This is a genomic window from Chitinophaga chungangae (assembly GCF_017742215.1).
Taxonomy (GTDB): domain Bacteria; phylum Bacteroidota; class Bacteroidia; order Chitinophagales; family Chitinophagaceae; genus Chitinophaga; species Chitinophaga chungangae.
Map to the genome: position 1 here is coordinate 1,392,846 of NZ_JAGHKP010000002.1, position 57,671 is coordinate 1,450,516.

Annotated in this window: 47 protein-coding genes and 1 tRNA gene (1 of these 48 only partly in view); 24 read left to right on the forward strand and 24 right to left on the reverse strand. The window is 52.4% G+C overall.

What is annotated here, in order from left to right; all coding sequences use genetic code 11:
* The first annotated feature begins 67 nt into the window (after window positions 1–67).
* Together J7I43_RS14015 and J7I43_RS14020 are read left to right on the forward strand one after the other, a co-directional pair.
* On the forward strand, window positions 68–1,348 hold the full coding sequence (locus J7I43_RS14015; protein WP_209146305.1) for an MFS transporter: 1,281 nt from the start codon (window positions 68–70) through the stop codon (window positions 1,346–1,348).
* Between the two features lie 35 nt (window positions 1,349–1,383).
* Entirely contained in the window at window positions 1,384–1,893 is a 510-nt protein-coding gene (locus tag J7I43_RS14020) for a hypothetical protein (RefSeq protein WP_209146306.1), read from the forward strand.
* Window positions 1,894–2,074: 181 nt separating this feature from the next.
* Here J7I43_RS14020 and J7I43_RS14025 read toward each other — a convergent pair whose 3' ends face one another.
* The 5 genes from J7I43_RS14025 to J7I43_RS14045 form a co-directional block, all read right to left on the reverse strand.
* Window positions 2,075–2,944, reverse strand: coding sequence for an SDR family NAD(P)-dependent oxidoreductase (locus tag J7I43_RS14025; protein ID WP_209146307.1), 870 nt, complete (start codon window positions 2,942–2,944; stop codon window positions 2,075–2,077).
* A gap of 88 nt (window positions 2,945–3,032) precedes the next feature.
* Window positions 3,033–3,587 (reverse strand): TetR/AcrR family transcriptional regulator, encoded by a 555-nt coding sequence (locus tag J7I43_RS14030; RefSeq protein ID WP_209146308.1) that lies wholly within the window; start codon window positions 3,585–3,587, stop codon window positions 3,033–3,035.
* A 110-nt stretch (window positions 3,588–3,697) separates the two neighbouring features.
* The gene (locus J7I43_RS14035; protein WP_209146309.1) at window positions 3,698–4,552 is read right to left on the reverse strand and encodes an ester cyclase; all 855 of its coding nucleotides are present in this window, start codon (window positions 4,550–4,552) and stop codon (window positions 3,698–3,700) included.
* 63 nt (window positions 4,553–4,615) lie between these two features.
* Window positions 4,616–5,386 (reverse strand): helix-turn-helix transcriptional regulator, encoded by a 771-nt coding sequence (locus J7I43_RS14040; protein WP_209146310.1) that lies wholly within the window; start codon window positions 5,384–5,386, stop codon window positions 4,616–4,618.
* Window positions 5,387–5,488: 102 nt separating this feature from the next.
* Window positions 5,489–8,644 carry a TonB-dependent receptor gene (locus J7I43_RS14045; RefSeq protein ID WP_209146311.1) on the reverse strand — a complete coding sequence of 1,052 codons (3,156 nt, stop codon included), beginning with the start codon at window positions 8,642–8,644 and terminating at the stop codon, window positions 5,489–5,491.
* A 252-nt stretch (window positions 8,645–8,896) separates the two neighbouring features.
* Here J7I43_RS14045 and J7I43_RS14050 point away from each other — a divergent pair, with 252 nt between their 5' ends.
* The 11 genes from J7I43_RS14050 to J7I43_RS14100 all read left to right on the forward strand — a co-directional run bounded on the left by J7I43_RS14050 (window position 8,897) and on the right by J7I43_RS14100 (window position 25,472).
* Window positions 8,897–9,487, forward strand: coding sequence for an RNA polymerase sigma factor (locus tag J7I43_RS14050; RefSeq protein ID WP_209146312.1), 591 nt, complete (start codon window positions 8,897–8,899; stop codon window positions 9,485–9,487).
* Between the two features lie 122 nt (window positions 9,488–9,609).
* The gene (locus J7I43_RS14055; RefSeq protein ID WP_209146313.1) at window positions 9,610–10,776 is read left to right on the forward strand and encodes a FecR family protein; all 1,167 of its coding nucleotides are present in this window, start codon (window positions 9,610–9,612) and stop codon (window positions 10,774–10,776) included.
* A gap of 247 nt (window positions 10,777–11,023) precedes the next feature.
* The gene (locus J7I43_RS14060; protein ID WP_209146314.1) at window positions 11,024–14,293 is read left to right on the forward strand and encodes a TonB-dependent receptor; all 3,270 of its coding nucleotides are present in this window, start codon (window positions 11,024–11,026) and stop codon (window positions 14,291–14,293) included.
* A 17-nt stretch (window positions 14,294–14,310) separates the two neighbouring features.
* Window positions 14,311–15,822 carry a RagB/SusD family nutrient uptake outer membrane protein gene (locus J7I43_RS14065; protein ID WP_209146315.1) on the forward strand — a complete coding sequence of 504 codons (1,512 nt, stop codon included), beginning with the start codon at window positions 14,311–14,313 and terminating at the stop codon, window positions 15,820–15,822.
* A gap of 24 nt (window positions 15,823–15,846) precedes the next feature.
* Complete coding sequence (locus tag J7I43_RS14070; protein WP_209146316.1) at window positions 15,847–16,701, forward strand: PKD domain-containing protein; 855 nt, start codon at window positions 15,847–15,849, stop codon at window positions 16,699–16,701.
* 7 nt (window positions 16,702–16,708) lie between these two features.
* A complete protein-coding gene (locus J7I43_RS14075) occupies window positions 16,709–17,803 on the forward strand; it encodes an acyltransferase family protein (RefSeq protein WP_209146317.1) in 1,095 nt (364 codons plus the stop codon).
* Between the two features lie 468 nt (window positions 17,804–18,271).
* Entirely contained in the window at window positions 18,272–18,943 is a 672-nt protein-coding gene (locus tag J7I43_RS14080) for an RNA polymerase sigma factor sigma-70 region 4 domain-containing protein (protein WP_209146318.1), read from the forward strand.
* A 290-nt stretch (window positions 18,944–19,233) separates the two neighbouring features.
* The gene (locus J7I43_RS14085) at window positions 19,234–19,602 is read left to right on the forward strand and encodes a hypothetical protein (protein WP_209146319.1); all 369 of its coding nucleotides are present in this window, start codon (window positions 19,234–19,236) and stop codon (window positions 19,600–19,602) included.
* A gap of 171 nt (window positions 19,603–19,773) precedes the next feature.
* Entirely contained in the window at window positions 19,774–20,856 is a 1,083-nt protein-coding gene (locus J7I43_RS14090) for an efflux RND transporter periplasmic adaptor subunit (protein WP_209146320.1), read from the forward strand.
* Between the two features lie 22 nt (window positions 20,857–20,878).
* A complete protein-coding gene (locus J7I43_RS14095) occupies window positions 20,879–24,046 on the forward strand; it encodes an efflux RND transporter permease subunit (RefSeq protein ID WP_209146321.1) in 3,168 nt (1,055 codons plus the stop codon).
* Window positions 24,039–25,472 (forward strand): TolC family protein, encoded by a 1,434-nt coding sequence (locus J7I43_RS14100; RefSeq protein ID WP_209146322.1) that lies wholly within the window; start codon window positions 24,039–24,041, stop codon window positions 25,470–25,472. Before J7I43_RS14095 ends, J7I43_RS14100 begins: the two co-directional genes overlap by 8 nt.
* A 45-nt stretch (window positions 25,473–25,517) precedes the next feature.
* On the opposite strand, the gene J7I43_RS14105 is transcribed toward J7I43_RS14100, so the two are convergent.
* The 5 genes from J7I43_RS14105 to J7I43_RS14125 form a co-directional block, all read right to left on the reverse strand.
* A complete protein-coding gene (locus J7I43_RS14105) occupies window positions 25,518–26,132 on the reverse strand; it encodes a hypothetical protein (RefSeq protein WP_209146323.1) in 615 nt (204 codons plus the stop codon).
* A 9-nt stretch (window positions 26,133–26,141) separates the two neighbouring features.
* Window positions 26,142–26,798, reverse strand: coding sequence for an alpha/beta hydrolase family protein (locus tag J7I43_RS14110; protein WP_209146324.1), 657 nt, complete (start codon window positions 26,796–26,798; stop codon window positions 26,142–26,144).
* A 90-nt stretch (window positions 26,799–26,888) separates the two neighbouring features.
* Entirely contained in the window at window positions 26,889–27,266 is a 378-nt protein-coding gene (locus J7I43_RS14115; RefSeq protein ID WP_209146325.1) for a nuclear transport factor 2 family protein, read from the reverse strand.
* Between the two features lie 23 nt (window positions 27,267–27,289).
* Window positions 27,290–27,700: an SRPBCC family protein gene (locus J7I43_RS14120; protein WP_209146326.1), complete on the reverse strand. Its 411-nt coding sequence runs from the start codon at window positions 27,698–27,700 to the stop codon at window positions 27,290–27,292.
* A gap of 149 nt (window positions 27,701–27,849) precedes the next feature.
* Window positions 27,850–29,151 carry an SGNH/GDSL hydrolase family protein gene (locus J7I43_RS14125; protein WP_209146327.1) on the reverse strand — a complete coding sequence of 434 codons (1,302 nt, stop codon included), beginning with the start codon at window positions 29,149–29,151 and terminating at the stop codon, window positions 27,850–27,852.
* 226 nt (window positions 29,152–29,377) lie between these two features.
* Here J7I43_RS14125 and J7I43_RS14130 point away from each other — a divergent pair, with 226 nt between their 5' ends.
* Both J7I43_RS14130 and J7I43_RS14135 read left to right on the forward strand, forming a co-directional pair.
* A complete protein-coding gene (locus tag J7I43_RS14130; protein WP_209146328.1) occupies window positions 29,378–29,833 on the forward strand; it encodes a hypothetical protein in 456 nt (151 codons plus the stop codon).
* Window positions 29,834–30,450: 617 nt separating this feature from the next.
* Complete coding sequence (locus tag J7I43_RS14135) at window positions 30,451–31,362, forward strand: alpha/beta fold hydrolase (protein ID WP_209146329.1); 912 nt, start codon at window positions 30,451–30,453, stop codon at window positions 31,360–31,362.
* An 84-nt stretch (window positions 31,363–31,446) separates the two neighbouring features.
* Here the strand turns inward: J7I43_RS14135 and J7I43_RS14140 are convergent.
* From J7I43_RS14140 to J7I43_RS14185, 10 genes are all read right to left on the reverse strand, one after another.
* Window positions 31,447–31,521: transfer RNA gene (locus J7I43_RS14140), tRNA-Arg, on the reverse strand.
* A gap of 57 nt (window positions 31,522–31,578) precedes the next feature.
* Window positions 31,579–33,360 (reverse strand): AMP-dependent synthetase/ligase, encoded by a 1,782-nt coding sequence (locus J7I43_RS14145; protein WP_209146330.1) that lies wholly within the window; start codon window positions 33,358–33,360, stop codon window positions 31,579–31,581.
* Between the two features lie 15 nt (window positions 33,361–33,375).
* A complete protein-coding gene (locus J7I43_RS14150; protein ID WP_209146331.1) occupies window positions 33,376–33,663 on the reverse strand; it encodes a 2TM domain-containing protein in 288 nt (95 codons plus the stop codon).
* Window positions 33,664–33,748: 85 nt separating this feature from the next.
* The gene (locus J7I43_RS14155) at window positions 33,749–34,414 is read right to left on the reverse strand and encodes a YceI family protein (RefSeq protein ID WP_209146332.1); all 666 of its coding nucleotides are present in this window, start codon (window positions 34,412–34,414) and stop codon (window positions 33,749–33,751) included.
* Between the two features lie 12 nt (window positions 34,415–34,426).
* Window positions 34,427–36,088, reverse strand: coding sequence for a phenylacetic acid degradation protein PaaN (gene paaN / locus J7I43_RS14160; protein WP_209146333.1), 1,662 nt, complete (start codon window positions 36,086–36,088; stop codon window positions 34,427–34,429).
* A 79-nt stretch (window positions 36,089–36,167) separates the two neighbouring features.
* The gene (locus J7I43_RS14165) at window positions 36,168–37,244 is read right to left on the reverse strand and encodes a tetratricopeptide repeat protein (RefSeq protein ID WP_209146334.1); all 1,077 of its coding nucleotides are present in this window, start codon (window positions 37,242–37,244) and stop codon (window positions 36,168–36,170) included.
* A gap of 77 nt (window positions 37,245–37,321) precedes the next feature.
* Window positions 37,322–38,557 carry a DUF1015 domain-containing protein gene (locus J7I43_RS14170; RefSeq protein WP_209146335.1) on the reverse strand — a complete coding sequence of 412 codons (1,236 nt, stop codon included), beginning with the start codon at window positions 38,555–38,557 and terminating at the stop codon, window positions 37,322–37,324.
* 192 nt (window positions 38,558–38,749) lie between these two features.
* Window positions 38,750–39,820 (reverse strand): 3-phosphoserine/phosphohydroxythreonine transaminase, encoded by a 1,071-nt coding sequence (gene serC, locus J7I43_RS14175; RefSeq protein ID WP_209146336.1) that lies wholly within the window; start codon window positions 39,818–39,820, stop codon window positions 38,750–38,752.
* A 157-nt stretch (window positions 39,821–39,977) separates the two neighbouring features.
* A complete protein-coding gene (locus J7I43_RS14180; protein ID WP_209146337.1) occupies window positions 39,978–40,952 on the reverse strand; it encodes a zinc dependent phospholipase C family protein in 975 nt (324 codons plus the stop codon).
* A gap of 126 nt (window positions 40,953–41,078) precedes the next feature.
* Window positions 41,079–41,738, reverse strand: a complete 660-nt coding sequence (locus tag J7I43_RS14185; RefSeq protein ID WP_209146338.1) for a DUF502 domain-containing protein — start codon at window positions 41,736–41,738, stop codon at window positions 41,079–41,081.
* Window positions 41,739–41,903: 165 nt separating this feature from the next.
* On the opposite strand from J7I43_RS14185, the gene J7I43_RS14190 reads away from it, so the two are divergent.
* From J7I43_RS14190 to J7I43_RS24855, 8 genes are all read left to right on the forward strand, one after another.
* Window positions 41,904–42,524, forward strand: coding sequence for a TetR/AcrR family transcriptional regulator (locus J7I43_RS14190; RefSeq protein WP_209146339.1), 621 nt, complete (start codon window positions 41,904–41,906; stop codon window positions 42,522–42,524).
* 5 nt (window positions 42,525–42,529) lie between these two features.
* Complete coding sequence (locus J7I43_RS14195; RefSeq protein ID WP_209146340.1) at window positions 42,530–43,897, forward strand: TolC family protein; 1,368 nt, start codon at window positions 42,530–42,532, stop codon at window positions 43,895–43,897.
* A 40-nt stretch (window positions 43,898–43,937) separates the two neighbouring features.
* Window positions 43,938–45,047: an efflux RND transporter periplasmic adaptor subunit gene (locus J7I43_RS14200; protein ID WP_209146341.1), complete on the forward strand. Its 1,110-nt coding sequence runs from the start codon at window positions 43,938–43,940 to the stop codon at window positions 45,045–45,047.
* 29 nt (window positions 45,048–45,076) lie between these two features.
* Entirely contained in the window at window positions 45,077–48,634 is a 3,558-nt protein-coding gene (locus tag J7I43_RS14205; RefSeq protein WP_209146342.1) for an efflux RND transporter permease subunit, read from the forward strand.
* 127 nt (window positions 48,635–48,761) lie between these two features.
* The gene (locus J7I43_RS14210; protein WP_209146343.1) at window positions 48,762–49,850 is read left to right on the forward strand and encodes an SGNH/GDSL hydrolase family protein; all 1,089 of its coding nucleotides are present in this window, start codon (window positions 48,762–48,764) and stop codon (window positions 49,848–49,850) included.
* Between the two features lie 41 nt (window positions 49,851–49,891).
* On the forward strand, window positions 49,892–50,677 hold the full coding sequence (locus J7I43_RS14215; RefSeq protein WP_209146344.1) for a TIGR00266 family protein: 786 nt from the start codon (window positions 49,892–49,894) through the stop codon (window positions 50,675–50,677).
* Window positions 50,678–51,174: 497 nt separating this feature from the next.
* Window positions 51,175–51,390 (forward strand): hypothetical protein, encoded by a 216-nt coding sequence (locus J7I43_RS14220; RefSeq protein WP_209146345.1) that lies wholly within the window; start codon window positions 51,175–51,177, stop codon window positions 51,388–51,390.
* 1 nt (window position 51,391) lies between these two features.
* On the forward strand, window positions 51,392–52,735 hold the full coding sequence (locus J7I43_RS24855; RefSeq protein WP_262898726.1) for a 2'-5' RNA ligase family protein: 1,344 nt from the start codon (window positions 51,392–51,394) through the stop codon (window positions 52,733–52,735).
* A 306-nt stretch (window positions 52,736–53,041) separates the two neighbouring features.
* Here the strand turns inward: J7I43_RS24855 and J7I43_RS14230 are convergent, their stop codons facing one another.
* The 4 genes from J7I43_RS14230 to J7I43_RS14245 form a co-directional block, all read right to left on the reverse strand.
* Complete coding sequence (locus J7I43_RS14230) at window positions 53,042–54,019, reverse strand: FecR domain-containing protein (RefSeq protein WP_209146346.1); 978 nt, start codon at window positions 54,017–54,019, stop codon at window positions 53,042–53,044.
* Window positions 54,020–54,086: 67 nt separating this feature from the next.
* A complete protein-coding gene (locus J7I43_RS14235; RefSeq protein ID WP_209146347.1) occupies window positions 54,087–54,668 on the reverse strand; it encodes an RNA polymerase sigma factor in 582 nt (193 codons plus the stop codon).
* A gap of 55 nt (window positions 54,669–54,723) precedes the next feature.
* Window positions 54,724–55,479, reverse strand: a complete 756-nt coding sequence (locus J7I43_RS14240) for a head GIN domain-containing protein (RefSeq protein WP_209146348.1) — start codon at window positions 55,477–55,479, stop codon at window positions 54,724–54,726.
* A 175-nt stretch (window positions 55,480–55,654) separates the two neighbouring features.
* Window positions 55,655–55,969, reverse strand: a complete 315-nt coding sequence (locus J7I43_RS14245) for a carboxypeptidase-like regulatory domain-containing protein (protein ID WP_120517044.1) — start codon at window positions 55,967–55,969, stop codon at window positions 55,655–55,657.
* 501 nt (window positions 55,970–56,470) lie between these two features.
* Between J7I43_RS14245 and J7I43_RS14250 the strand changes: the two genes are divergently transcribed.
* Window positions 56,471–57,671: the 5' portion of a 2-oxoacid:acceptor oxidoreductase subunit alpha gene (locus J7I43_RS14250; protein WP_209146349.1), read on the forward strand. The gene runs 647 nt beyond the window's last position; only the first 1,201 of its 1,848 coding nucleotides appear in the window; its start codon is at window positions 56,471–56,473; its stop codon lies off the right edge, out of view.

A 57,671-nucleotide genomic window follows, 5' to 3' on the forward strand; every position in this document is an offset into this window, starting at 1 on the left:
CAATCACCCCTAAACATTGTCGTGTTCCCCCAGCCTGAAAGTTAAATTTCGGGGGTAAAATTGTAGTGTGAAAAACTTCTACCTCATTCTCGTCAATTCCATCCTGGCCGGGTTTACCAATACCTGCGTTTGGTTTGCGGTTACTTTCTGGGTATACCTGGAAACCAAATCCGTGCTGGTAACGTCTTATATGGCCGGCATCTACATCGGCACGGTATCGGTGTCCGGTTTTTTTCTCGGCAGCATCGTGGACCGTTACCGGAAAAAGACGGCGATGCTTTTTTCGAGCGCCGTCACGCTGGTGTTGTTCACATTGGCGGCCATCGTTTATCTCGTGACGCCGCCGGAGGCCTTTAAAGACCCATACAGTTTCCGGTTGTGGGTATTTATCGTGTTATGCCTGTTCGGCGTGCTGGCGGGCAATATCCGCAACATCGCGCTGCCTACTATGGTAACGTTTATGGTGGAAGAAAATTCGCGGGACAAAGCCAACGGGCTTCTCGGCAGCGCGGCCGGTACCGCGTTCATGCTGGCGTCTATTCCCAGCGGTTTCGTGATCGGGTTTATGGGCGTATTCTGGATGATGATGTTTGGCATCGGGCTGACGGTGGTGGCCATCGTTCACCTGCTCACCATCAGGGTGGAAGAAACACGGATCGTACATGCCGAAGGGGAAAAACCCAAAGTGGATATTCCCGGAACGATTGCGGTCATCCGAAAGATACCAGGACTTTTCGGGCTGATATTTTTCAACACGCTCAACAATTTCCTGGGCGGCGTATTCATGGCGCTGATGGATGCGTACGGCCTTTCACTCGTGTCCGTACAGGCATGGGGTACGATTTGGGCCGTGCTGAGCACGGGTTTCATCATCGGCGGCCTCGTGGTGGCAAGAACGGGATTGGGCAAAAGCCCGATCCGCCTGTTGTTCCTGTCGAACATCGTGATGTGGACGATCTGTATTTTTTTCACGGTACAGGCTTCCATCATTTTGTTGTCAGCCGGCATGTTCATTTTCCTCTGCCTCATTCCCGTGGTGGAAGCGGCGGAGCAGACCGTGATCCAGAAAGTGATACCGCCAGACAGGCAGGGCCGCGTGTTCGGTTTCGCGCAAAGTATCGAACAGGCCGCGTCTCCGCTCACCGCTTTTATGATCGGGCCCATCGCGCAGTATGTTTTTATCCCGTTCATGACAACGGGCAAAGGCGTGGACCTGCTCGGGTGGTGGTTCGGCACAGGCATGGACCGCGGCATCGCGCTGCTGTTCACTGTTACCGGCATACTCGGCCTCATCATCACGATGGTGGCCATGCGCACCAGGGCTTACGCCAAACTGGTGCGGATATAAACCGGAATTTTATTTAGTAACATAAAATATTTGTTATGGAAACGCTCACCATTTCGCCCGTTCAGCAGGGCATGCTTAACGCGCAACTGGCAATGTATGACCTGCACACGCTGCTGTTCATCAATGTGCTGGAAAATCTGACGGACAAAGACGCGCACAACCGTCTCGGCACAAAAGCCAATCACCCCGCCTGGCTCGCCGGCAGCCTCGTGCAGGCAAGATTTGTGCTGGCGAATATTCTCGGCGTGGAGAAAACCCAGCAGGCCAACGACCTGTTCAAAGATTATGCGGGCATTAAAGACGATGTAACGTATCCCAGCCTCGATTCGTACCGCGAAGACTGGAACATGATCTCCCCGCTGCTGCGCCACGCTTTGGCCAATGCCACACCCGACCAGCTGAACGGCCCCGATCCTTTCGGCATGGGTGAAGGCATGAACCTGCTGGAAGTGATCACTTTCTGTATGGACAGGGAATCGTATTGCATCGGGCAGCTGGGCCTGTTCCGCCGCCTGCTCGGTTACCCGGCCATGCGTTATCAGTAAAATACCGACTGGTTTTTACCTGCCGTCCGCAAGACCGGATCTGTAAGCGGCCGGCGTAGCGCCCCGGCATATACGCCACGTCTTTCACTTCTCCTGGTAGTTACCAGAGGGCCGCCCTGCAAGAGGGCGGCCCTTTTTTGCCGCAACCTGCGGCCCAATCTATGTATCACAACTATAACACTCAGTTCTTCATGCCCAGGGCCGATTGCAGCGTATCGCTGAAACCGCCCGTCGAATCGTTGATCCCTTCTATAAACGGCATGCCCGCGCCCAAACCGATGGGGAACCAGGTTTTACGCTGTTTGGCAGGCGTGTCGATAATGTTATTGATCAGCACCGCTACTTCGGTGGCGTCGGAATTTTGAGGCGTCGGTGCAAAAAGATTGCCGATGCCTGTTTTTACTTTAGCTGCAAATTCGCCATAGGATTTTTCCGCTTCCGGGTAATCGGGCTCCACGCGGTTTTTGATGAGGTCTGTGCCGGGATATGCGCCAGGCTGCACTACTACGGAATCGATGCCGGTTTTTTGCAGTTCATGCTGCAGCGTTTCCGCCAGTGTGTCCGCCGCGGCCTTGGCTGCGCTGTAAGCGCCGAGATAAGGCAGGTGCAGGCGGCTGAGGCCCGAAGTGATAGTGATCAGCAAACCGCTGTTCCGCTTGTGCATGTAAGGCAGCACCGCTTTGTTCATCCTGTCCACGCCAAACACATGTACCTGGAAGAGCCATTCTACCTGTTGGGTGGAAAGGCTTTCCAGGAAACCGTCTACCAGGTTGCCAGCATTGTTGATCAGCACGTCTATCTGGCCGTTGGTTTCCGCAGCGATCCGGCTAATTGTTTCCTGTACGGATGCATCGCTGGTAACGTCCAGCTCCAGCACTTTCACATCGGCATTGTTCGTTTTGGCCCAATCCAGCAACTGCTGCGCTGTTCCGCTGTTTTTTGTTTGTATGTTGCGCATGGTGGCATACACGGTATGTCCCTTGGCGGCGAGCGTTTTTACGGTCAGTAATCCAAATCCGCTGGAACTGCCGGTCACTATGATCTTTTTCATTTTTTTGTGTTAAGTAGTGTGATGAATACAGACAGACAAGTCTGTCTTTTTATAAGTATACGTTAACCTGCTTTCGCAGGGATTGATTTCAGATCAGTTTTTTGAGAGCATCCAGCGCATTCCGGATCTCGTCTGCATTGGAAGTGACCGTAGCGGTTACAGACGAGCCTTCGAGCAGGTAAAATATCATGTTCGCCAACGCCTGGTCGGAAAGACCGGATTTGTTATCCATTTCCTGCACCAGCTTTTTGATGATCTTCCGCTGGTGTTTTTTATTACTTTCAATCCGCTCCCACACTGCGGTTTCGCTGCGCGGCACTTCGGCTTTGATCTTTAGCAGCGGGCAGCCTACATAATCCGAGTTTTTGTAGAGATCGATTTGAAATTCGAACAGGCCGAAAATCTTATTCTTCGCGCCTTTGATGCCAGCGAGATGTGTTTCCAGGTTTTTCACGAAACCTTCGGCCCATTCGTCCAGGTAAGCCAGCAGGATGTCTGTTTTGCTACGGTAATGACTGTACAGCGACGCTTTGGCAATGCCAGCCTCGTCTATGATCTGGTTAATACCCGTGAGATTGTACCCCTGATTGTAAAACAGCCGCGAAGCCGTTTCCATGATCCTGTCATTTACGCTTTCTTTCATGATGACACAAAGATAAGTACTTTTTTTATCAAACAGACAGGTCTGTCTGTTTGATTAACAAAAAAATCCGGCAAACCAGTCTCCTGATCTACCGGAGTTCCTTTCCAGGCTCAATCCCGCACCTTTTTGTACATCGCCCGGTCCATGGTGATACCGAGGCGGGTTAACATTTCGGCAGGATTAAAACCTTCCTTTTTATAGAATGCCTGCACATTTTCTTTCGCCTGCTGCAACGCCGCATCATTTTCCCATGCCGCAACGGTTACGCAATGGATATTACCGTTTTCATCTTCGGAGAGGTACATTTCGTCGCCAAGAAAGCCGGGCAGGTTTTTGATGAATTGCCGGTTGACGTTCGCTCTTTCAAGGAACTCATTTTTTGCGGAGGCCGGGATTACGAATTTGTCGATAAAACGAACGGCTTCGCCGCTGACTTGCCGGAATATTTGCGAAACATCCTGAGGCAGCGCTTCCAGCTGCTGGAGAAAACCGAGACGGTCGGTTTGCAGCTGCGCACCGGTGATCTTCCCGTCTTTCAGTTCATACACGGCTATCGCGGTATTGATCACTTTTTTATGCGTAGCCGGAATGTGATTGTATTCCTGTTCGTGCGTGCCGCTCCATTTCCAGCTCACCATTACTTTATTCCCTTCCGCAACCAGGTCTGCAAGCTCGTAATGGATATCGGGAAATGCCCTGATCAGCGGCGCCAGGTTCGACGCAAAACCCGCTACGCCTTTTTCACCGCGCGGGCCGGTGTAATCTTCGGACACGAATTGGTCGAGGATGGCGAGGTTGCCTTCGTTCAGCGATTTTTCATACAGGCTGCGGACAGTCTGTTTGTTCTGTTCATTCATATTCATATCGGAATTGTTTTTGTTGGAAGACGGGATGGACTGATCCGCCTGGGCGAAGCTGGCGGCGGGTATCATCAGCATGGAAAGAAAAAGGGAAAACGGTTTCATTGTAAATGATTTCCCACAAAATTACCGGCGGGGCATGGCCGGGAATTGTAAAAAATCATTGATTTACCAGAACTGCCCGGCGCTGAAAAAGTCTTTCGGCGTGCGGCCGGTAAAAGCTTTGAAGTCTTTGATGAAATGCGACTGGTCGAAATAACCGGCCTCGTACGCGGCGTCGGTAAGGGAAGAATACGTGGGGAATTTATCGATGAGGTTTTTGAGCCGGATGATGGAGGCGAATTGTTTAGGCGTGGCGCCCGTATGCGAGCGGAAACGTTTTTCGAACGCGTCCTGGCTGATGTGCAGGGAATCGGCCAGGGCTTTCACTTTCAAGAGGCCGTTCTGTTGTTTGATGACGCGCACGGCTTCGCCGATGAGCGGCAAGTGTTTGGGGGAATGGAGTTTTCCGAGCAGGAAATTCTCCAGCAGCATCACTCTTCCGCGATGTGTACGGGCATCCGCCATACGTTCCAGCAATTCGCGCAATTCACTGCCTTTAAAGATATTGTCCGATGAAATACTTTGCCCGAAAAGCTCATGCGCCGGAAGCGCTGAAAAGGCCGCCATACCGCATTCCCGGAGAATGACGAGCAGGTTGGCGGAAGAATTTTCGTAGTAAAAGGTGCGCGCGGTTTTCCGCAGCCCGGAAACCGAAGCGGCGGGAATGTTTCCGGTTACGCCGGCGGTGTTTTTCACATTTCCCCTGAAGCGGAAAGACAAAACGAGCGACGTGCCCGGGATGGTCCGGCTCTCCGTGGCATGGTCCGTTTCGATCAGGAGGTATTCCTTCACAAAAGGAAAAAGCGCCGCCGAAGGAGTAAATTTTTCAAGTTTCATGATGCGCGTGCCGGGTAATGTATCGCTAAGGTACGGATATTCCGGGCGCAAAAAGGGCGTCCCAGAAGAGACGCCCCGGATTATTAAAATTGAGTACTAAGTTTAGAAAGCATAACGTGCGCCCAGCTGCAACTGCCAGGGGTTGCCGGAAGGCGTGATCACGCCCGCGTTGGCATTTACGCCGTAGCTATAGGTTTGCGTGGCCTGGCTGAAACCGTTCAGGTTCAGCAGGTTCGTTTTGCCCAGTGTTTTGGTCGCTCCCCAGTCTTTGTTCAGCAGATTGGCCACATTGAAAACGTCGCCGGAAATTTCGAGGCTGTGCGATTTGAAGAGCTTGAATTTTTTAGCCACGCGAAGGTCCCATACGCCGAAGAATTTGTTCTCGCCGCCGTTGCGTTCGGCCACTCTGCCCATGCTGCTGCGGATGTAGTCCTTGATGTTTTCGGACGCGTTCGGATTGTCGAGAATGCCTTTGATGCCGTTGCGCAGGGCTTCCGGCACGGCGGGATCGTTGATGTCGAATACAAACGGCAGGTCGTTGGAAGTTACGAAGTCGCCGTTCACGTTGCCGTTCACCGCAAGGGTGTAGCGGGTGCCGCCGAGGCCGGAGTAACGAACGCCCACGCTCACGCCGTAGAACGATGGCAGGGTGCCGTAGAACACGATCTTGTGACGGAAGTGATTGTCCGAATAACTCATCAGGCTCAGGTTACGCGGGTCCTGCGGCGTCATCAGCGACAGGGTGGCGGTATTGGCTACGTCGCCGTTGTAGGACGTGTTGTCTTTGGTCTGGTTCCAGGTGTAGCTCAGGGTTACTTCGCCATCGCGGAAATAACGCCAGGTAGCGTCCGCCACGAAAGCGAACTGGTTCACCTTGCCGCCGCTGTTCAGTTCCAGCACGCGGCCCACATTGGTGCTTTTGCGGCCTTTGCTCCAGTCTGCCTCGCCGGTGGCGAGAATGGTGTTTGCCGGAACGTATACGCCGCGGCCGCCTTCGTTGCTGAGCGTGAAGTATGGCTGGTCTACCATGTTCCTGTCCACATACATGTAGTTGTTGCGCGCGATGGTGGTGAACACCGTTACGCCGGCTTTCAGGCGGTCGCCGAAGATGTGGTTGTAGGAGATGTTCGCTTTGTAGATCACGGGAATGCCCGCGTCTTTGCCATTCATATTGATAGTGCCGATGCGGGGCAGGCCCAGCTGGTCGAACAGTTCTTTGCCCGGAGCGGTGGCCGGGTTTTTACGGTAGCTGATGAAGTCCGGGGTGGGAATGTTCTGCTGGATGTCGATGGACAGGATCTTGGTGCCGTCGAACAACTGGTTGTTGATCATCGCGTAGTTGTTGATGTCTGAAGCGAAGATGCCCGCGCCGAAACGGAGGTAATCGGTATGATTTTCATTGATGTCCCAGTTGAACTGAATGCGCGGCTGGACCTGGAAAGTGTTCAACCCGTTGTTCGTACTGAGCCCCAGCTCGTCGTACACGGTCTGGTTGAAGTTGGCTTTGCTCATATAGGCCGTGTAATCGGCGCGCAGGCCCAGCACCATTTCGAGACCTTTGGCAAGACGGGTTTGCATCTGTGCGTAAAGACCGGCGTTGAGAACGTTCTGTTTTACGCTGTGATCGTCTACCACGGCTACTTCACGCGCATAACGCCAGGGCACCATGTTGTTGAAGTTGTCCATGCCGCGGATATAATAACGACCGTTCAGTTCGCTGCCATACAGCGAGTTCAGGTGGCTGTACATGATGTCTGTTCCGAACGTAAAGCTGGCCTTGTCTGTATTGAGGTACACGTTGTCTACGAGCTGCACTACGTTGTTGTAGAAATGCTCGGGGGAAAAGCGCTGTCCGCCCAGCTGGATGGCCGTTTGCACGGCTTTGCCGTTTACCGTGGAAGCGATCCTTTCCACGATGGCGCGCGGGATGTTTTCCGCGGGCAGCTGCGCATTGGGCACGCTTTCCTCGAAAGTATACAGGTGCTGTACTTTCAGTTCGTTGGTGATCTTCGGGTTGATGGTGGTGCGAAGCGTCGCCAACAGGCTGTTGTTGAACGTGTTGGCGTCGCCGTAGGATTCGTACAGGTTGATGGCGGTATTGTCGTCGCGGCCAAGCGCGTTGCGGTCGTTGATGAAGTTGTCGCGGATGGTGAGCAGGTTCTTTTCGTTCAGCTGCCAGTCTACACGGGCGAACAATGCGTCTGTGCCGCGTTTTTTATCGAAAGAACCGGTCTGCGGCGCGTTGCTCACGCCGTATTTGGTGCGGGCGATGTCGAGGAACTGGTCGAGGGTGGACTGTGAAATGTTCAGGCGGGCTTCGTCTGCCGGGCTTTTGATGTCGGCGATGAATAAAGGGCGCGCGTCTGCCTGGCGGTCCCAGGTGAAGAAGAAATGCGCTTTATCTTTTACGATCGGGCCGCTGAGCGAGAAACCGAACTGGTTGGTGGAGAAGTCGTTCACACGTTTTGCGCCGCGGATGTCGTAGCTGCTGCTGAGCCAGTCTGCGCGGCCATAAATGAATGCGCTGCCGCTCCAGGTGTTGGTGCCTGATTTGGTAACGGAGCTGATGGTGCCGCCGCCGCTGCGGCCGTAGGTCACGTCGTACTGGTTGGTGACCACTTTAAATTCGCGGATGGCTTCCATGGAAAGGATGTACGGCGCGCCGGTGCGGCTGTTGGAGCCGCCGCCTGAAGTAGGATTGCGGGCAGTGGTGCCGTCGATGGTGAAGTTGGTGGAAGAAGCCAGCTGGCCGGACAGGTTGTTGCCCCGGCTGAGGGGAGACAGGTCGATCAGGCTGGTGAAGTTCCTGCCGTTCACCGGCAGCTTGGCGATGTCGCGGGCGGTAACGGTAGTGGCCGCGCCGAAGTTGTCGCGTTTGTTGCGTAGCGAATTGCCCACCACTTTTACTTCGTTGATGGTAACGGAAGCCGGCCGCATTTCCACGTTCACCCTGAGCACATCGCCCTGGTTGAGGGAATAACCATCCAGCTTCTCGTCTGCATAACCCATAAAAGTAACGGTTACGGTGTACGGCCCGCCAAGCGGCATTTCTCGGAAAGAATACTGGCCTTTGGCGTTGGTAACAGTGCGGGCGGTGAAGCCGGTGCTTTCATTCCGTACCAGCACTGACGCGCCGGGGATCATTTCCTTTTTGTCGTCGGAAACGGTGCCGAGAATGGATGCCTGGGTCGTTTGAGCCTGGAGTTCAGGGCTTACAATGCCGCCAATGCAGCATAATAGCAATAGGATCTTTTTCATAAAAGTTTGTTAAAACAGCGTGAAATTAGTGGTTCGTGGAACGGTATCATTGTATCGGATACAATGATAACATTAATTTCATACACATCGGCATCCGATGCTACTATATTAAACGTGGTATATTGCTGTTTCGAGGCATCTAAAGATGTATATTATTGATTGTCAATAATTAAGGGAAGACGATTTAAAATCCGGGAAATAATCGGGGAATATTTTTTAAAATTGTCACGTACCAAACAGCCGGCGCGGCGAATGCCTGGAATTACCGACAAAGACCTATTATTCCAGTTAAGGGAGGGCAGTGAAGAAGCCTTTAGGGAATTATATGCACGGCATAACCGGCAGGTTTTTGCATTTGCTTACCACCTCACTCATTCCGCGGTGGATGCGGAAGATATCCTGCAAGACACTTTTCTTCGTCTTTGGAGCAGCCGCGGGCAGTTGCCTGACATTGAGCGGGTGGACAATTATATATTTATGATCGCGCGCAACCGCACGATGGACCATTTGCGGCGGGTGTCGCTTCAGCAGAAGCTGATCGACCAGGTGTGGGCGAACATCTCTGAAGTGTCTGACGAGCTGGAGCAGCAGCTGGACGCAGCGGAGAGCAAAAGGCTGATCAGCAGCGCGCTGGAAGGGCTTTCGGAGCAGAAACAGACCATCTTCTGGCTCAGCCGCCAGCGCGGGATGAGCCACGATGAGATCAGCCGGCAACTGCACCTGTCCCGCAGCCGCGTGAAAAACCTGCTGGTGGAAACCCTGCGGCATGTGCGGCAATATCTTGCGAAACATTCCATTTTGCTGGCGGTAATGTTCCAGCTGGCATGCCTGCATTGGGCGTGAAACCCTATTCTATCCTGCATTTTCTCTTTTTTTAAAAAAATCTTCTTTTCCCACGGTCCTTTGTTGTCGTTCGCCCGTCTTTATGTTTGAAGGGCCTTACCAGGCCATTTAAATGAAGCCTTATGCAGCACGATCCGGCCAGAATCAAATACCTATTGGAGCGGTATGCCGCCAAATCCTGTACCAGGGAAGAACTGGACGAACTATTCGCCGTTATCCGCGAAATGCCGGCGGAAGAAACGCTGCACGCCTTCATGGAAGAACAATACATGCTGCTTCATACCAATGGAAGCCTGCCGGAAGTGGATTACGAACAGGTGTACCGCAACATTGTTCAGCATACCCCGGCCCGCGGCATGAAAATATTTACGTTCGGCAAAGTGGCCGCCGCAGCCGCGATCATCCTGCTGGCCGGCGCCGCTGTAATCTGGCAGTCACAGCGCAAACAAACCCTTCCATCTTCCCCCATCACCGCACAATTACCTAAAACAGACATCGCGCCGGGCGGCACCAAAGCCACGCTCACACTGGCAGACGGCACGACCGTTACGCTGGACAGCGCGGGCAACCAGGTGATCAGCAGCGGAAGCACCACCATTACCCGTCATCAGGGCCAGTTGCTCTACGACGCGGGCAAAGAAACTGCAGCCCTTCAATACAATACTTTATCCACGCCGCGCGGCGGCCAGTTCAGGGTGGTATTGCCCGACGGCTCGAAAGTGTGGCTCAACTCCGCATCGTCCCTGCGTTACCCGCTTGCCTTCACCGGTAAGGAGCGCGTAGTGGAGCTGGACGGGCAGGGATATTTCGAAGTGGCCGGAGATGCGGAGCAACCTTTCAAAGTAAAGGTGCGAAGCATGGAAGTGCGGGTGCTTGGCACTCATTTCGACGTGATGGCTTACAAAGACGAAAACACCGTGAACACCACGCTGCTGGAAGGCGCCGTGCAGGTAACGGAAGGCGCGGCGAAACAATTGCTGAAACCGGGCCAGCAGGCGGTATTGGATACACGCAGCCACGAAATGCTGGTGCAGCAGGCGAACGTGAACAAAGTGATCGCCTGGAAAAACGGGCTGTTTGTATTCAACAACATGACGCTGCCCGCCATCCTGCGCGAAGTAGCCCGCTGGTACGATGTGGAGATCGTGTACCAAACCACGCCCAGCACCGAACTGTACGGCGGCGGCATCGCGCGCAGCCTGCATTTGTCGAATGTGCTGGCCTTGCTGGAAGCGGGCGGCAGCAATCATTTTAAAATAGAAGGAAGAAAAATTATAGTGCTGCCTTAAACATAGAGGCGGGACCGTCAACCAAAATTTAAAGAGAACGCCCGTTCAGGGAGGAAAATTAATGATAAGCAGGCCGTATAAAAAACCGGGCCCGATTGCCCTCGGTGCCCGGCGAAGTATCTGGCAATTTTAGTAATCGCGTTAGAAAACAATCCAAAAAACTACCAAACACCACAAAAGTATGCAATTCAGTTGTAATGCACACGCCCGCCGTGCATGCGGGCTGTCAACCAAAATTCGACGGGTTATGAAACTAACCGCATTCCTCCTTCTGGCCGTGGCGCTGCATGTAAGCGCGGCCGGCTATTCGCAGAAAGTGACCCTGAAAGCCAGGGACATGCCGCTGCAGAAGGTTTTTGAAGAAGTGATCACCCAAACGGGCGTTTCCATCGTTTATTCGGAAAAATTACTCGCGGGCATCAAGCCGGTAACGCTGAAAGTAAAAGACGTAAGCGTACAGGAACTGCTAGACCTCTGCCTGAAAGACCAGCAGATCACTTATTCGCTGGAAGGCAATAGTTTCGTGATCAAAAAAACGCCCGCGCCTTTGCCCGGTGCGCACACACAGGCAGACAGCACGGTGAATGTTTCCGGCCGCGTAACGGGTTCCGATAATACCCCGCTGCCCGGCACCACGGTGCTGGTGAAAGGCACGTCGAAAGGCACGCAAACCAACGACCAGGGCATGTTTACGCTGAACGGCGTGCGGCCCGGCGCCATACTCGTGTTCAGCAATATCGGTTTTGTGAGCCAGGAAGCCGCTGCCCCGGCAAACGGCCGCGCGCTGAACATCATTCTCCAGGAAGACACGAAAAACTTCGCGGAAATAGTGGTGGTGGGTTACAGCGCCAAAAAGAAAAGCGAGCTCACCAGCGCCGTTACCACCGTATCCGCCGAAAAACTGAAAGACGTGACCACCAACGACGTGGGCTCCATGCTGCAAGGCAAGGTAGCCGGCCTGCAGGTGGTGAACAGTTCCGGCGTACCCGGCGCGGCCGCTGAGATCAGGCTCAGGGGCGTGTCTTCCGTGAACGCTTCGCAAAGCCCGCTGTATGTGGTAGACGGCATCATCGGCGGCAGCTTCGACCCGAACGACGTTGAAAATATCAGCGTGCTGAAAGACGCGGGCGCCACCGCTATGTACGGCTCGCAGGCCAACGCCGGTGTCATCATCGTGACCACCAAAAAAGGCAGCGGCGGCAAAACGCAGTTCGAAGCCAGGGTGACGGCGGGTTTCCGCACGGCGGACCTCGGCAAGATCAAGATGATGAACGGCAGCCAGCTGTACGAAAGACATAAAGAGTTTTACCGCGACTATATTCCCGGCAAAGACGATAATTCCTACAAAATAGACCTGTTGAAGTTTTACGCCGAACGCCCCCGCGAACTGCGCAACCAGAACTACAACTGGCTTTCCACCATGTTCCCTTCCGCGCCGATGCAGAACGTGCATATTTCCGCGCGCGGCGGCAACGAAAAAAATGATTATTACACCAGCCTCACGTATTACAACGAAAAAGGCACTTTCCTCAACACGGATTTCAAACGCATCAACCTGCGCGGCAACTCCACGCACCGCTTCTCCAAAAGCGTGAACGTGACCAACAACATCAACCTGAGCGCCGCCAGCGGGAAAAGTTTTAACTACGAAGACGTGTTCTATGCATATCTCAATATGCCATGGGACGATCCTTACGACGAAAACGGCCAGCCGGTGTATGTAGACGGCACCACCACCGCCAAATGGTGGTCCAGGGACAAAACGAACCCCGTTCATACCATCCTGAACTCCAACCACCCGTACAAAAGTTTCAGCATGAACTACGACCTGGGGCTGAATATCCAGATCACGGACTGGTTGTCGTTTTCCAGCACCAACCGCGCCGCGGTGAATTACAACAAGTCCACCGACTTTTATTCTCCCGTGGTGGCAGGCCTGTATCACAACACCGGTTTCCTGAACGAGCTGGGCATTTTGAGCTATGGTTTTATTTCCACCGACCTGTTTAAATTCAATTTTACCAAAGGCGATCATTCCATCAGCGGTTTGGCCGGCGTAGCGATAGAGAACAGTAAGACGGAAGCGGTGGGAGCTTCCGGAAAAGGCTTGCCTACCGGGCTTTCCGTACTGAACGTTGTTTCCAACAACCAGCTGGTGAACGGTTACAACGACCAGTCCATCCTGCAATCGCTGATCTCGCAGGTGAGCTATGGTTACAGGGAAAAATATTTCCTGACGGCTTCTTACCGCGTGGACGGTTCCACGGCCTTCCCGTCCAGCAAACGGTACGGGTCTTTCCCCGCCGTTTCAGCGGCATGGCTGGTGAGCAACGAAGATTTCCTGCATGAAAGCAGCATTGTCAATAACCTGAAGATCCGCGCCAGCTATGGCGTTACCGGCACGCAGGACATCGGTTCGTCCCGCTACCTCGGCCTGTATTCGCTGAGCAGCCAATACAACGGCGGCACCGCGGCCATTCCGCTGCAATTGCCCAGCCCCAACCTCACCTGGGAAAGCAAACACCAGCTGAACGCGGGTATCGACCTCGGGCTTTTCAAACGCATCGACCTCACATTGGACGTGTATAACAACGTGACGAAGAACCTGCTCCTGCAAGTGTCCCAACCGCTGTCCGTAGGCTTCGAACAGCGCTGGGAAAACGCCGGCGAGATCGTGAACAAAGGCGTGGAGCTCGGTATCAGCAGCGTCAATATCAAAAGGAAAAATTTTGAATGGACGACGGATTTCAACATTAACTTCAATACCAACAAACTGCAAAAACTCCCCAGCGACATCACCCGCACGCAGCCGACATGGAGCATTTCGCAGATCTACCGCAACGGCGGCAACTTGTATGAGTTCTACATGCCGCGCTGGGTGGGCGTAGACAAAGAAACCGGCGCGCCGCTGTGGGAAGTGCTGGAAAAAGACGCAGACGGAAAAGTGATCTCCACCAGCACCACTTCAGATTACGCCAGCGCTACTTACCAGGAAGTAGGTTCCGCGCTGCCGAAGCTCCAGGGCGGCCTTAGCTCCACCTGGAAATACAAAGGCGTCGGCCTGCGCGTGAACGCGTATTTTCTTTCCGGCAACAAAGTGTTCAGCAATTCGCTTCGTTTTGTGATGAACGACGGGATGGAACCGTATTACAACCAGATCGTACTGCCCGACGGTTACAGTACCTGGACGAAGCCGGGCGACAATGCCACTGAGCCCAGCCCGCAAAATGCGGCCAATGCAACGGAAACGTCTACACGTTATTTGAAAGACGGCGGATTTTTCGCCATCAGGAACATCGCTTTGTCGTATGACCTGCCTTCCCCCTGGGTGCACCGCATCGGGCTGGACGGCGTAACGCTGTCCGTAACGGCAGACAATGTGTACACCTTCACCGATTTCCTTGGGCAGGACCCCGCCACCACCATCACTTCCGGCAGTTTTGTGATGCCCGGCGTGTCCGACTTCAAATACCCGAACAACCGCCAGTACCTGTTTAACGTTAACATCCGGTTCTAGGAATAAAATTTCTGATCATGAGAACGACATCTTATTTCATTATACTTTTCATTTCCGTATTCAGCGCAGGCTGCCTGAAAGACATCGAGCCGAGCGACGCGCTGACCACCGGCACGCTTACCGGCACCAAAGAAGGTTTGCAACAGGGGCTCAACGGGGCGTACGCTTTGTTTAAAGACCACGTGTCTTTTAACGGAACGGTAGACGGCAACAACATGTACCTCCGCCAGTATTTCCAGATGAGCGATTTTGCGGGAGACGACATCGTTTGCGCGCAAACCACCACAGATCCGCTGTTCTACAGCTTTTCGCTGGACCATACGGCCACGCAGACCAACAGCCGTTATTTCTGGTACATTTCCTACAAGATCATCAACGATGTGAACACCGTGCTGGAAAGCGCCGAAAAGATCGAAAACCCGGATGAAAGCATTCAACAGCTGATCGGCGAATGTTATTTCCTGAGAGCGCTGTGCCACTTCAACCTCGTGCGTTTTTACGGCAAACCTTATTCGCACGATCCTTCCGCGGCGGGCGTGATCCTGCGCACTTCCACCGAAGATCCTTCGCTGAAGGCAAGGGCCAATGTAGGCGAAGTATACGACGCCGTGATCGCCGACGCGATTAAAGGCGCCGAACTGATGAACCAGCCGAGGGGCGTACAATACGGCTCCAAAGAAGCTGCCTGGGCTTTGCTGTCGCGCGTTTACCTGTACAAGGAAGATAATGACAATGCGATTTCCTATGCAGACAAAGTGATCGGCTCCAACCGTTTTACGCTGGAAACCGCGGCCACTTTCCCTTCGCTTTTCGCCAATGCCATGGCCGGGAAAGAAACGATCTTCTGTGTGGCGTTCACCACCGCGGACGATTACGGCAAGGCCGGTTCCATCGCATCGATGCTGTATTCGGACGGCAACTCGGGATGGGGTGAGGAATACGCTTCGCAGTCGCTGCGCGACACGATGTCTGAACATCCGGAAGACGTTCGCTGGTCGTACATCAAACCGCTGAAAGTGGGGAACGTGGTACAGACGAAAAACGGCATCGAAGTTTATTACATCAGCAAATTTTCGTTCCAGGGCGGCAGTCCTACGCTGAGCTCGCCCATCCTGCTGCGTTTCGCGGAAGTGTACCTGAACAAGGCCGAGGCTTTGGCGAAAAAAGGCGATGTGCCCGGCGCGCTGGATAACGTGGATATGATCCGGAAGAACCGAGGGTTAGAAAATTCATTGTACAACCGCGTGCTGCCTGCCGGGAAAACCGCGCTGCAAACGGTGTTGAAGGAAAGAAGGATCGAGCTGGCTTTCGAAGGCCACCGCAATTTCGACGTGTACCGCAACAAACTGGACATGAACCGCACGTATTGGGGCTATCACCTGCCGGGCCTGAAAGAATCCGACATCGACCTGTCCGCGCAACCGCGCAATTATCCCAATCTCATCAACAAATGGGACGCGACGAGGATCATTTATTATGTGCCGATAGACGAGATACAGACCAACCAGCTTTGCATTCAGAATCCCTGATCCATTTACCGTAAATCAACGAGCATGAAACGCATTCAATATATTCTTTCGATCCTCGCCATGGGCGGCCTGATGACGGGCTGTGAAAAAGACGATACGTCCCCGGAGGCGGACATCTTTTACACCGTTAGCATTGCCGACAAAACCGTCACCTTTGCGAACGAAACGACGGGCGCCGTGTCGTACCGCTGGGATTTCGGGGACGGCGAATCGTCTACCGAAGAAAGCCCTGTGCATACTTATCCCGCCAAAGGAAAATATGTGCCAACGCTTTACGCCACCACCAAAGACGGCAAAGTAACCGAAGGTTCCACGGTGATCTACATCGCCAAAACTTCACCGGTAAAGCTGGACGACAATACGTTCGACGACTGGAATAACGTAACCCAGTACCAGCTTGATCCTGGGGCGGGAGAAACGTTTTTCCGCAAAGTGAAATTTGACTACGATGCACAGTACATTTTTGTTTATCTTGAAGTGAACAGCAAGCAGTCCAACGGCGATATCTACGACTTTTATCTCGATACGGACAACAATGCCACGACGGGCCTGCTTACGGATATGACCGGCGGCGGTTACGATGTGTTGCTGGAAGGCAGCATCTTCGGCAACTGGTGGGACGCGTTTAACCACAAAGGCGCGCAGAACGCATTCAGTTTTGAACCTTCCGGCGCAACGGAATTCTATTCCATCGGGAACGTGGAAGAAAGCGGCGGCGTGCTGAAATACGAGGTGCGCCTGGTGCGTTCCAAACTGAAGAACATGGCCGCTACCACCGCGTTCAAAGTGGGCATCATCGCGACGAAGAGCGACTGGTCAGCCACGCTGGGCAGGGTGCCCGGCCCGGGCCAGCCTTCGCTGCAAATCACATTTGAATAACCTGTCTATGCCCATATTAAAGCCCGGAGAAAGACTTTTATCACTGGATGTAATGCGCGGGATCATCATGATCCTGCTGGCCGCTGAAAGCTGCATGGTGTACCACTCGCTGGAACACCTGCAGCCAGGCTGGCTTATCGAACAGTTTTTTCATCATCCCTGGCATGGCCTTCGTTTCTGGGACCTGGTGCAGCCCGCGTTTATGTTCATGGCGGGAACGGCCATGTGCATTTCCGTGGAAAACAAACGCAGTAAGGGTTTGCCGGAGAAAGACAATTTTCGTCATGTGCTGGTCCGCAGCCTGAAACTGTTCCTGCTCGGTACCGGTTTGCATTGTGTGTACGCGGGAAAACTGGTGTGGGAGTTGTGGAATGTGTTGACGCAGTTGTCATTCACCACGCTGGTGGCTTATTTCCTGATCGGCCGGTCGTATAAGGTACAGATCGGCACGGCGTTGCTGCTGGTGCTGCTGAGCGATATGTTGTACCGCGTGGTGCAGGTGCCCGGTTTCGATCAGCCGTTTGTGCAGGGGCATAATTTCGGCGCGTGGATGGACACGGTGCTGATGGGAAAGATCAACGAAGGCGGATGGGTGGCGATCAACTGTATTCCTACCGCAGCGCATACGATCCTGGGCGTAACGGCGGGCAAGCTGCTGATGAGCGTATTGCCGGCAGCGAACAAGATCAGGGCGCTGCTGATTGCGGGCGTGGCGGCGCTGGCCATCGGGTATGCGCTTGATCTGAGCGGAGCGTCGCCGATTATCAAACGCATCTGCACGGGCGGGTTCATTCTTGTGTCCCTCGGATATGTTACGCTGATACTGGCCGCGCTGTATTGGTGGATAGACGTAAAAGACCACAAACGTTTCACCCGGATCGCGGTGGTGGTAGGTATGAACTCGATCTTCATTTACATATTCTTTGAAACGGTGGGAATGGGTTATCTGAACGGCGTGGTGGGGATCTTTGTGAAAGGCGGGTTGGAAATGCTGGGCACGCCTGAAACCTGGCAGGCGGTGGTGTCGGCGTTCTGCGTCTGGGTGTTGGAATGGTATCTGTGTTATTGGCTTTACCAGCGGAAGATATTCTTTAAGTTATAGTAAAAGGCGGCCTTCGGGCCGCTTTTTTTGTGATGTAATGAGTTGTTGGCTCGCACTAACTAGTTTGTTATCAATCGGTTGCATTTTTACTTAACTTCTCATTAACACGGGGGCTTTGGAATTGTCATTTACTTTGCCTTTCCTCACCAAAACAATCATTATACATGAGGTAACATTAAACTATCCAACCAGGTTTTAACCATGCGGCCGGAATCCCGGAACGCTGATTTCTTAACATAAAAACTGATACAAAATGAGTTCCTGCTAAGTAGAATGGGGTGTTCCCATTCTGAAAATTCATGCCCTAATCTGACAGAATGATAATCAAATTGAGATTTATTAACTCAAAGAAAAACAGTGGTTAGATTTCATGTTAACAACTCCGAAGAGGAGAAGCATTATGATCTGTTTATCCGGAAAGACGAACGAGGCCTTAAATATTTTTATGATATTTTAAGCGGGCCGCTTTTGGTATATGCCCAAAGCAGGATAGACGATAAATTCGCAAGCCAGTCCATCATCCAGGAAACTTTTCTGAAAGCATGGGAACGCCGGGAAAAAATGGAAAGTGCGGCCGATATCCGCGACTTCATCCGGCGTGGCGTGCAGTGGATGTGCGACGCATATTTGGAAAGTAAGGAAGGAAATGCCGGCTGGATCAAAAAAGAGCTGGAAGCCGGCGACGATCGGCAGGCCGGAGGCCATCCGGGAAACGGCCATGGCAATGCCAACTGGAGAACCGAGTTGCAGGACCTGCTGGAAAAAACGGTCCCGCGGCTGGAAAAGAACAGGCAGACATTGCTGGAACTGTACAAACAGCGGAAATTTGCCAGCCTGGTCGGGAAATCGTACCAGCTGATCATCCGGGAGATTAAAGATAGTATCGATACACTAAAGCTTTTTATCGATCGCCTGAAGCAGGCCGGGGATAATGCCCCTGTATGTCCGGTAAGCGCAGTGTCGGACTATGCCATATATCTCAGTCCCAATCAGCTCAAAGTACTCACCCTTTATTATGATGCCGGGCTTAACATCAGCAGGATCGCCAAAGCAATGAACCTGTCGCAGGCGCAGGTAATGTTACTTTTTACCGAAGGAAGAAGTATCATCGTGCAGGCGGGCAGGCGGAAAAGAAAATAAGACGCGACTTTACGGGAAGTCAAAATGCATTTCGACTGAACATTACAACCTGTTTAAATGGAAGTGATCTGCTTTTAGACTATCCGTGACCAACAGCGGCCCCCGGGTCGCTGTTTTTATGCGTACCCGGATTTTTAATCGTTTTTTAATTTCCGCTCTCTGCACTACCATGGCCGTTTTCACGGCATTTAACCTTTTCTTCACCGCCCCGGTCCCGGCTGGGTGTTCGCCCTTTCAAACCTTTTGCTAATTTTGGCCCCCAAATGAGAGCGGCAATAATTTTCGTATGCATGTTCGCCCTTCTGCTCAGAAGGGATGCGTCCGTTTATGCGAACGCTCATCATAATAACGCCCGTTATTCGCTGACCCCGAGAACCGACAATACCCGGCACGCGAAAGCGCCCGGCAGTCACCAGCACCGGGAAAAACTCGGCGAAACCGCGGCGGACAAAAGCGCGGATTACCTACTGCGCGATAAGGTGGAAGATGAAGACACCAGCAGTTTTTTTACAAGGAAATACAAGCTGCTGGCGAAATTCTATCTCATTTTTTCCGCCGTTTTCCTTTTGAGCTTTCTTCACAGGCGTATCAAAACCGCTCCCGTTCTCTGCGGGCTTTTATCTGATAGATACATCGTACAAAGGGTTTTGAGGATCTGATCCTTTCCGTTACATCAGTTGCCGAAGGTGTAGTTATGCATGCCGGTGTTGATCCGCATTAACATTACTTCCCGCCGCATAACGTTTCAGGCCGCGCCCCGGCGGCCGTTGCCGTGTGCCCTCCGGTACCCTGACCCGCCAATTTTCCATCGCTCAATACCATTTAATGTCATGAAAAGAATTGTCATGTTTACGGGCATGTTTGCCCTGTTGTACGCCACCGGCTGCACCTCAAAAAAAGAAACAAAGGAAGAAGCCAGCAGGTACGCCGTTACCAGCCCTTTCCGGATCGATACTTCATTTACCAAAGAATATGTTTCGCAGATCCGCTCCGTGCGCAACATCGAAGTAAGGGCGCAGGAAAAAGGTTACCTGGAAAATATTTATGTAGACGAAGGCCAGTATGTTCACGCCGGCCAGCTGTTGTTCAAGATCATGCCGAAAGTATACGAAGCCGAGCTGCTGAAAGCACAGGCTGAAGCCAAAGCCGCGGAGATCGAGCTGCAAAACACCACGGCGCTCGTGGTCAAAAACGTGGTCTCCAAAAACGAACAGGCCATGGCGCAGGCCAAGCTCGACCAGGCGAAGGCTGAAATGGCGCTGGCAAAGCTCCACCTGTCTTTTACCGAGATCAGGGCGCCGTTCAGCGGTACGATCGACCGTATTCCGCTCAAGCTGGGAAGCCTCATCGACGAAGGTGAGTTGCTTACCAGTCTTTCCGACAATACGCAGATGTTCGCGTACTTCAACGTATCCGAACCGGAATACCTCGAATACCAGACCAATACCCAGGGCCGCGCCAACAACAAAGTAGGCCTGCTGCTGGCCAACAACCGCCCGCTGCAGTACAAGGGCGATGTGGAAACCATCGAAGGCGAATTTGATAACGAGACCGGCAACATCGCTTTCAGGGCGCGTTTCCCCAACCCTGAAAAACTGCTCAGGAACGGCGAGACGGGCAAGGTAATGATGACGGTTCCGCTGAAAAACGCGCTGGTGATCCCGCAAAAAGCGACGTATGAGATCCAGGACAAAATGTATGTTTTCGTGGTGGACAAAGACAATAAGGTAAAGTCTAAAAACATTACCATCCATGGCCGCATGCCCGATCTGTTCGTGATAGACAACGGCATTTCCGAAAACGATAAAATACTGCTGGAAGGCGTTCAGAAAGTAAAAGACGACGACAAGATCGACTTCGAATACCTGAAGCCCGAAGAAGTGATTTCACACCTGCGATTAAAAGCGGAATAGTTCAAATCAACAGAATAGCGCAATGTTTAACAGATTTATACAACGGCCGGTACTGTCCATCGTGATATCGCTCATCATCGTGTTCCTGGGCGTGCTGGCCATAACGCAGCTGCCTGTAACGCAGTTCCCGTCCATTTCGCCGCCCAAGGTGAACGTAACCGCGGCATACCCCGGCGCGAACGGCGAACTGATGATCAAATCGGTGATCATCCCGCTGGAAAGGGCCATCAACGGCGTTCCCGGCATGAAATACATGGCCTCGGACGCGGGTAACGACGGCGAGGCTACCATCCAGGTGGTGTTCAACCTCGGCACCGATCCCAACCAGGCTTCGCTTAACGTGCAGAACCGCGTGGCTTCCGTCGTAAACAAACTGCCGCCGCTGGTGGTGCGCGAAGGGGTGAAGATCACCCGCGAGGAATCGAACATGCTCATGTACATCAACCTGTACAGCACCGACCCGCATACGGACCAGAAATTCCTTTTCAACTTTGCGGACATCAACGTATTGTCTGAACTGAAAAGGGTGAACGGCGTGGGCGTGGCAGACATTCTCGGCAACCGCGAATACGCCATGCGCATCTGGCTGAAACCCGATCGCATGCTGGCTTACAAGATCTCTGCCGAGGAAGTGATGAAGTCGCTTAGCGAACAAAGCCTCGAGGCCTCACCGGGCAAAACCGGCGAAAGTTCCGGTCAGCGGTCGCAGGCGTTTGAATACGTACTGAAATATTCCGGCAGGTTCAGCACGAAGGAAGGATATGAGAACGTGATCCTGCGGTCCAGCCCGAACGGGGAGATCCTTCGCCTGAAAGACGTGGCGGAAGTTGAGTTCGGCAGTTCGATGTACGATATTTATTCCAATCTCAACGGCAGGCCGTCCGCAGCGATCGTGCTCAAACAATCGTACGGCAGCAATGCCAGCCAGGTAATTGAAGACGTAAAAGCTAAAATGAAGGAGATCAAAGCCAGCTCTTTCCCGAAGGGAATGGACTATGAGATCAGCTACGACGTTTCCAAATTCCTCGACGCTTCTATCGAAAAGGTGATCCACACGCTTGTGGAAGCTTTTATACTCGTGGGCCTGGTGGTGTTCCTCTTCCTCGGCGACTGGCGGTCCACGCTCATTCCCGCGCTGGCGGTGCCGGTTTCGCTCATCGGTACGTTTATGTTCATGCAGTTCTTCGGCATCACGCTCAACCTGATCACCCTGTTCGCCCTCGTACTGGGGATCGGCGTGGTGGTAGACGATGCGATCGTGGTGATAGAGGCCGTGCACGCCAAGATGGAAACGGAACATTTATCGCCGTTGAAAGCCACGAAAAAAGCGATGCATGAGATCAGCGGGGCGATCGTGGCCATCACGTTCCTGATGGCGGCGGTGTTTATACCGGTGGCGTTTATGTCTGGCCCCGTCGGCATTTTCTACCGGCAGTTCTCCATCACAATGGCAACGGCCATCATCCTGTCCGGCGTGGTGGCGCTAACGCTTACGCCGGCGCTCTGTGCGATGATCTTGAAAAACAACCACGGCAAACAAAAGAAAAAGTTCATCATGGACAAATTTCTCGCCGGGTTCAACAACGGGTTCGACAAAATGTCCGGCCGCTACCAGAAAATACTCGGCGCCATCGTGAACCGGCGCGCGGTCACTTTCCTGATGCTGCTGGTTTTCTGCGCAGGCGTGTTTTACCTGAACGGCCGCGTGCCTTCCGGTTTTATCCCGAATGAGGACCAGGGCATGTTTTACGCCATCATCCAGACGCCGCCGGGCTCGTCGCTAGAACGTACCAACGAGATCGCGGAAAGGCTGCAGAAGGTTGCGGAAGGCATAGACGGCGTACAATCCGTTTCGTCGCTGGCGGGTTATGAAATACTTACCGAAGGCACCGGCGCCAACTCCGGCACATGTTTGATCAACCTGAAAAACTGGGAAGACCGCAAGGAATCCGCGCAGGAAATTATCGAAGAGCTGGAGGAGAAGTCGAAAGACATTACCGGCGCCACCATCGAGTTTTTCCTGCCGCCGGCCGTTCCGGGTTATGGCGCCGCTGGCGGGTTTGAATTGCGTTTGCTGGACAAAGCGGGCTCCGGCGATTACAAAAAAATGGAAACCGTGAGCAGGGATTTTGTGAAGGAGCTGGAAAAACGGCCTGAACTGTCTTCCGTATTCAGCTTTTACAGCGCCAGTTTTCCACAGTACATGTTGCGGGTGGATAACGACATCGCGCAGCAAAAAGGCGTGACCATCGAAAACGCCATGAATACGCTGTCGACACTGGTGGGCAGCAACTATGAGATCAGTTTCATCAAATACGACCGGCAATACAAAGTGATGGTGCAGGCCATGCCGCAATACCGCGCATTGCCGGACGACATCCTGAAATTGTACGTGAAAAACGACAAAGATGAAATGGTGCCGTTTTCGGCATTCATGAAAATGGAAAAAGTCTACGGTTTGTCTGAGATCACGCGCCACAACATGTACAACGCATCCGAGATCAGCGGTTCCGCCGCGCCCGGCTACAGCAGCGGCGAAGCGATCAAGGTGATCAATGACGTGGCCCAGAAAACATTGCCCAGAGGCTTCGGCATCGACTGGGCGGGCATTTCGAAAGACGAGGTGGCGCAGGGCAATCAGGCGGTGTATATCTTCCTGATCTGTCTTGGTTTCGTGTACCTGATCCTCGCCGCCCAATATGAAAGTTTCATTCTTCCGTTATCCGTTATTCTTTCTTTACCGGCGGGGATTTTCGGCGCGTTCCTGTTGCTGAAGCTCACCGGCCTGGAAAACAACATCTACGCGCAGGTGGCGATGGTAATGCTGATCGGCCTGCTGGGTAAAAATGCCGTGTTGATCGTGGAGTTTGCCGTGCAGCGGCACCGCGCGGGCCTTTCGGTGCTCAAAGCCGCCATGGAAGGCTCCCGCGTGCGTTTCCGCCCGATCCTGATGACATCTTTCGCATTCATCGCGGGGCTGATACCGCTGGTGTTTGCCACCGGCCCTGGCAAGATCGGCAACCGCACGATCGGTACGGCCGCATTCGGCGGCATGCTTTTCGGCACCCTGTTCGGCATGCTGATCATACCCGGCCTGTATTACGTGTTCGGGAAGATCGCGGAAAGGCATGCGCTGGTGAAAGACGAAGAAGAAAATCCTTTAACAGAAGAAATCGATCATAATGTATAAACGCAGGATATATCCGTTCATCGGCGTGCTGGGCATTTGCCTGGCCACCGCCAGCTGCAGGATACCGGTCGTGGCCACGCGGGACGAGAACCGCTCCGTACCGGGAACCTTCGGCGGTAGCCGCGATACGGCCAACAGCGCCGCCGTGCAATGGAGGAATTTTTTCACCGATAAAGACCTCGCAAGCCTGATAGACACGGCGCTGAAAAACAACCAGGAGCTGATGATCACCTTGCAGGAGATCGGGATCGCGAGAAACGACATCCGCATCAGAAAGGGACGGATATTGCCGGCCATTGGCCTGAAAGCCGGGGCCGGCATGGAAAAGGTAGGCCGCTACACCAGCCAGGGCGCGGGCGACGCCAGCACGGAAATAGAGCCCGGTAAAGAAATGCCCGATCCGCTCGGGGATTTCGGGATCGCCGCGCAGGCGAATTGGGAAGCGGATATCTGGAAGAAACTCCGTACCGCCAAAAAAGCCGCGGTAGCTCGGTATCTCGCCACGGTGGAAGGCAAAAATTTCGTGCTTACCAACCTGGTCGCGGAAGTGGCCAATTCTTATTATGAATTGCTGGCGCTGGACAACCAGCTGAACATCGTAAAGCAGAACATCGGCCTGCAAAAGAATGCGCTGGGCATCATCAAAACGCAGAAAGAAGCGGCACGTGCGACGGAGCTCGCCGTGCAGAAATTCCAGGCGGAAGTGCTGAAATCGCAAAGCCTGGAATTTGAGATCATGCAGCAGATCAGGGAAACGGAAAACAGGATCAACCTGTTGCTAGGCCGTTATCCGGAGGAGATCACGAGGCACGGGGAAAGTTTCCTCGACCTTACGCCGCAGGCCGTGAGCACGGGCATTCCGTCGCAGCTGCTGTTGAATCGTCCTGATATTCAGAAAGCGGAGCTGGAATTGACCGCCGCGAAACTCGATGTAAAAGTGGCGCGCGCGGAATTTTATCCTTCCCTGGGAATATCGGCGGGCATTGGTTTGCAGGCGTTCAAACCTTCGTATCTCGTGAAATTTCCAGAATCGCTGTTGTATTCGCTGGCGGGCGACCTGGCTGGCCCGCTCATCAACCGCAACGCGATCAAGGCGGAATTTTTCAACGCCAACGCAAGACAACTGCAGGCGATGTACAACTACGAGCGCACGATCCTGAACGCTTACCTCGAAGTATCCACACAATTATCCAACATCAGCAACCTCGGCAAAAGTTACGAACTGAAATCGCAGCAGGTAGCAGCGCTCACCCGCTCGATCGATATTTCGAACGACCTGTTCAAGTCTGCCCGCGCAGATTACCTGGAAGTGCTGATGACGCAGCGCGACGCGCTGGAATCGAAGCTGGAGCTGATCGAAACGAAGAAGTCGCAGTTGAATGCGGTGGTGAATATTTATAAAGACCTGGGAGGCGGCTGGAAGTAAGATTGCCTCCTGTTTAAAGAGCCGGCTGCGATGGGCCGGCTCTTTTTATTTTACTCTTTTTGCTGAAACCGGCACTTTCCCCGCCAGAAAATCTTTCCGTTGTTTCATGTCTCCCAATTCCATGCGGAACTGCTCCCATTGCCCGTTTTCATTGAGCACCGCGCAATGCCATTCGCCGGTTGCATCGTCGGAAAATTGCCAGAGAATGTGATAGCCGTCTTCATTGGAAAACCCCTCATCGTCGGCTTGCAGGATGCCGCCGGTGAGGTTCCATATTTTTTCTTTCACAGCTTCCACGATAGGGAAATTTTCGTCTTCCAGCGAGGCGTTGAGCATTTGGAAAGCATAGATCACCTTTACATTGCTGAAATATGCATCCAGCCATTTTGCGGCGGATGCGGGCTGGCATTCTTTGATGTTTTCGCGGAGCTCTTCCAGTTCTTCTCCGCCGGCCTCTTCTTCAGCAACAGGATTTTTTTCAATCTGTACCAACGGCTCGCCTTTTTTATTGTTTACCTGGATAACGGTCCATTTATCCGCAGTTTCGTCGGGGCTCATCATAAATTTTGCGGACAGGTCCTGGTCTTCCAGTGCCTGCAACAGTTCATCAAGATGTATGTCGGGATTTTGCGTGCCTAAAACGCGGGTGTAATATGACATATAAAGTAATTAATGAATTGTTTTTTCAATCCAGTTTTTTGTTTCTTCCACCAATACCGACATCGTATCTTTTTTACCCGCCTTGAAAGAATGGTCCGCTCCTTCGAGCTTTACCAGCGTGGCTTTGGGCAGGGTGCTGCATACTTTTTCGATCAGGTCCCAGGTGGCGAGGGTGTCTTTGGAGCCTTGCAGGAAAAGCATGGGGACCTTTATTTTTCCGAGGTGCTCCGCACGGTCGGTAGCGGGTTTGCCGGAAGGGTGCAATGGGAAGCCGTAAAAAATGACGCCTTTAACGGGGCTTTCCGGGTGTTCGGAAAGATATTGCGAGCTCATTCTTCCGCCGAAAGATTTACCGGAAACAAACAACGGCAGTTTAGGCTGAAGATCCCGCGCTTTCGCAATGGCTGCGGCAATAACCTGGTGGGCGACTGCCGGTGTGTCTGGACGGAATTTTTTCTGTTCGGCAAACGGAAAGTTAAACCGCAGCGTGGCGATGCCCGCATCCGCCAGGGAAGCGGCGAGCGTTTCCATAAACGCGTGGTCCATACCGGCGCCGGCGCCATGCGCGAGGGTAAGGATGCACACCGGCTTTTCAGGTGTTGTGTATTTCGCTGAAACCTCGCCTATCTGGGGAGAAACTCTCAGTTTGAGGGATTTTGTGCTCATATGCAGGATGGTTAAACCGGCACTAAATTAATGAAAAAGGCTTCCAGTTGGCGTGCCGGAAGCCTTTTGTTATCAGAATGGCGTTGCTGGCTAATAAAAGAACTGTTCGAGCACGATCTTCCCGTCTTTCACTTCATATAGCATGATCTCTTTGATCTGCATCCGTCCGTGGGGCTGCACGGTCAGGTCTTTTTCCCGGCCCACTGCGAAATGATTGCCTGTTACGATCGGCGCCGTGGTGGAGGCGCCGTGGAAATCCGTTATCCGGCCTACAAAATCTTCCGCTTTTTTACGAACGGCTGCTTTGCCTTCCGCATACCCGAGATACGGAGATCCGGCCGGTTCCACGCTTTTGACGTTATCTGCGAAAAGCTCATCCTGTATCTCGAACCATTTTTCCTGCTGTGCGAGTTCATGAAAACGCGCGGCAACTTCCGCAACGGTGTATATTTTTTGTGTTTGTGTCATGAGCGTAATTTTTATGATGAAAGTTAAGCTGGTTCGCCTGTTCCCGTTTCGCAGAATGTTTTCAGGCTGCTGATGAACCTGGCCCAGTCGTAATTGCAAACGGCGAACATGTCCGTCGCCGCTTTCCAGCCGCCATGTGTGAAACGCAGCAGCGTATTTCCGTTCCGCTCTTCCAGGTCGAAGGAGATGCGGGTGCCCATCCATTCTTCGATGGACTGGATACATTCCCATTCCGTTCTTTTGTTATCGGACAGCTCCGCTACTTTCATTTCATTCCGGAACGTGCCGAAAGTGAAGATGTTCATAAACCCCAGCTCGGGTTTGGCGGTCGTTTGTTTGCACCACCACGATGCGATGCCTTCCTGGGTGGTAACGGCCTGGTAAACCTTTTCGGGGGAAGTTTTGATGACTACGTTATGTCTGATCGTTTCCATGATTGTAAGATTTATACATCAAAGGTATTGACCGACAGGTACTTCGGCGGGGAGGGATTTGGACTTTACCGTGGGGTGATTTGGACAGGGGGTAATTCACTAGGGCAAAACAAACGGGATTCACCGGTAAGCTCGATAGTGTGATCGGCTCAGCGAACATCGCCATTAATATAAAAATAGCGGATGCGACATGTTCGTCCTTTGCTGCGCTCATTCTTTTCCGACGACATTTTTATTTCCAATACATGTTGTTTGTTCTTTAGATCTGAAGCTAGCGTAAAATACCACGGGAGGTGCAGGGTGTTACTCCATTCTGTGAATAGATCCCGTTTTCGCCAATCGCCGCCGTCGATGCGATAGGCGATTATGCCGGCATCGGGCCCTGCTGCAATGGCCAATCCGGCTGCGGTTCCAAAAAACGGGATTCGTAAAATGCCCGTTGGATAGGTACCCGTCAGCATGGGCACATCCACATAATTGGATCTTGTCCCCGCCCCGTCCAGCGGTTTCCACCGCGCCTCATAGGCCCAGCCGTTTACGGCTGACTTTTCTGCCGGTGTTACCAGATACCCTTTATCATACGAGCCCTTATCCAATATTTTGGGCAGTTCAGTCGCCGTTATTTTATTCTCTTCATGCAGGTGTTTTGAAAATGAATGCTCCAGGAAGATGATCATCGAGCTGGCATATACACCATGACCAAACGGTGAAGGGTGCAGGTTTTTGAAGTCGTTTTCCCAGGTAAACTCTTTATTATTGATACGTGCGGCCACTTCCTTCGCCAGGTTTATTTCAGGTATGTTATAATGTGCCGCCACTTTGCTGTGATTCCTGATCACTTCGGGAATTTTACCGTTGTTATAATCAATTATTTTTTCAGGGTCCACAAAATGCATCATCACGATATCTATAGCGGGGTTTGTTTTTTTCAGATGCCGCACAATGCCTTCCATGGCCCGTATCTGTTCAATGGGCGAAAACCCGTTCACCGCATCGTTCACCGCCGCTTCAACAAAAAGAAGGTCTGTTTTCCCTTTAGACAAAATATCCTTTTCCAGGCGGAATGCCGAAGGCGTGCTACCCATTGAAGGGATTCCGGCGTTGATAAAATCGAATTTTGTTTCGGGGAACTTGTTCTTAAAATACAACATTAAACTATCGCGCCAACCGCCGCCATAAGTGATAGACCCGCCTAAAAAGGCAATCCGCCCGAACTTATTTTGTTGAAAGTTAATTTGCGCATTCTTCAGGCCATCCCGGACGATATGGAAATCTCCGGCGTCCAGCTTGTCTGTATTGCTATTTTGAGATGCAGTATCGGTACGCCGAAATCCCTTCGGGGTGGTTTCTTTTGGGGATACGTTATCCTGCGCTTTAAGCGACGTTCTAAAGCTGGAGGATAAGATTAAAGCCAGGCAAAAAAGCGGAAGTATTTTCTTAAGAGATTCCATATAGAAATAAATTTAAGCCCTTCGCTCCAATTTGCGATGGTTATTATATTGAACTATGCGGAAAAGGTAAAATCGTACAAGAACGGCATGGATGTCGGGCTGGGAAATTTTTTCAGGGATGTTTATCTACAGAGAATATTGACCTGCAGGCACTTTTGTTGAGAAGGATTTAGGCAGGACGGTTAATTCCTGGTTTTTTGGATATTAGTTTTTACTTTTAACCGGTATGCCCCAGTCAACAACATTAAAAAATATCGAAAAAGAATACTTATCGGTGATCAAACGGTTAACCGGAACCGGCGTTGTTATGACACCGGACGTTGTTGTCGAACTTTCGGAAAAACTCTACAACGACATTAAAATAAAGGGTATTTCAGACGGGCAACCTGATGAGGATATGCTCTTGTTTCAGTATGGTATCGACGATTGGGGAGATGAAACCGGCGAACATTTCAGCTTTGATATTACCCGGCAATTTGTAAAACAGGAAGATATATACCAGCTTTCATTGAGTTTGATCTTTGAGCCCGGCGGCTTTACCGGGTTGGAGAGTTACGATTGCTGGAGTTGCGAGTTTGGAGGGATAGATGAATGGATAACGAATATCAAAGCAACCCGGGGTTATCAAATGGCGAGGCAGGGGGTGCCGTTGGCTTATGAGGTTCATTTTACAAAAGTGTAGTTAAAACCCGTTTTTGGGCGCAAAAGAAATGTTCGTAACCCGATAATGGCTATTTTGGGGTTATGTTTTTCTTTTCTAACTCAAAATAGGATAATAATGGATCTTTTGCCATTACCACTGAATGAAAGGTTGTTTTTCTTACTAAAGGGAATGGTGAAAAGAGGGTTGATGTTCGAAATATTATAGAAACAAAGGGGGGCTGGCTTAAAATGAAAACAAACCAAAATTTCGAGACTTGAAGGGAACTATGTTGTGAAAATATAAAAGCTTCAAGTATTACACCTGAAGCTTTTGCAATTGATCGTAGCCCCCTGCCGAACAGTTTTCGAAACATTTCCTGGATGATTTAAGGTTATTGGCTTAATATCAATCGCTTATCGCCTTTTGGGGCGGTAAGCGATTTCTTTTGTGATATATTATAATGAATGTAAGCATGAATAGAAGTTTGATTTTTCTTTTCACCAGCTGTACTTTGAGAGGTTGAGCCGCTCGGCGGAAAAAGTGATTTTGCAGGGATTAGTGATGGCGAACCGGCCGGAACCGGTAATCGAAGGTGCTGTTGCGCCTAACATTCGTATATTTAGTACAATTTTTTAACTTAATTATTTCAGCTAGTCATGAAGTGGATATTCATTATCGCTACCGGCATTTTACTTTCTTTTAATAGTTACAGCCAGCCCCTCCGTAATGCCGGCATTTTGAGCGACAGTTCTTTTATGACCAGTGATCATGTGAAATTATTTCTTACGTCGGCCGGAAAGGGTACTTCCTGCATTTTTGTTCACGGCGGCCCGGGTGCCTGGAGCAAGTCTTTTGAAGTAATGGGTGGAAATGTGTTGGAGAAAAAGCTAACGATGTGGTACTACGATCAGCGGGGTTCGGGCCGATCCGCGTCACCGGAAAATGGCGATTACAGCTTGAACCGGATGGTGCAGGATATTGAGGATATTCGTATAGCCACTGGTGAGAAAAAGATTTACTTGCTGGCGCATTCTTTTGGTGGCATACTGGCTTTTAATTACGCGTTAAAATATCCAGGGCACGTGAAAGGTTTAATACTGCTGAATGCAACACTGTCTATCAATCATTCGTTGGCAAACCAGGTTAGTTACGTTAATAAAACCCTTGGTACAAACTTTGGGTCCAATGCGGCAGAAGATACGCTGACAGCATACGTCAAAGCGATTACAGCATTACGCAAGAGCGGTAATGGATATAAAATGCTATCTGACAATGAAGTGAATGTAGCCATGCTGGATAGTGTTGATAATTCTACCAGGCGTAATTATGACTTTGGCCGGTTGGCACTGGGTATGAAAGAATATTTTACGGATTTCTCCCTGGCTACCGGCCGGCTCAATGTGCCGGTGTTGGTGATTTCCGGCACTGCAGATAATAATATTGGTCCCGAACATTATAAGCGGTTTAGTTTTCCGAAACAGACTGTAAAGGAAATTGTTGGTGGGCATATGCTTTATTATGAAAAGAATAAAACGTTTGAAGAAGCTGTTTTTGAATTTGTGCGTTGAATGGGGGAGGAAACTGCGACGTTGGGCGTGGGTTTCCCACAAATAAAAAACCGGAATAGCAGTGTTAAAACTACTATTCCGGTATGGTAGCCCGGACAAGAATCGAACTTGTATCTAAAGTTTAGGAAACTTCTATTCTATCCATTGAACTACCGGGCCATTCCGCTGGGTTGCGGGAGCGCAAAAATAATGTTTTTTGCCAAATTTCCTCATTTTTCAGGCATAAATGTGCGCTATCGCAGCCTGGTACTTGTTTTCGATCACTTTTCGCTTCAGTTTCAGCGTGGGCGTCAGTTCGCCGCCGTCTACCGTCCATTCCCCGGGCATCAGCTCGAATTTTTTTACCTGTTCGATGTGGTTGAAATATTGGTTGTATTTGTCCACCGCCTGCTTGTACAACGCTCTTACCTTCGGGTCTTTTAATCCCTGCTCCCTCGAAGGAAACGCCACGTTGTTCGTACGGGCCCAGTCCTGCAGGTTGGCGAAATTCGGTACGATCAGCGCCCCGGCGAACTTACGGTCTGCCCCCACCACCATGATCTGCTCGATGTACGGCGATTCTTTGAACTTATTTTCGATCGGCTGCGGCGCCACGAATTTGCCGCCCGAGGTTTTGAACAGCTCTTTTTTGCGGTCGGTGATCTTGAGGAATTTATCCTTCACCAGCATGCCCACGTCGCCGGTATGGAACCAGCCCTCCCGGATGGATTCGGCGGTCAGACCGGGATTTTTGTAATATCCCATGGTGATGTTGGGGCCTTTTACGAGTATTTCCCCGTCCCCGGCAATTTTAACCTGCACGTTATCGATCGGCGGGCCAACGGTGCCGAACATGCGGTCTTTCGGGTCTTTGCCGTTCACGGCTATCACGGGGGAGGTTTCGGTAAGACCGTAACCTTCCAGGATGGAAAAACCCGCGGCGGTGAAGATCCGCAACAGGCGAACCTGCGCGGCGGCAGCGCCGGTTACGATGCATTCCAGCTGGCCGCCCATGGCTTCTTTCCATTTGCTGAACACCAGCCTCCTGGCGATGGCCAGCTGCAGGTTATACAAAGGGCCTTGTTGTTTGTTCAGTTCATACCGGTTGCCCAGGTCCAGCGCCCAGAAAAACATCGTGCGCTGAATGCCGGTGAGCGTGTTGCCGCGCGCCATGATCTTTTCGTAAACCTTTTCCAGCAGCCGCGGCACGGTGGTGAAAATGCTGGGCTTCACTTCCTTCAGGTTGTCGGAAATGGCTTCCATGCTTTCTGCGTAATAGACGGAAACGCCCGCGGTGAAGTACACGTAGGTCACCATCCGCTCGAAAATATGGTTGAGCGGCAGGAAACTCAGCGCCCGCGCCTGCTCGTTCACCGGCAGAATGGGAATGCAGGCGGTCACGTTGCTCATGATGTTGCCATGGCTCAGCATTACGCCTTTGGGAATGCCGGTGGTGCCGGAAGTATAGATAATGGTGACGAGCGTATCGGGGGTAATGTTTTTTTTGATGCCTTCGATCCGCGCCACGTCGGTGGTGGACGCGGCGGCGAGAATGTCCATCCAGTGTTTTACGCCGGCGATCCGTTCGAAGGAATAAATTTCTTTGACGGTGGACAGTTTGCCGCGGTTCGCCAGCACTTTTTCGTACAAATGGATGTCGTCTACGAACAAAATATGCGCTTCGGCATCGTTGAGCACGTATACGAGCTCGGTTTCGCTGATGGTCGGGTAAATGGGCACCAATACGGCGCCTACCTGCTGACAGGCCAGATCGGTGAAGATCCATTCGGGGCGGTTGTGGCTGATGATGGCGATCTTATCCTGTGTTTCAGGCTGCAGCCCGGTGCCGCCGATGCCCAGCTGCAGCAGGCCTGAGCTGAATCGTTGTACGATGCCGGCTACGTCTTCGGTGCTGTAGGTTTTCCAGGTGCCCTGTTCTTTGGCGGCCAGCATATCCTGTTTGGAATAATTCGCCAGTTGATGCTGGATAACATCAAAAAGCCGGGTGGGTTGGTGCATGATGGGGTGGTTTCGTTATTGACCTCGCTGCTGTTTTTCCTGCTGCAGTTTTTCGTACTCGCGGGTAGCGTCGCCGAATGGGTCTTTATGAAACGCGTTGTAATAAGCGAACGCCAGCCCAAGGCCCCAGCCGGCCATCGGCCATACAGGCCAGGGAATGCCGCCGTGGTCGTTGTCCGTCAACAGCCAGATCACCCAGAGGAAACCGTTGATAATAAGATAGGTCATCAGGTGCGTACGGAACTGTGCGCGGGATTTGGCAATACGCCAGAGTCGCTGGTCCCGCTGTTGATTTGTTTCCATAAAAAGCAGCTTGTTGTGATTACCAATTTAACGAAAAAAATCGGTAATGGAAAGGAAAGGGGCCGCGCTGACGGCGGCCCTGGTATTAATTGGTAACGATTTCAAAATGAATATTCACGACGGAATTGATCAGCTTATCCTGTAACGATTTGTCCGCCCGGTAGGTCATGCCCCACTGCGTACGGTCGATATTGAAATTCGCTTCGCCTTTCACCTTTCCGTCTGTAAAAACAACCTTGGCCGGGAAGGTGATGTTTTTTGTGGCGTTTTTGATGGTGAGGTTGCCCTTTATCATATGGGTAGCGTCTTTCAGCAGTACGCCGTCATCGTTCGGGGCGGGGCGGTAAGGGCTTACTTCCGTGATCTCGAACCGCGCTACGGGATAATGCTCCGCATCGAAAAAGTTCTCGCCGCGCAGCTCGTCTTCGAGCTTCTTTTTCATATCCGGCTGCGGGCTGAGGTCGAGATTGGCGATGCTGTTGATGTTGATGGAAAAATGCCCGCCGGTGAGCGTACTGTCTTTGGTGTACAGTTCGCCGCCGGAGAAACGGAACGAGCCTTTGTGTTCCCCGGTGGGTTTGGTGCCGATCCAGAATAGAATACTGGCCGCCGTATCCAGCCGGTGCGTTTTGCTGCCTTCGGGAACGGAAACGGCCTGCGCGTCGGTAACGGCGGCTTTGTCCGCTTTGGGGGCCTGCTGACAGGCGACGGCCACCATCATCAAAAGTAGTATCCGTGCATTTATTTTCATATTGTCGAGCGTTTAGTCCACGTATGTTCTGTTTCCCACCCAAACGAAGCGCTTCACGATAAACTCCGGGTTGGTGAAGCTGGCGTTGCCCGCGGGATTTCCGCCGGAAACGTGCAGGTCCGAAAATGCGGCGTGCTGGTTCACCCAAATGAAACCGGTGAAGTTGAAAGAAACCGGGGTGAACACGCTGTTCATCGCATCGGCGATCTTTTCTTTCACGGCGTCGTCGGTCGTGTAGGCGCCGCAGGTGATGGCGCCGTGTTTGTCTGCCATGCCACGCGCCAGTTCGATGGAATGATCCGTGCTGTTGGTTTTCACCAGCAATACCACGGGGCCGAACAGCTCCTGCTCAAATACTTTCGTATCGTTTGCGGTTACTTCCAGCACGGTGGGCGAATACGTTCTTGCGCCTGCATATTCTTCATTGGCAACGGGCGCGCCGTTCAGCAGCACTTTTGCGCCGGTTTTCCCGGCGGCTTTTACGCGTTGCAGCGTGGCTTCGTTCTGCACGGCGCCGAGTGTGCCGGCTCCCATTTTGGGATTGTTCACCAGCGCTTCGATGGCTGCTTTGAATTTCTGCGCCACTTCATCGTAGGAAATTCTCCCGTTCGCCGTATCCACACCGCTTTCGGGAATGAAAAAGTTTTGCGGCGCGGTGCACATCTGGCCGGAATACAGGCTCACGGAAAATGCGAGATTCTGCATTACGGCATCGATATCTTTTACGGAATCCAAAATCACGGAATTAACCCCGGCTTTTTCGGTGAACACCGATTTGCGCGGCGAAGCGAGCGATTCGATGTAATTGCCGAAAGCGCTGCCCCCGGTATAGTCTATCAGCGCCACATCGGGATGCTCTGCGAGCGTTTTGGCAATCGGCTGTGAAGAGCTGTCGGCCGCAAGCTGACAAGTGTAGGGGTCCTGCCCGTTTTCTTCCAGCACCTGCTGAATGGCCGCCACCACGATGGCGATGGGTAAAATAGCTTTGGGATGCGGTTTTACGATCACGGCGTTGCCGGTAATAAGGTCCGCATACATGCCGGGCAGCGAGTTCCACACGGGAAAGGTGGAGCAGCCGATCACGAGGCCGAGGCCTTTAGGGATGGGCCTGAACGTTTTCTCGAGTTTCACGCTGATCTTTCCCATCGGTTTTTCCCAGGTCTGATGCTCGGGAAAATGCTGCAGCTGCTGGTAACCCATAGCGATGGCCTCCAGGGCGCGGTCGTTGGCATGGGGGCCGCTGGCCTGGAAGCTCATCATAAAGCTCTGGCCGGTGGTGTGCATGGTGGCATGGGCGATCTCGAAGAAATGATGCTGGATCTTTTCGAGTGTTTCCGTGAGAATGCCCGCCCTGTCTGCCACGGAAAGCTGCGCCCAGCGCTGGCCCGCGCGTTTGCCGGCTTTCACCAGCTCGTCTGTGGAAACGATGGGATAGGTGATGCCGAGCGGCTGAAGGGTGTAAGGGCTCACTTCTTCACCATGCCAGTTCTCCGCAATTTTTTGTTTGAGACGCGGGAAAGGTTTGCCGAGAAGGTCTTTGAACGTGGTTTCGCCTTGCGGCGGTGCTTCTTCGCCGTACGCCTTGGGGTGCTCAGGGTACTGCGCGTAAAAGGTTCTTTCGTGGTTGGCTTTTACGGCTTTGTCAATAATGTTTTGGTGTTTTGAGATCAGCATAAGTGCTATGGTTTAGATTCTTGTTGTTGTATGAACCGGCCTGCCATGCTGTGTTCCCGCTTCGCCCGCGGGCCGGGCGTTACTTGATCGTTGCCAGTTTGCCGGTGTTGTAAAATTGTTCGTCTTTCAGTTTCAGCGGATGGTTGCGCTGCCAGCTGGTAAAGCCGTCGTATTCGGTTTTGTGCAGCGCCGTCCAGGCTTTGTAGTCCGCGGCGTTGGCCGAGGGACCGAATAGCCATTGGTTGTATGCTTCGAACATTCCGTCGCGGAGCAGTTTGCGTTGGAAATCGAAAAGGGCGTATGGATATTTGAGTGAGTAGAAGTTATACCAGTCAAGCAGGAAACGGGTGCGCAGCATTACCAGCGATTGCGGCTCTATGCCGGTGGCGATCACGCTCACCTGTTTGGCCATAGTGGCTTTGTAAGCGTCCATAAAACCCACGTCGGGGGCTTTTTTGCCTTTTCTGTCGGAAGTTTCGGTGGGCACGCTGTTGAAAATATCCGGGTCGTCGAAGAGTTTTTTATAACATTCGAGCACGATGTCCCTGATCTCGGCGGTACGGGTGGTGTAACTTTCGAGATTGATGAAGGTTTCGCCGTAGAGGATGGCCCAGATGGGCTCTTTGGTCCAGAGGTAACTGCGGGCGGCGTGGTAATAGTTGCCAGGGAAGTTCGGGTCTACCTCGATGCCTTTCACCCAATACCGCAGCGCGCCGTCGAAATTTTTCATGTTTTGCAGCAGATCGCCGTAGTCGTTGTGCAGCTCGCCGCTTTTGGGGAATTTCCTCAAGCCGCGTTGGTAGAGCTTTTCAGCGCCTTTCCAGTCCTGTTTGCTTTGATAGATGTTGCCGGCGATCTGGAAGAGATGGATATCCGCCTCTTTTTTGTCTACCAGCGGGGAAACGACTGTGTAGGCCCGGTTGTAATCGCCTTTGAGATAATAGGCGAAAGCGAGGTCTTTTTTCAGTTCGATATCGTCTGGTGCGGATTGTATGGCCTGGTTGAGCACCAGGATGGCGTTTGCGTAATCTCCGGTGCGCAGGAAAGTGCGCGCGGTGTTTTGCAGTTCGCCGTTATCCTGCGCGATTGCCCACTGTACGGAAAGGATGCCCGCCAGCACAAGGGACCATTTTTTTGCAGCCTTTTGCCATTCCATCGTTCGGTTCGTTTTATGTAAATGTAAGAAAAAAGCGCCTACCCCGCCGCAGGGGCAGGGGGGCGCTTTCAGGAAGATCAGATGAGGTGGGTGAGCAGCCCGTCGCGGAGCTTCGGCTCAAACCAGGTGCTTTTCGGTGGCATTACGTTGCCGCTGTCTGCAATGTCGAATAACTGCTGGATGGTAACGGGGTACAGGGCGAAGGCCACGGCCATTTCCCCGCTGTTCACCCTTTTCACCAGCTCGCCCAGGCCGCGGATGCCGCCTACGAAGTCGATGCGTTTGTCTGTTCTTGGGTCTTTGATGCCAAGCAGTTTGTCCAGCACATTGTCCTGCAGGATGGTCACGTCCAGGATGCCGATGGGGTCGGCGGTGTAGGTGCCTTCGCGTGCTACGAGGCGGTACCAGGTATGGTCCAGGTACATGCTGAACTCGTGCAGGCCGGAAGGTTTCTGTTCGTGGTGACCGATGGCTTCCACGATAAAGTCGTATTCGAGGCGTGACAGGAAATCTGCTTTGCTGTGACCGTTGAGGTCTTTCACCAGGCGGTTATAGTCAAGAATGGCAAGCTCGCTGGCGGGAAAGATGGTGGTGAGGAAATAGTTCAGGTTGGCGTCTGAATATACGTCCTCCCCGGAAGCTTTCTGCACCAGCCCGGCGGATGCCGCGCGGTGGTGACCGTCGGCGATGTACGTAGCGGGCACTTTGGTGGCGAAAAGCCGGGTGATCTCGTCGCCGGTGGCGGCTTCGTTCACTACCCAAACGGTGTGACTGATGCCGTCTTCCGCGGTGAAATCGTACACCGGTTTGTGCTGTGCCTGCCAGTGCTCGATAATGGAATTGATCTCGGGCACGTCGTTGTATGCGAGGAACACATTACCGGTTTGGGCGCGGGTAGTGGTGATGTGGTTGATGCGGTCGAGCTCTTTATCGGGACGGGTGAATTCGTGTTTTTTGATGATGCCGTTGTTATAATCGGCGATGGAGGACACGCAAACGAGGCCGGTCTGGGAGCGGCCGTCCATCACGAGTTTATAGATATAATAGCAGGGCGTTTCTTCGTGGAAGAGGGTGCCGGATGCCTGGAGTTGCTGGAGGTTTTCGGCAGCTTTCTGGTAAACGGCTTCGCTATGGATGTCGGTTCCTTCGGGGAGGTCTATTTCCGATTTGGACACGTGATAGAAGGAATTCGGGTTTCCTGCGGCCTCTGCGGCGGCTTCTTTGGAATTGAGCACGTCGTAGGGTTTTGCAGCTACATCTTTAGCCAGCGCGGGTTGCGGACGCAACGCCCGGAAAGGTTTGATAATTGCCATGATCTTTGGTTTGCTTTTAAGAGCGGTAAAAATAAGAAAAGGAGGGTAGGAATAAAAAAGACTGCCGCATTTCGTGCGGCAGTCTGCATATATAATATTTTATCATGCTTTAGTATAGGGGTGCCCGCAGCGATACGACCCGCAGCGATACGATTGATACGCCCCGTCACCGGCACGGGCCTGCCAGGCGGATCAGGCTTTTTTCAGCGAGAAGAACTTCATGGCTTCCACCATGGCTTCCACGCTTTCGAGGGGCAGCGCGTTGTAGAGGGAAGCGCGGAAACCTCCGGACAAACGATGCCCCTTGATGCCTACGATGTCTTCCTTCTTGCAGAACTTCACGAATTCCTCTTCCAGTTCCGGTTTATCGATGGTAAAGGTCACGTTCATTTTGCTGCGGTCTTCCTTCACAACGTTGCCACGGAAGAGGGGGTTGTGATCGATCTCGTCGTACAGCAGCGCGGCCTTTTTGTTGTTTATTTTTTCGATCGCCGCAACGCCACCCTGGCCTTTGAGCCAGCGGAGGGTGAGCATGGAAATATAAACAGCGAATACCGGCGGGGTATTGAGCATGGAGCCGTTCTCGATGTGCAGCCTGTAGTCCATGATGCTGGGGATCTTGCGCGTTACCTTGCCGAGCATGCTTTTGCGTACGGCCACCATGGTAGCGCCCGCGGCGCCCATGTTTTTCTGTACGCCCGCATATATCAGGGAATAGCGGTTAAAATCCATCTGGCGGCTCAGGATGTCGGAGCTCATATCTGCCACCAGGGGAACGTCCGTCTCGGGGGTTGCCTGCCACTGGGTACCGTAAATGGTATTGTTCGTGGTGATGTGCAGGTATTTGGCTTGCTGGGGTACCGTAAACTGCTTGGGGATGTGATTGTAGTTGCTGTCTTTGGAGCTGGCGGAAACTTCTACATAACCGAACTGTTTGGCCTCCTTGATCGCTTTGTTGGACCATACGCCGGTATCGATGTAAGAGGCGGTGTCACCGTTTTCAAGAAGGTTCATAGGTACCTGCATGAATTGGGTGGTGGCGCCTCCGTGAAGGAACAGCACTTCAAAGTCGTCGTCCAGCTGCATCAGCTCCCGGGCAAGACTGCGTGCCTCTTCCATCACGGCTACAAACGGTTCCGTGCGGTGTCCTATCTCAAGGATAGACATTCCTGTGCCTTCAAAGTCTATCAGCGCCTTGCTGGCTTTGTACAGCACTTCGTTCGGTAATACAGAAGGACCTGCATTAAAATTGTGCACCTTCATGTTGCGATCTAAATTGAATACGTTTTCTTGTTCCACTTTCTATGGTTTTTCGAAGGAAAGGTAAAAATCACGGTACAATAAAAACCGGAAGATTGGTCAGTGTAGGAATAGGTTAAAAAGATTAGAAGGCCAAAGATAAACTTTCTTTTGTTATTTCTTAATGGGGCCGTCCAATTATTTTACCATGTTTCCAGAGGCTGTCCAGCTGCCGCAGCTCCCGTTGCGTTTCTTCCTGAAAGCCGGGCTGGGCCAGCTTTGCGAGCGACGGCTGCCCTGCGTTCACCCAGGCTGTGTACCAGCACGATGCAACGCTGTGCACGGCCCCGCGGAAACGCCTTTCCACCATGCCGTTCAGCCGGCCGTGGTAGGCTGCCGCATAGGCGGTGGAATAGTTCCGCACCAGCAAACCGTTCCGTGGCTCATATGCATACCGTTGATCTGAAGGAAAATGCATACTCAGCGTTTTTTCAATATGTAGCACAGAATCCGCCGCCACCGCGCTTTCCAGCACAACCTGCCAGAAATGCCCCCTCGGGGCCGGGATGTAAGCGGCTTTCCCTGTCCAGTAATCATATTGTCCGTCTGCAAAAAGCTCCGGCAGCCGCGATTCCCACAGCCCGTGAATGCCGTGCTGGCCTGTATATTGACCGTTATGGTTGGAGCAGGCGTGCAGCGGCACATAGGCATCGCCGATATAATGCCCCAGCTCCGCCGCCGTTTTCAGGATGGCCGCCGTGTTGCCTTCCATAAAGCACCGCGTCAGCCGGTACATCATCCGCTCCAGGTGCCAGGGCAACACCCCGTTGCGCTGCAGGCTGTCTTCCGTATATTTTTCCACCGCCTCCCGCCAGCCCCGCGGCAGTTCCGCATATGGCGGCCGGCCGTAACGGTCCAGATCTATATAATGTCGCGCTCCCTCCGCCGGCAGCAGGTACCTGCGTTTATCCGGCGCCGTAGCCTGCGCCGCCAGGTATTCCAGGTTCGGCTTGAAAAGCACCAGCATTTCCGGCGGAAGCGAAAATACCGCCAGCCGGTTAATGCGTTCGTGGGCAAAGAAACCCCATGCCTTTGCAACGAAAGGCAGAATTAACAGGGCCGGCAATAAAAACACCGGCCGTAACAAGGGCAACATCATCGTGTGGTTTGATGTAGCTGCAAGATCGTGGGAAAAAGGTCACGGGAACTATTTCCCGGGTGACAATATCTTAATCAGGGACGATAAAATCCCCGAAAAACGAAGGGGGAAAGGAATTTGCAATCAGGATGAACGGCCCGGGTTTCCCCCCTCAGGCACTACCGCCGGCAATTCGGTGATATGCGTAACCCCGCCCGAGACGGCGAATTTCATCGCCTCGCCCGCCGAAACGTTCGTCAGCGGCCGCACCTTTTCCTTCCGCACTATAAAAACCTTGCCCGTAATAGCATAGGCATGCGGAACATACACCGCAAAATACCCCTCCAGCCCCAACGCCCGCACATCCTCCTGCGTAATGAACCCCATTTCCCATACATCTTCCCCGTAAACATTCACCAGCACAGGATGGTCGAATTTCTTCTTTTCCCCCACAAATGCATCAAATACATCCTTTACAGAGGAATAAATATATTTAATAAATGGCGTGCGTTCGAGTATATGATCAAACATGTCGATCAGCCGCCCCACAATGAACGAAGAGCTCAAATATCCCACAAACACCACCAGCGCCAGCACGATCACAAACCCGACCCCCTTGTACCGCAGGAAATTCAACGGATGGTCCACCGGCACCACGTCTTTAGGCAACAAATTGTCGATCGTGACGAAACCCCAGTAAAGCGTAAACGCCGTGATCCCGATGGGCGCCAAAATCAGCAACCCCTGGAAAAAATAGCGCAGTATGCGGGATAACAGTACCCTGAACCTCAGTTTTGGAGACATGTGATATGGTATTGAAAGGCCAAAGGTACTGTATTTGAACGCCACATTCCGCCTCCCGTATGCCAAAATGCATACCCCGGCTGACCAATCCCGTTCGTCATAAAGTTCGAAAAAAATGAATGGAAACTTTGGCAGTTTAAATAGTTTCCATAGTTTTGCGCGTGTATGGAAGTACAAGAGCGAATTTTAGATACGGCCTTCAACCTGTTCCGGCAATACGGCACCAGGTCCATTACTATGGACGATATCGCCATCAAAATGGGAATCTCCAAAAAGACCCTTTACGCCCATTTTGCCGATAAAAGCGATCTCGTGGTGAACGTGATCAGCCGCCACCTCAAGCTCATGCAGGACCAATGCATCGAAAGCCGCAACAACAGTAAGGATGCCGTGGAAGAACTGTTCCTCGTCATGAAAATGCTGGACGAAAAGCTCCGCAATATGAACCCGGTAGTGATGATGGACCTCCAGAAATTTCATGCGAAAGCCTTCCAGCTGTTCGAAGAGCACAAAAACGTGTTCCTCATGCAGACCATCCGCGAAAACCTCGAGCGAGGCATCCGCGAAGGGCTGTACCGGCCGGATATCGATATCGACATCCTCAGCCATTTCCGTACCGCTTCCGCCATGTTCTGCTTCCAGCCCGAACTGTTCCCGATGAACGGCTACGATATGTCGAAAGTGCAGCGCGTGCTGCTGGAACATTTCCTTTTCGGAGTGGCTTCAGTAAAAGGTTACCAGGAAATCGAAAAATACAAGGTTAAAGATTACCCGAATAAATATTAAAAAGTATGCAGTTTAAATGGAAGCTCATCGCCCTCGCAGGACTGATGACGCAATTTTTCACCTACGCTCAGGCACAGCAGGCCCCCCCGCCTTCTCAGGAAACCATACGATTCTCCGCGCAGGACGCAGTTGCTTATGCGTTAACGCATCAATACGCCGTGCGTAACGCCAAAATGGAGGAACTGTACCAGCTGGCCGTAAACAAGGAAGTAAGCGGGCTCGCCCTGCCGCAGGTATCCGGTGCCGCCTCCTTCCAGCACAACCCGATCATTCAGAAACAACTGCTCGACGCCAGCAACTTTGACACCTCCGCTCCAAAAGGTACGCTGGTGCCCTTTTCATTCGGCCTGGCCTACAACGCACAGGGAACGGTGAACGTAAACCAGGTGCTGTTCGATCCCAGTGTGCTGGTAGCCCTCCAGGCCCGGAAAACCCTGGAAGAACTGGCCAGCAAAAACGTAAAAAAGTCGGAGATAGATGTAAAGACGGAAGTGTACAAGGCGTATTATAACGTAGTGGCAGCAGACAAAGCGTTGTCTATCCTCCGCGAGAATATCGACCGGCTGGGAAAAACGCTGGCCGAAACCCGCGAAATATACAACAACGGCCTCGTGGAAAAGCTGGATGTGGACAGGCTGGTGGTGCAGCTTAACAACCTGAAGTCTGAAGATACCCGCCTGCGCAATATCCGCGAAGTAGGCATCGCCGCTCTCAAATACCAGATGGGCATGCCAATCAAACAACCGCTGGAACTGACAGACACGCTCAGCTCCAACGCGCTCAAGGCCGACATCCAGGAAGATCAGCCGTTCACCTACTCGAACAGGATCGAATACCAACTGCTCGAAACGCAGAAACACGCCAACGAGTACAACCTGAAAAGATATCGCCTCCAGGCGCTTCCCTCGCTTTCCTTGTTCGGCCAGGGCGGCGCGGCCAGAGCAGCCACCGAATTCGACTACTTCTCCGGGAAACCCGGTTGGTACGGCTTTGTGTCTTACGGGTTGAACCTTTCAGTGCCCATCTTCTCAGGTATGCAAAGAAGAAGAAAAGTGGACCAGGCATTTATCGAGGTACAACAGTCGGAACTTGCCATGGAGAATATGCGTAACACCATCGATCTCGACCAGGCCAATTCCCGGACCACGCTGCGCAACAATATCACCAGCCTGACAGACCAGGAAGAGAACATGCAGCTGGCAAAAGAAGTGTACGAAACAACGAACATCAAATACAGCGAAGGAGTTGGCTCCAGCCTGGAAATGATCACTGCGGAATCGCAGCTGCTCACCGCGCAGAACAACTATTTCACCGCGCTGTTCAACGTGATCGTGTCCCGCATCGATTACCTCAAAGCATACGGCAAACTTTAATCATCAACTGTTTAACATCCGCCTTAAAATCTATAATACAATGACTAAAAGATATTTAACGCTCTCTCTCGCCACGCTGATCCTGGCCGCTTGCGGCGGTGGCGGGGAAAACAAAGCCGAGAAACTCCAGAAGCTCAAACAGGACAAAGCCAAGCTGGACCTGGAAATTTCCACGCTGGAAAAAGAACTGAAAGCAGGCGATTCCTCCGTGAAAACCAAAACGGTTACCATCGCTGCCGTTGAAGACACGGTGTTTGAGCACTTCATCGATATCCAGGGTAATGTGGACGCGCGTGAGAACGTGAACGTAAGCGCGCAAAGCCCCGGCATCATTAAAGCCATTTACGTGAAAGAAGGCCAGCGTGTTTCCAAAGGCCAGGCGCTCGCACAGGTAGACGACCAGGTGGCCCGCGCCGGCATCGCCGAAGTGGAAACACAACTGGAGCTTCAGAAAACGCTTTTTGCCAAACGGGAAAACCTGTGGAAACAAAAGATCGGCTCCGAAGTGGAATACCTGAACGCAAAAGCAGCCGTAGACAACCTCGAGAAAAAACTCGCTACGCTGAGAGACCAGCAGGCGCTCACCCGCATCGTTTCCCCCATCAACGGCACCGTAGACGCGGTGATCGCTAAATTGGGCGACAATGCGGCTCCCGGCCAGCCCGCCTTCCGCGTCGTGAACACCAGCAACCTTCGCGTTGTGGCCAATATCGCCGAATCTTTCGCCGGCCGCGTAACAACCGGCGACGAAGTGATCGTAACGCTGCCGGATATTCAAAAAGAGATCCGCACCCGCATCGGCTTCGCCTCTAAAGTGATCGATCCGCTGAGCCGCACCATTAACGTGGAAATTCCGCTGAAACCGTCCGCAGACATGCATCCCAACATGATCGCACAATTGCGCATCGTAGACTACCGCGCCAAAGATGCCATCGTGATCCCCGTTGGCGTGATCCAGTATTCACTCGGCAAACCCTACGTGCTCACCGTGAAAGGCGAAGGCAACAAACTGCAGGCTTCCCGTGTGAACATCGAGCTGGGCCGCACTTACAATGACAAAGCGGAGATCAAATCAGGCCTCAAAGACGGCGACAGGATTATCACTACCGGCTTCCAGGGCCTGAACGACAACGATTATATCAAATTGTAACCAGGTTTGCCATCTTTAAAAATTAACCGATGAAGGACTTAGAAAAAGAGTTTAAGCTCACCAGCTGGGCGATCGATAATAAGGTGAGCATTTACGTGGCGACCCTTATCATTACGATCGCCGGTTTCCTGGCTTATAATAAAATGCCGAAGGAGCAGTTTCCCGAGGTCGTGTTCCCGCAGTTTTACATATCTACCGTGTATTTCGGTACTTCTCCGGAGGATATGGAAACCCTCGTGACCAAACCCATCGAGAAAAAACTGAAATCCATTTCCGGCGTAAAAAAGATCACCAGCTCTTCCATACAGGATTACTCCGCGATCACGATCGAATTTAATCCCGACGAAGACCTGGAAGCGGCCGCCAATGAAGTAAGAGCGAAAATAGACGAAGCGAAGCCGGACCTCCCCACCAACCTGTCCACAGACGGGCAGGAACCACAGGTGATACAGATAGACGTTTCCCAGATCCCGATCATGAACGTGAACATGAGCGGCGACTTCGACCTGCAGACGCTTAAAAGATACGCGGATGAAATGCAGGATAGGATCGAAGGGCTGAAGGAAATTACCCGTGTAGACATCGTGGGCGCGCTGGACAGGGAGATCCATATCGACCTGGACAAATACAAAATGGACGCCGCCCGCATCAGTTTCGACGATATTGCGAACGCAGTGGCGATGGAGAACAGGACGATCTCCGGCGGCCTTGTGTCGATGGACGGCCAGAAACGGACCCTGTCTGTAAAAGGCGAATACAAAGACCCCACGCTGATCAGGAACATCGTGATCCGCGGTTCTTCAGGCGCAATCGTATACCTGAGAGACATTGCAGATGTAAAAGACGATTTTAAAGAACAGGAATCATATGCCCGCCTCAACGGCAAAAGCGTAATCACGCTCAACGTTATCAAAAGAAGCGGCGAAAACCTGATCGACGCGTCGGACAAGATCTCGAAGATCGTGGAAGAAATGAAGGCCGGTTACCTGCCGAAAGGCCTGGACGTAACCATTACGGCCGATCAGAGCGAATCCACCCGCGTTACCCTGCACGACCTGATCAATACGATCATCATCGGTTTTATTTTGGTGACCGTCGTGCTCATGTTCTTCATGGGCGCAGTGAACGCCATATTCGTGGCGGCTTCCGTACCTATCTCCATGTTCATCGCTTTCGTGGTGCTGGGCATGATGGATTACACCCTGAACATGATGGTGCTGTTCTCCTTCCTGCTGGCATTGGGTATTGTGGTAGACGATGCGATCGTGGTAATTGAGAACGTGCACCGTATTTTTTATGAACGAAGGGACCTCGGTATTGTGAAAGCCGCGAAAATAGCGGCGGGTGAAGTGTTCCTCCCCGTATTCTCCGGCACGCTCACGGTACTCGCGCCGTTCTTCCCGCTGCTGTTCTGGCCGGGCATCATCGGCAGCTTCATGAAATTCCTGCCAGTGACGCTGATCGTTACCCTGCTGGCCTCGCTGGTAGTGGCATATATTATCAATCCCGTGTTCGCGGTGGACTTTATGGACCGTCACGAAGGGGAAAGTCATCCCAAACCCCGCTTCGACAGGAAATTCACCATCACCACGATCGTATTCGCCTTTATCGCCCTGATCTGCTATACCATCAGTTTCGGCGCGGGCAACATCGTATTTTTCATTTACCTGCTGGTAGTGCTGGAACGTTTCTGGCTGGGCGGCGTTGCAAGGAAATTCCAGAGCAATATCTGGCCCCGCGTACAAAACCGTTACCGCAGGGTGTTGAGCTGGGCCATCGTTGGATGGCGCCCGGTATTCATCCTGCTGGGCACTTTCGGCCTGCTGGTGTTCAGCATTATGCTGACCGCGATCCGCAGCCCCAAAGTGGTGTTTTTCCCGCAGGCGGACCCGAACTTTATCTACGCTTACATCGAACTGCCGATCGGTACGGACCAGAAAGTGACCGATTCCATTACCAATGTGATCGAACAAAGAGTGACCAAAGTAGTCGGCGGCACCCAAAACCCGCTGGTGAAATCCATCATCTCTAACGTGGCCGTTGGCGCGGGAGATCCCAGCCAGATGGACATGAGCACCCAGCCGCATAAGGGTAAGGTGACCGTAGCGTTCGTTGAATTTGCGAAACGTAACGGCCAGTCTACAGTAAAATATCTCGACGAGATCCGTAATGCCGTGAAAGGCGTGCCTGGTGCGGATATTACGGTTGAGCAGGAACAGGGCGGCCCTCCCACCGGTAAACCGATCAACATCGAAATTTCCGGTGATGAATTTGAACAGCTGGCCACTACATCAGACCGTTTGAAACGTTATCTCGATAGTCTCCAGATCGGCGGCGTGGAAGAGCTGAAAAGCGACTTCCAGAGCAACAAACCGGAGATCATCGTATCCATAGACCGCGAACGCGCGAACCGCGAAGGGATCTCCACCGGCCAGATAGGCGGCGCATTGCGCACGGCGCTGTTTGGTACGGAAGTATCCAAATTCCGCGACCCGGAAGACGATTACCCGATCATCGTTCGCCTGCAGGAAGACCAGCGCAATAATATCAACACGCTGATGAACCTGAACCTTACTTACCGCGATATGAACATGGGCGGCGCTATCCGCCAGGTGCCCCTGAGCGCCGTGGCCGATATCCGTTACTCCAACACGTACGCAGGCATCAAACGTAAGGACGATAAACGCGTGGTAACCCTGTACTCCAACGTACTGACCGGTTTCAACGCCAACGAAGTGGTGGCGGCCATCAACTCCGCGGTGCTGGACTTCAGCCCGCCGGACGGCATCAGCGTGAAAATGACCGGTGAACAGGAAGACCAGGCCGAAACCATGGGTTTCCTCCTGATCGCCATGGCAGGCGCTATCGGCCTCATCTTCTTTATCATGGTAACGCAGTTCAACTCCGTGGGCCGTTCTTTTGTGATCTTCCTCGAGATCCTGTTCAGCATCATCGGTGTGTTCCTCGGGTTCTCCATCTTCGGTATGGACATCTCCATCGTAATGACCGGCGTAGGTATCATGGCGCTGGCAGGTATCGTTGCCCGTAACGGTATCGTGCTCGTGGAATTTATCGATCTGCTCACCATACAGGGCGTGCCGGTGAACGAAGCCGTGGTGGAAGCGGGCAGAACGCGTATGACGCCCGTGTTGCTCACCGCCATCGCCGCCATCCTCGGTCTTATCCCGCTGGCGGTAGGTCTTAACATCGACTTCTGGGCATTGTTCAGCGAATTCAACCCGCACATCTTCTTCGGCGGCGACAACGTGGCCTTCTGGGGCCCTCTCGCCTGGACGATGGTGTTCGGCCTCATCTTCGCCACTTTCCTTACGCTTATCCTGGTGCCGGTGATGTACGCCATGAACAAACGCTGCATCGACGTGCTGGATCTTTACGGCCTGCCCCGCGGGCTGAAATATGTGCCGTTCCTGGTACTGATCCTCAAACTGTTCTCCCGCAAGGAAACAGTGCGCAAGCTGCACGATCTGAACTACGTATCACCGCGCCCTTATAATTTCTTTAACCACCAGCCTGACGGCGAGGATAAAGAAAAGGCCAGATCCGCCAAAGGAGTAGTAATGCATTAATAAAGAACTGTTTTTTCTTTTAATAATCAGAGCAAACAGTGTAACAGTTGTAGGTTAACAAGTACCGTCCCGATTCCTCGGGACGGTTTTTTTTATGTATTTTTCGAAATACCTGAAAACTGATATCATGCGATTATTCTTCTTATTGCTACTCTGCGCCTCCTGCGCTTATGCCCAGGAAAAGCCCGTATTCACAGACGCCCGCAACTTCCAGTTTATCGGCAAAGGCCTGCCCACCGATCCTGTGTACGTAAGGCTGGACACCGTGCAGACCAGGCCCATGACCGATGCGGTGAAATACCTGAGCACGCACAGCGCGGGCATTGCCGTGCTGTTCCAGACCAATTCCCCGTATATCCGCGCCCGTTGGGGGCTGATCAAAGGGCTGTTCTACGCCAACATTACTCCCATCGCGCATAGCGGGCTGGACCTGTACTGCCTGAACAAAGAGGGCCACTGGCAATGGTGCGGCGTGGGCCGCCCGGGCGATAAGGACACGATGAACGTCGCGCCCCTGGTATCTAACATGGATACTTCGATGAAACAGTTCCTGCTCTACCTGCCCACCTACAACCAGGTTACTTCCCTGGAGATCGGTGTGGCGCCGGGCGCAACGCTTTCGCGCATACCCAATCCCGCAGTAGACACCACCCGCCGCGTGGTGATCTACGGTTCCAGCATCCTGCAGGGCGCTTCGGCGAGCCGCGCGGGCATGGCGTATCCTTCCATCCTGCAGCGCAAAACGGGATGGGAGTTTGTCAATCTCGGTTTCAGCGGCAACGGTAAAATGGAATTCCCGGTGGCGGAACTGCTGGCAACGATGCCCGCCAAAGTGTTCGTGCTGGATTGTATTCCCAATCCTTCGGCCGAACAGATCCGGGAAAGGGCGTACCCTTTCATCAAACACCTGCTCACCAAACGGCCGGAAGTGCCGGTATTGCTGGTGGAAACGGCCATGCGCGAACAGGGATACTTTGATCTGAAAGTAGGCGGGGTTGTCAAAGAAAAGAACGACGCTATACGTGAAGCCTATACGAAATTAAAGAAAGAAGGCTTCAAACAACTGTATTATTTGCCTGGCACGGACCTGATCGGTCATGATCACGAAGGCACCATCGACGGTGTGCATCTCACAGACCTGGGTTTTACGCGCCAGGCCGAAGTGATGCTGCCCTTGCTGGAAAAGCTGATGAAAAAATCCACGTCGGCGAAATAACCAAATTCGTAACTTGCTTTCATTAAAAGGCGACAAAACCTATGCTTAATAATCACGAGATCGACTACCGGATTCACGGTGAGGAGATGCAAATAGTAGAAATAGAACTGGACCCGCAGGAGAGCGCGGTAGCGGAAAGCGGCAGTTTTATGATGATGGACCAGGAAATAAAGATGGAAACCCTTTTCGGGGACGGCTCCGGGGCGCAGCAGGGCTTTTTCGGTAAACTGATGAGCGCCGGCAAACGCCTGATCACGGGTGAAAGCCTCTTCATTACCGCATTTACCAATGTCGGCCAGGGAAAAAAACGCGTGAGTTTCGCGGCGCCTTACCCGGGCAAGATCATCCCGATGGACCTGCGTTTGCTGGGCGGAAAGGTGATCTGCCAGAAAGATGCGTTCCTCTGCGCGGCGCGCGGCGTGAACGTGGGCATCGAGTTCCAGCGTAAACTCGGCACCGGCATTTTCGGCGGCGAAGGTTTTATTATGCAGAAGCTGGAAGGCGACGGGCTGGCGTTTGTACATGCCGGCGGTTATGTGATAGAAAAAGAACTGCAGCCCGGCGAGGTGCTGAAGGTGGATACCGGCTGCGTGGTGGCTTACACCCAGCAGGTGGACTTCGACATCGAGTTTGTTCGGGGCGTGAAAAATATGGTGTTTGGCGGCGAAGGCCTGTTTTTCGCGGTGCTGAGAGGCCCCGGGAAAGTATGGCTGCAAAGCCTGCCTATCAGCCGTTTGGCGAGCAGGGTGCTGGCTTACGGCACGGGCGCGAGGAAAGAAGAAGGCAGCATTTTGGGCGGCCTGGGCAATCTGCTGGATGGTGATTGATGTATATTTAATTGATTCTCAATGAATTAAAACAAGGCTGCGGGGAGGGAAAGAAATGTCTCCCCGCGGTGCCATATCCGGGAACGACCGTTACCTTTGAAAAAAGTTCCTCCGTTCATCTATTTTTTGCAAATAATTAACGAACAGATTGCTACTATTGTCTTAATATTGCCCGGAGGCTTAACCAGATACACCGGATTTTTTTGTATATTAGAGTCTGAACAGCGGCTGGCACTGTGTGGGTGCCACTACAGTAATATCACTGGCGCGGATGAAAGACAATTTATCCTGGTGCTATGAATAAGAATTGAAAAACTTACTCATGTTGAAAAATTCAGGTGAATCCCAGGCATGATAAAATTCCAGGTTTTCTTAAGAGTAGGCCGACTAGCGGTTTTAGGATGAGATTCCGGTTAACCATAAACAACTACCTTAAAAAATTTCCTGTCGAGATGGCTGAGATGTTTAATTTTTAAAATTTCCGCGAAAAAATTGTAATGCAAGCGGCGCTAAATTATCTTTGCTGTTCCGGAAAAAATGTAAGAGAAATAAGTATTCAAACGGAAGCCGGTATTTGTATTATGTACGATCAATTATCCCGACGTTATGCGGGTGAACGCACCGGCGCCCAGATTATAAAACCTAAACAAGTAGGTGAATTTCATTTTTATGAAATCATTGAAAATTGCTTCAAACACGCTTTAATCAAGTAAGATGAATTTTGAGAGAAACGAACGCCCCCGAAAGTATTCTCCTGGCTACAACAGAGATCAGCAAGAACCCAACCAAGACCAGGAAGGCGGTTATTCCAAGAAACCCGAATTTGGCAAAGACGATGACCGTCAATTTCCCCCGCGCGAAGGCGGCTACACTCCACGTGAAGGCGGCTACAGGCCCCGTACAGAAGGTGGTTACACCCCCCGTGGCGGCGGCGTGAACAACAGCGGCGGCGAAGGCCCGAACTTTAACCGCGAAGGCGCGTACAACCGCGAGACCGGCGGCTATACTCCCCGTAACGAAGGCGGTGGTTACCGCGACCGCGACGGCGGCGGCTACAACCGCGACCGTGGCGAAGGCGGCGGTTACAATCGCGGCGGCGGCGGATATGACCGCGGCGGTGGCGGCGGTTACGACCGTGGCGGCGGTGGTGGATACGATCGCGGCGGCGGATATGACCGTGGCGGCGGTGGTGGATACGACCGTGGCGGCGGCGGCTATGATCGCGGTGGCGGTGGTTACGACCGCGGCGGCGGTGGCGGCGGCTACAATCGCGGTGGTGGCGGTGGCTACGATCGCGGCGGTGGTGGTGGTTACGACCGCGGTGGCGGTGGTGGCGGCTACAATCGCGGTGGCGGCGGCGGTTACGATCGCGGCGGCGGTGGCGGCGGCTACAATCGCGGCGGTGGCGGCGGCTTCAACCGCGGTGGCGGCGGAGGTTTCAACCGTGGCGGCGGCGCACCCCGTCAGGGTAAGCCCGGAGGTTTTAACCGCGCACCCAAACCAGATAACAAGATCTATTTTATTGCACTGCTGCCCACAGCGGAAGTAGGTAAGGAGATCATTAAAATAAAACAGGATTTCGCAGAACAGTACGGACCCATGTACGCGCTGAAAGTGCTCCCGCATATCACCCTGCAGGTGCCTTTCACCGCAGATCCCAGCCTCGAAAGAGCTTTCTGCGAAGAACTGACCGAATTCGCCAAAACACAGGCGCCTTTCGAAGTTTCACTGAACGGTTTCGGCACATTCCCGAACAAACAGAACCGCGTTCTCTTCATCAACGTGGAGAAAAGCGAGACCATGAGCGCAATGCACCGTCAGCTCATCAACTTCCTCAGGAAAGAATTCGGCTTCAGCACCATGCTGGCACGTACCGGCTTCACCCCGCACGTAACCGTAGCCTTCAAAGACCTTGAAGACGCACAGTTCGAAAAGGCCTGGCCCGAGTACGAAAACAAAGAATACAAAGCATCTTTCAAAGTGAACAACCTGTACTTCCTGCGCCACAACGGCAAATCATGGGAAGTATTGCAGAAATGCAAACTGGGCGGCGCCTGAGAATAAGATGTTTTCCGATACTAAAAATCCGGGTCCTTAATATGGCCCGGATTTTTTTGTTGCATACTGGACACATGTGGGAAATTTATGTTTGAGGAGGCCTTTAATGTGAACGTGTGAAATTATATGTGGCTGCAGATCGCCAGTGATTTGAAAGATACACCCGGTAAAAAAAAGTTTAAACGGGAAGTTGTTTTGCGTAGGTGAAATGCCGGTTGGGCCTGTGAAGACAGGCTTGCGCAGGGCATAGAGAGAACGGGAAATAAACAATGGAATTTATTACCTGATTTTTATTTGAATGCCGTTTTACCTGCTAATCCTGTAAACGTCCTTCTCCTCCTCGCTGATCGTTACTCCGGCCGCTTTTGAGATCACATCCAGCACTTCCGCAAGCGAAGGATCGCTGAACGTTCCCGTATAATTAAGCGTGAGAAGGGAAGAATCCGATACCACGAATCGTACGTTAAAATAATTCTCGACAGCCGTAAGTGTTTTGTACAGCGGCATGTTGTGAAAATACAGGCGGTTCTCTTTCCAGGCCATAAAATTCGGATCGCCATTTTTAACCTGCTGCGGTTCTTTGTCCTGCTGAAGAATGGCGCTATTCCCCGCCGTAAGCACCAGCGCGCCTTCTTCGCCCTTCTTCCCGGAAAAGGCCACTTTGCCGGTCACAACATCGAGCTGAACGGGTTTATGTTCGTACGCCTTGATCACGAAAGAAGTGCCCAGCACTTTGGTTTGCGATGCGCCTGCGGCCACGATGAACGGATTGGCGGCGTCAGCGGCCACATCGAAAAAGGCTTCGCCTTTCAGTTTCACGGTACGGTTATCGTCTCCGAAACCGGCGTTGTAACTCACCTGGCTGTTGCGGTTAAGATATACGCGGCTGCCGTCAGGCAGGGTGAAGGTTTTTTTATCGGCGTCCGCCACCAGTACGGTTTCTTTACCGCGCTGAACGAGGGTGAAAACAAGACCGGCCGCTGCCACTATCACGACGGCCGCCGCGGCCATGCGCCACCAGCTGTTGCGGCGGGTTACCACGCGCAGCGGTTCCGGGGCGGCCACATTCCCGGAAAACCTTTGCCAGTTGCGTTCAACATCGGGCTCGGGCATGCCGGCATAAGCGTCCGCCGTCAGGTCCCAGGTATCTTTCAGTGCTTCATAGTAGGCCTGGTTGGCGGGATCGGCCTCCAGCCAGGATTGTAATTGCGCCATCTCTTCCGCGGAGATCTCCCCCTCGATTTCCCGGGCAATCAGTGTGTCAATATGATCGTTGCTCAACATGCTTGATGCTATTACGGATTATTATCTGTTACTACTTTCTTCCAAGGTTGATAAAAAGGGCTGCCGGTTATTCTAAAAATTCCTTCAGCGAAACCCGCAGCTTTTTCAGCGCCGTTATCATCTGGTTCTCGACGGTTTTGACGGAGAGTTGCAGATGTTGCGCTATTTCTTTGTAACTCATTTCTTCGTACCGGCTCAGGATGAATATTTCCCTGCATTTTTCCGGCAATTGGTCCACCGCTTCCCGGATCTTTTGTTTCGTTTCCCTGACGTGCACGGTGGGAGCGGTGGTGCGGAGGTCTTCCACGGCAGGGCTCAGCTCCTGGTGAACGCCTCCGCGGCGTTTGTTTTTGTCGATGTGGTCCAGGGCCATATTGACCGCCGCACGGTGGAGGTATGCTTTGAAATACACCTCGTTCAGCTGGTCGCGGCGGTTCCATATCTTGATAAAAACTTCCTGCGCCAGGTCTTCAGCGGTAGCCATGTCTGGTATCAACCGGTAAATGGACTTGCAGACCAGCGGGAAATATGTTTTAAAAAGCGCTTCCATAAACTGGCGCTCATCTTCCTGCAAAAGGCTTTGTAACCGTGCGTTTTCGGGCATGGTGCAAAAATAACCTTTATGCTGGTTCTCAGCGTGGGCATTCATGCCGCGCGCCGGGTGTGACAGTAATAGTGCGGTAGCTTTCATGAAATATATTGGCCTATAACTTTATAACCTTCCCCGAGCCTGCGATCTTCACGTTTACCGTGCCGGGCGTACCTTTGTAGCGGATATTGCCGCTACCGTTGATCCTTGCGTCCAGGCGGTCGCTCACCCAGATCGTCTGTTCGCCGGAGCCGTTCACATTCACGTTTGCCGTGGCGGTCTGCAGTTCCTGCGCGTTCACGTCGCCGCTGCCGTTGATTTCGGAGAAATACGAGTTGGATTTGCCTTCCAGCCTGAGATTGCCGGAGCCGTTCAGATGCATGCGCACTTCGTTGGCGTCCAGTTTCAGGTTGGCGTCTGCGCTGCCGTTGATCTCGTAGGAGAAGCTGGTGCTCCTGATCGTGTCCGTACCGGTAAGCGAGCCGGAACCGGAAAACACGATCTTTTTCCAGGTTTCACCCTGGATGTACACGTGTATCGGTCTGAACCGCTTGAGATTCACGCCATTGCGGATCTTTACGCGAAGGGTATTGCCGCTCACGTACGTTTCGATGATGCGCATTACGTTGTCTTCCGCTTCCACCTTCAAAGGCGCCAGCTGGCCCTGTTTGATATGAACTTCCACCGGCCCGTCGATCGTGACCTCTTCAAACCGGTCTATCTGCCTTTCTTCGGTGACCACCTGGCCGGAGCCGTAAACGTTTTCGCGGGCGCAGCCGGTGAGTATCATGCCGAAGATCGCCAGCAGGCAAAGGATAAGGCCTGCGCTGAGGCCACTGTAGGTAAATACTGTTTCTTGTTTAGCCGTCATTTTCATACAAAAAGTGTTTTTAGGGGGTAAGCCACAATGGTGACTTCTCTATCATGACGGAAAAAGGAAAGGGCACCCCCAGAAGCTTCCAAAAAAAGCCCCGGGACGCCCGAAAAAAGGAAGCCGGTCTCTGAACGCATCAGAGACCGGCTTGATTAACCCCTATGAAAACCAACTATTGCGCTAATTTGATTTCACCGAGATCGGTAGCTTTACCGTCTTCAACTTTCACGTCGGTGATAGTTGCATCCTTGAACGGCTCTTTTGCGTCAACGATTACGGTGTAAGTGCCTGCTTTAGCAGCAGCAAAAGAGAATGCACCATCAGCTATGGCTGTTTTCAGCGTGTCGGTGCCAGATACTGCCCAGGCTTCGGTAGCGCCGTCTGCGGGTACTACTTTACCGGAAATGGAACCGTCGAATCCTTTGAATGCGAATGCGCCGAAAGCTACGGCTGCTACTGCCAACAGGCTTAATTTTGCTTTTTTCATAGCATACAATTTTTAAAAGGTTTAATAATAAAGAATGGTTCAAGTAAATAGTGTTCTCGATAAAAGATGTTTTGATTAAAATTATTGGGCTCTTTGAGAATTTTGCAAACACCATGCCACAACGTGCCAAAAAATGCATTTAACATTTCTTTAAAAAACCTTTAACAGTCTGGGTTTGCGGGGATTACTCAAATAAGTAGTTTTCGTATACCCATTCCTGTTATACAGCCTTAAGGCCCGATAATAAATGGTTTGAGGCGATTTGCAAAGAACGGTGCGTAAGACTTTTTCTCACGGCGGTAATAGCAACAAATATATTGCCAAACAAACAGCAATAGGCCCTCCGGAAGCGCTCAATCCTTCTCCCGTATTAGGTTTCAGGATTTTTCTAGAAAAGTCTACTGAGTTTGTGTACTTTTGCTACCCGGGAGGGCAGCGGAACTTTACGGCTGATTCCCTAATTTTACAGACTTATATATACCTAATCATAAAGAAACCGTAATGTCCAATAAAACGATACAACAGTTAGAGGATGTAGTGATAAAATTCGCGGGAGACAGCGGGGACGGCATGCAGCTTACCGGTACCCAGTTCTCCAACAACACCGCCCTGATCGGCAACGACCTGAGCACCTTCCCGGACTTCCCGGCCGAGATCCGCGCCCCGCAAGGCACGCTCCCCGGCGTTTCCGGCTTCCAGCTTCATTTTTCTTCCAACCGCATATTCACCCCCGGTGACGCCTGCGACGTGCTCGTGGCCATGAACGCAGCCGCCCTCAAAGCCAACCTGAAAGGCCTTAAAAAAGGCGGCATCATCATCGCCAATACAGACGGATTCGATTCCAAGAACCTTCGCCTGGCCAATTACCCGGAAGGCATCAACCCGCTGGAAGACGGCTCACTCGTTGATTACCAGCTTCATACCATGGACGTGACCAAGATGACCCGTGAGGCCCTCAAGGAAACCACCCTCGGCATGAAAGAGAAAGACCGCGCCAAAAACATGTTCGTGCTCGGCTTCCTTTATTGGCTCTACGACCGCGATATGCAAAGCACCGTGAACTTCCTGACCGAGAAATTCGGCAAAAAACAGGAGATCCTGGATTCCAACCTCAAGGTGCTGCAGGCCGGTTATAACTTTGCAGACACGGTGGAGGCCTTCTCCACCCGTTATAAAGTGGAAAAAGCCCGTATGGAGCCCGGCACTTACCGCAGCATCACGGGCAACACCGCCCTGGCTTACGGCCTGATCGCAGCTTCTCAGAAAGCTGACCTGCCCATTTTCCTCGGAACTTATCCCATTACCCCGGCCTCAGACATCCTGCATGAGCTGAGCCGTTACAAAAACTTCGGCATCCGCACCTTCCAGGCGGAAGACGAGATCGCCGGCATTGCTTCCGCGATCGGCGCCTCCTACGGCGGCCACATGGGAGTAACCACCACGTCCGGCCCCGGAATGGCGCTGAAAGGCGAAGCCATGGGCCTGGCCGTAATGCTCGAAATTCCCCTCCTTATCATCGATATCCAGCGCGGGGGGCCGTCTACCGGCCTGCCCACCAAAACCGAACAGTCAGACCTGCTGCAGGCCTACTATGGCCGCAACGGGGAATGCCCGATGCCGATCGTTTCCGCATCCACGCCTTCAGACTGCTTCGACGGCATTTTCGAAGCGTTCAGGATCGCCATTAAACATATGACCCCGG

What these genes read in the sequence shown, in the direction of transcription:
- J7I43_RS14090 (WP_209146320.1), top strand. Translation starts at nt 19,774, where the DNA reads ATGAAAAGAATTGTCATGTTTACGGGCATGTTTGCCCTGTTGTACGCC.
- J7I43_RS14065 (WP_209146315.1), top strand. Translation starts at nt 14,311, where the DNA reads ATGAGAACGACATCTTATTTCATTATACTTTTCATTTCCGTATTCAGC.
- J7I43_RS14110 (WP_209146324.1), bottom strand. Translation starts at nt 26,798, where the DNA reads ATGAGCACAAAATCCCTCAAACTGAGAGTTTCTCCCCAGATAGGCGAG.
- J7I43_RS14155 (WP_209146332.1), bottom strand. Translation starts at nt 34,414, where the DNA reads ATGAAAATAAATGCACGGATACTACTTTTGATGATGGTGGCCGTCGCC.
- J7I43_RS14045 (WP_209146311.1), bottom strand. Translation starts at nt 8,644, where the DNA reads ATGAAAAAGATCCTATTGCTATTATGCTGCATTGGCGGCATTGTAAGC.
- J7I43_RS14070 (WP_209146316.1), top strand. Translation starts at nt 15,847, where the DNA reads ATGAAACGCATTCAATATATTCTTTCGATCCTCGCCATGGGCGGCCTG.
- J7I43_RS14125 (WP_209146327.1), bottom strand. Translation starts at nt 29,151, where the DNA reads ATGGAATCTCTTAAGAAAATACTTCCGCTTTTTTGCCTGGCTTTAATC.
- J7I43_RS14030 (WP_209146308.1), bottom strand. Translation starts at nt 3,587, where the DNA reads ATGAAAGAAAGCGTAAATGACAGGATCATGGAAACGGCTTCGCGGCTG.
- J7I43_RS14215 (WP_209146344.1), top strand. Translation starts at nt 49,892, where the DNA reads ATGCTTAATAATCACGAGATCGACTACCGGATTCACGGTGAGGAGATG.
- J7I43_RS14240 (WP_209146348.1), bottom strand. Translation starts at nt 55,479, where the DNA reads ATGACGGCTAAACAAGAAACAGTATTTACCTACAGTGGCCTCAGCGCA.
- J7I43_RS24855 (WP_262898726.1), top strand. Translation starts at nt 51,392, where the DNA reads ATGAATTTTGAGAGAAACGAACGCCCCCGAAAGTATTCTCCTGGCTAC.
- J7I43_RS14200 (WP_209146341.1), top strand. Translation starts at nt 43,938, where the DNA reads ATGACTAAAAGATATTTAACGCTCTCTCTCGCCACGCTGATCCTGGCC.
- J7I43_RS14150 (WP_209146331.1), bottom strand. Translation starts at nt 33,663, where the DNA reads ATGGAAACAAATCAACAGCGGGACCAGCGACTCTGGCGTATTGCCAAA.
- J7I43_RS14135 (WP_209146329.1), top strand. Translation starts at nt 30,451, where the DNA reads ATGAAGTGGATATTCATTATCGCTACCGGCATTTTACTTTCTTTTAAT.
- serC (WP_209146336.1), bottom strand. Translation starts at nt 39,820, where the DNA reads ATGAAGGTGCACAATTTTAATGCAGGTCCTTCTGTATTACCGAACGAA.
- J7I43_RS14230 (WP_209146346.1), bottom strand. Translation starts at nt 54,019, where the DNA reads ATGTTGAGCAACGATCATATTGACACACTGATTGCCCGGGAAATCGAG.
- J7I43_RS14210 (WP_209146343.1), top strand. Translation starts at nt 48,762, where the DNA reads ATGCGATTATTCTTCTTATTGCTACTCTGCGCCTCCTGCGCTTATGCC.
- J7I43_RS14115 (WP_209146325.1), bottom strand. Translation starts at nt 27,266, where the DNA reads ATGACACAAACACAAAAAATATACACCGTTGCGGAAGTTGCCGCGCGT.
- J7I43_RS14165 (WP_209146334.1), bottom strand. Translation starts at nt 37,244, where the DNA reads ATGGAATGGCAAAAGGCTGCAAAAAAATGGTCCCTTGTGCTGGCGGGC.
- J7I43_RS14145 (WP_209146330.1), bottom strand. Translation starts at nt 33,360, where the DNA reads ATGCACCAACCCACCCGGCTTTTTGATGTTATCCAGCATCAACTGGCG.
- J7I43_RS14040 (WP_209146310.1), bottom strand. Translation starts at nt 5,386, where the DNA reads ATGAAACTTGAAAAATTTACTCCTTCGGCGGCGCTTTTTCCTTTTGTG.
- J7I43_RS14245 (WP_120517044.1), bottom strand. Translation starts at nt 55,969, where the DNA reads ATGAAAAAAGCAAAATTAAGCCTGTTGGCAGTAGCAGCCGTAGCTTTC.
- J7I43_RS14025 (WP_209146307.1), bottom strand. Translation starts at nt 2,944, where the DNA reads ATGAAAAAGATCATAGTGACCGGCAGTTCCAGCGGATTTGGATTACTG.
- J7I43_RS14100 (WP_209146322.1), top strand. Translation starts at nt 24,039, where the DNA reads ATGTATAAACGCAGGATATATCCGTTCATCGGCGTGCTGGGCATTTGC.
- J7I43_RS14220 (WP_209146345.1), top strand. Translation starts at nt 51,175, where the DNA reads ATGCAAGCGGCGCTAAATTATCTTTGCTGTTCCGGAAAAAATGTAAGA.
- J7I43_RS14180 (WP_209146337.1), bottom strand. Translation starts at nt 40,952, where the DNA reads ATGTTGCCCTTGTTACGGCCGGTGTTTTTATTGCCGGCCCTGTTAATT.
- J7I43_RS14235 (WP_209146347.1), bottom strand. Translation starts at nt 54,668, where the DNA reads ATGAATGCCCACGCTGAGAACCAGCATAAAGGTTATTTTTGCACCATG.
- paaN (WP_209146333.1), bottom strand. Translation starts at nt 36,088, where the DNA reads ATGCTGATCTCAAAACACCAAAACATTATTGACAAAGCCGTAAAAGCC.
- J7I43_RS14130 (WP_209146328.1), top strand. Translation starts at nt 29,378, where the DNA reads ATGCCCCAGTCAACAACATTAAAAAATATCGAAAAAGAATACTTATCG.
- J7I43_RS14055 (WP_209146313.1), top strand. Translation starts at nt 9,610, where the DNA reads ATGCAGCACGATCCGGCCAGAATCAAATACCTATTGGAGCGGTATGCC.
- J7I43_RS14085 (WP_209146319.1), top strand. Translation starts at nt 19,234, where the DNA reads ATGTTCGCCCTTCTGCTCAGAAGGGATGCGTCCGTTTATGCGAACGCT.
- J7I43_RS14050 (WP_209146312.1), top strand. Translation starts at nt 8,897, where the DNA reads ATGCCTGGAATTACCGACAAAGACCTATTATTCCAGTTAAGGGAGGGC.
- J7I43_RS14120 (WP_209146326.1), bottom strand. Translation starts at nt 27,700, where the DNA reads ATGGAAACGATCAGACATAACGTAGTCATCAAAACTTCCCCCGAAAAG.
- J7I43_RS14105 (WP_209146323.1), bottom strand. Translation starts at nt 26,132, where the DNA reads ATGTCATATTACACCCGCGTTTTAGGCACGCAAAATCCCGACATACAT.
- J7I43_RS14205 (WP_209146342.1), top strand. Translation starts at nt 45,077, where the DNA reads ATGAAGGACTTAGAAAAAGAGTTTAAGCTCACCAGCTGGGCGATCGAT.
- J7I43_RS14075 (WP_209146317.1), top strand. Translation starts at nt 16,709, where the DNA reads ATGCCCATATTAAAGCCCGGAGAAAGACTTTTATCACTGGATGTAATG.
- J7I43_RS14095 (WP_209146321.1), top strand. Translation starts at nt 20,879, where the DNA reads ATGTTTAACAGATTTATACAACGGCCGGTACTGTCCATCGTGATATCG.
- J7I43_RS14185 (WP_209146338.1), bottom strand. Translation starts at nt 41,738, where the DNA reads ATGTCTCCAAAACTGAGGTTCAGGGTACTGTTATCCCGCATACTGCGC.
- J7I43_RS14060 (WP_209146314.1), top strand. Translation starts at nt 11,024, where the DNA reads ATGAAACTAACCGCATTCCTCCTTCTGGCCGTGGCGCTGCATGTAAGC.
- J7I43_RS14190 (WP_209146339.1), top strand. Translation starts at nt 41,904, where the DNA reads ATGGAAGTACAAGAGCGAATTTTAGATACGGCCTTCAACCTGTTCCGG.
- J7I43_RS14020 (WP_209146306.1), top strand. Translation starts at nt 1,384, where the DNA reads ATGGAAACGCTCACCATTTCGCCCGTTCAGCAGGGCATGCTTAACGCG.
- J7I43_RS14170 (WP_209146335.1), bottom strand. Translation starts at nt 38,557, where the DNA reads ATGGCAATTATCAAACCTTTCCGGGCGTTGCGTCCGCAACCCGCGCTG.
- J7I43_RS14195 (WP_209146340.1), top strand. Translation starts at nt 42,530, where the DNA reads ATGCAGTTTAAATGGAAGCTCATCGCCCTCGCAGGACTGATGACGCAA.
- J7I43_RS14035 (WP_209146309.1), bottom strand. Translation starts at nt 4,552, where the DNA reads ATGAAACCGTTTTCCCTTTTTCTTTCCATGCTGATGATACCCGCCGCC.